A 54,637-nucleotide genomic window follows, 5' to 3' on the forward strand; every position below is an offset into this window, starting at 1 on the left:
CTCGTGGACAAGCCGGGCGGCATGACGAGCCACGACGTCGTCGCCCGGACGCGGCGCCTCGCCGGCACCCGCAAGGTCGGGCACGCCGGCACCCTCGACCCGATGGCGACGGGCCTGCTGCTGCTCGGCCTCAACACCTCGACCCGGTTGCTCACCTATCTCGTCGGGCTCGACAAGGAGTACACCGCGACCATCCGGCTCGGCGTCGCGACGACGACCGACGACGCGGAGGGCGAGGAGACGGAGCGGGCGACGTCTCCCGCTGTCGACGCCGTGACCGACGCCGACGTCGCCCGCGGCGTCGCCGCGCTCACCGGCGAGCTCGACCAGGTGCCCTCGAGCGTCAGCGCGATCAAGGTGCAGGGCAAGCGCGCGTACGCGCTCGTGCGCGGCGGCGAGGAGGTCGAGCTGCAGCCGCGCCGCGTCACCGTCGCGGCGTTCGAGGTGCTCGCGATCCGCCGCTCGCCCGGCACCCTCGACGTCGACGTGCGGGTGGAGTGCTCGAGCGGCACCTACATCCGCGCCCTCGCCCGCGACCTCGGCCGCGACCTCGGGGTCGGCGGCCACCTCACGGCCCTCCGCCGCACCCGCATCGGTCCCTTCGCCGTCACGGATGCCTCTCCGCTCGACACCCTCGATCCGCGCGCGACCACGACGCCCGCCGCCGACGTCGCCCGCGCGCTCTTCCCGGTGCTCGAACTGGACGCCGAGCGGACGGTCGACCTCGGGCACGGCAAGCGCATCGCCGCCGACGTCGACGCCGCCGGACCGGTCGCGGCGATCGCCCCGGACGGCCGGCTCGTCGGTCTCGTGGAGGTGCGCGGGGGGCGTGCGAAGACCCTCGTCAACTTCCCGTCGGGAGGAGCGTCGTGATCGAGTGGTTCACGACCGTGCAGGTCGTCGTCGCCGTCGCCGCCGGGCTGCTGTGCCTCGGGCTCGGGCTCGCGAAGCGCCGGCCCGACGACATCTCGCTCGGCTCGCTCGTGCTCGTCGAGGTGCTGCTCGTCGTGCAGCTCGTGATCGCGATCGTCGCGCCGTTCGTCGGCAACCCCGCCTCCGGCAACGTGCCGGAGTTCTACACCTACCTGATCTCCGCGCTCCTGATCCCGCCGGCCGCCGCGGTGTGGGCGCTCGTCGAGCGCACCCGGTGGAGCACCGTCGTGCTCGGGGTCGCCGCCCTCGCGATCGCGGTCATGGTGTACCGCATGAACGCGATCTGGCTGTACCAGACGGCTTAGACTCGACACCCGTGACCGACGCCTCCGCCCGACCCAGCCGTGGCATCGGCGGCGTCCTCGTCGTCGTGTACGGCATCCTCGCGCTCGCCGCGACCGGACGCTCGGTCTTCCAGATCGCGACGAAGTTCGACACCGCGCCCGTCGCCTACCTGCTGAGCGCCGTCGCGGCGATCGTCTACATCGTCGCGACCGTCGCACTGATCAAGCAGGGTCCCGCCTGGTACCGCGTCGCCTGGGTCGCGATCGGCTTCGAGCTCGTCGGCGTCGTCGTCGTCGGGCTGCTCAGCATCTTCGATGCGCAGCTCTTCCCCGCCGACACCGTCTGGTCGGTGTTCGGTCGCGGCTACCTGTTCATCCCGCTCGTGCTCCCGGTGCTCGGACTGCTCTATCTCCGCTCCTCCCGCCGCCGCGCGCTGGCGGCCGCGTGATGCAGAGCTTCACGTCGGCGGCGGAGGTGCCGGAGGGCTTCGGCCCGAGCGCCGTCACGATCGGCAAGTTCGACGGCCTGCACGCCGGCCACCGCCGCATCCTGCAGCGTCTCGACGAGCTCGCCGCCGAGCGCGGCCTCGTGCCGACCGTCGTCACCTTCGACCGCAACCCGCTGCGGGTCATCGCGCCGGAGCGCTGCCCCGACGACCTCGTCAGCCCCGCGCAGAAGCGCGAGCTGCTCGAGGCGGCCGGGGTCGGCGCCGTACTGATGCTCTCGTTCGACAGTGCGCTGAGCTCGCTCCCCCCGGAGCGCTTCGTGCGCGAGATCCTCGTCGACGCGCTGCACGCCCGCGTGCTCCTCGTCGGCCGCGACTTCCGGTTCGGCGCCAGGGGAGCGGGTGATCTCGCGCTGCTGCGCCGCATGGGCGAGGAGCTCGGCTTCGACGTCGAGCTGCAGCCCGACGTGGCCCTCGCGGGGGAGCGGCGCGCGTCGTCGACCTGGGTGCGCGAGTTGCTCGCGCACGGTGACATCCGGGGCGCCGCCGAGCTGCTCGGCCGCAACCCCGTCGTGCGGAGCGTCGTCGTACACGGCGAGCAGCGCGGGCGGGAGCTCGGCTACCCGACGGCGAACCTCGGCCCCGCCGAGCTCGAGGGATTCATCCCCGCCGACGGCGTCTACGCCGCGTGGCTCACGGTCGACGGCGTGCGCTACCCGGCCGCCGTGTCGATCGGCAACAACCCGACGTTCGAGGGGGTGCCGGCCCGGCAGGTCGAGGCGCACGCCCTCGACCAGGACTTCGACATCTACGGCGCCCGGGTCGAGGTCGAGTTCGTCGACCGCCTCCGCGGCATGGAGCGCTTCGACTCGCTCGACGCGCTCATCACCCAGATGGATGCCGACACGGCCCGCACCCGCGCCGTGCTGGGCGATCAGGGCAGCGGCCGCCCGTAGACCAGTCGCACGAGGTCCGCGGCCGGCGCGACGACCTCGGCCCCGCGCCCGATGCGCCAGCCCGCGTCCGACGCGACGAGGGTGCGGTTGCTGAGCGCTCGCCGGATCGCCGCGGGAGCCTGCGCCGTGCGGTGCAGCACCACGAAGCCCGTGATGTCGGCGTCGACCGGCAGCCCCGCGTCGATCGCCGCGAGCACGACCTCGCCGAGCTCGGCCGGGCGCCGGTGCTTCGTGGAGTCGATGATCCGCACGAGCCGTCCCCGGGCGTCGCCCTCGCCCGGCGCCAGCCGCTCGGCGAGGGCGTCGAGCACTGCGGGGTCGACGTGCGCGGAGAGCAACGCCATGAGCACCCGGCGCAGCTCGGGGGCGATGTCCCGGTGCACCGCCGACTCGTCGACGCGAGCGCGTCCCGAGATCGGGAGGAACCGCGAGAGGTCGTCCATCCCGGCATCGTAGAGCGCGAACCGGCATAGGATCGGTGGAGTGCCGTCCGAGAACTCCGTCCCGCTCTGGGCCGGCCGCACCCTCGCCCTCGTCGGCATCCTGACCGTCGCGCTCAACCTGCGCGTCGCCGTCGCGGCGGTGTCGCCCATCGCGGATGTCATCGCCCGCGACATCCCGCTCGACAGCGCCGCCCTCGGCGTGCTGGGCGCCGTCGCGCCCGCCGTGTTCGCGGTCGCCGCGCTCTTCGGCGTGCTGCCCGCGCGGCGCTTCGGGCTCGAGCGCGTGGTCGTGCTCGCGATCCTCACGATGGCGGTCGGCCACATCGTGCGCGCGATCGCGCCCGACTACGTCACGCTCGTGATCGGAACGGTGCTGGCGATCGGCGGCGGCGGCCTCGGCAACGTGCTGCTGCCGCCCCTGGTCAAGAAGTACTTCCCCGACCGCATCGGCCTGCTCACCGCGGGCTACAGCGTCACCCTCTCGATCGGCGCCTCGACCCCGCCCGTCCTCGCCGTCCCGCTCGCGGATGCCGCGGGCTGGCGCTTCTCGCTCGGCATCTGGGCCGTGCTCGCGGTGGCGACCCTCGCCCCCTGGGTCGCGATGCTCGTGAACCAGCGCCGGGCGCGCCTCGCGCAGGACGCCGCGGTGCTGCCGCCGGAGGAGCACACCCACCTGCCGCTGTGGCGCTCGCCGACCGCGTGGGCGATCGGCCTCGCGTTCTCGGTCTCCGCGGGGAACGCCTACGCGATCTTCGCCTGGCTCGCGCAGATGCTCATCGACATCGCCGGGGTGAGCCGCCTCGAGGCCGGGGCGCAGCTCGCGTTGTTCGCCCTCGTCGGGCTGCCCGCCGGCATCGTCGTGCCGCCGCTCGCCGCGCGGATGAAGAACGTCGGGGTGCTGCTCTACATCGGCGTCGCGTTCTTCGTGGTCGGCTACCTCGGGCTGCTGCTCGCGCCGCAGACCGCGACGGCCGTCTGGGTGTTCTGCGTCGGCGCGGGCCCGCTGATCTTCCCGGTCTGCCTCGCGCTCATCGGGTTGCGCGCCCGCACGGAGTCCGGCGCGATCGCGCTCAGCGGCTTCGGGCAGGGCGTCGGCTACGCCGTCGGCAGCGTCTACCCGATCGTCATCGGCGTGCTGCACGACGTCACGGGCGGCTGGGACGTGCCGCTCGTCGCGCTGCTCGTCTCGACCGTCGCCGCGATCGTCGCGGGACTCATCCTCACGCAGCGACGCTACGTCGAGGACGAGGTGGCCGCGGCCCGCGAGGCGACGCGACCCTGACCTACGGCACCACGTCGGCGTGGTGCACCAGCGCGCCGGCGCCGATGATGGGGCCGTCGCCGCTCAGGGCCGACGGAACGACCCGGGTCTTCGTCACGAACGGGAACTCGGCGCGCTCGGCGATCGCGTCGCGGATGAACACGAACAGGTCGGGGCTCACGTGCGAGAAGCCGCCGCCGATCGCGACGAGCTCGAGGTCGACGAGCGAGGTCGCCGACGCGATCGCGTGACCGATCGCCGTGCCGGAGCGGCGCACGGCGGCACGCGCGATCTCGTCGCCCGCCGCGTAGGCCGCCGCGAGGTCCTCGCCCGTGCTGCCGGCGAAGCCCTGCCGCTGGGCCCACGCGACGGTCTTCGGGCCGCTCGCGACCGCCTCGACGCATCCGGTGCCGCCGCACAGGCAGCGCTCGTCGAAGCCGCCGACCTCGATGTGGCCGATGTGCCCGGCGTTCCCCGTCGGTCCGCCGACGGGCACGCCGCCGAGGATCAGCCCGCCGCCGATGCCAGTCGACACGATCATGCCGAGCACGTCGCGGTGGCCGCGGGCGGCGCCGACCCAGTGCTCCGCGATCGCGATGCAGAGTCCGTCGATCGCGAGCACGACGGGAGCCGAAGTCACCGCCGCCGTGACCTCGTCGTCGACGAGCTGCCGCAGCGGAAAGTCCCGCCACACGGGCAGGTTCAGCGGCGACACGAGCCCGGCGTCGGCCCGGAGCGGACCCGCGGCGCCGATACCCGTGCCGACGAACCGCGCGCCCGGGGGCAACACCGCGAGTGCGCCGGCGACGACGCCGCGCACGGCCTCGACGAGCTCGTCGCTCGAGGAGGAGCGGCCGGTGGGCCGGCGCGTGCGCGATTCCGGCAGCACCGTGCCGGAGGAGGTGACGAGGGCGGCGTCGACCTTCGTGCCGCCGAGGTCGACCGCGAGGGCGAGAGTCTGACCCGTGGCATCCGTCGTCATCGGCGCGTGCATATCGTCACCCTACTCATGGGCGTGGTTCAGCCGATTCCCCACGACGCCGTCCTACTGTGAGGCCGTGCCGATGCTGACCCTCGACTTCGAGCGACACGTCGACCTGCCGCCCGCGATCGTGTGGGACGCGCTGGTCGATCCGGTGCTGCTCGAGGGCTGGCTCGCCGCGGCCGACGTCGACCCTCGGGTCGGCGGCAACTACGACCTCCGCTGGCTCGCCTCATCCACCCCGCAGACCTTCGGCCGCATCGCCGAGCTCGACGAGCCCCGCCGGCTGCTGGTCGAGACGGAGGGCGAGGGCAGCCTCGACTTCCGGCTCACCGAGCGACCGGGCGGCACCCGCGGCACGTCGACGCTGCTGCAGCTGTCGAACACGCTCGAGCTCGAGCCCGCGTTCTCCCGCCGCGTGCGCGCGAACTGGCTCACCTCGCTCGACCAGCTCGAGGACCTGCTGCGCGGCCACCCGGTCGACTGGTCGAACTGGGACCGGGACCACGGCGAGGCCTGGCGGGCGCACTTCCGCGAGGTCGTCGAGCTGCGATGATCCCCGACGTCTCCGGGCAGCCGTTCTGGGTGCAGCTCGTCGCGGGCATCGGGTTCCTCGGCATCGTCGTGCTCGTCATGGGCACGCTGCCGCCGTTCCGCGGCTGGATCGAGCGCTGGCGCGACAAGAACTTCCCGCCGCGAGAGTAGCGGCGGGACGACGAGCGCAGGCCGCCGCGGGAGTAGCGGCGGGACGACGAGCGCAGGCCGCCGCGAGAGTAGCGGCGGGACGACGAGCGCAGGCCGCCGCGGGAGTAGCGGCGGCGCTCTGGCGCCCACCAGCCCTTCCGCGCAGGATGGGAGAAGGGCCTGGCGAGGGGGAACGATGACGACGGATGCCTCCACGAGGGTCGACCCCGACCGGCGCACGCTGCTCTCGGGCATCCTGTTCGGCTGCGGGATCGCCGCGTCGCTGATCGACCTCTTCGTGTTCCACCTCGCCCTGCAATGGCACCACTTCTACGACCTGTCGAGCACCGCGGTCGCCATCACGGCCGACGGGTTCTTCCACGCCGTGGCCTGGTTCATCACCGTCGCGGGACTCTTCCTGCTGGCCGACGTGCGACGTCGCGTCGAGGTGCACTGGGCGCGCTGGGTGGCCGCCGTCGTCACGGGGGTCGGCGCGTTCCAGCTCTTCGACGGCGTCGTCGACCACAAGCTCCTCGGCATCCATCAGATCCGCTACGGCGTCGACCTGCTGCCGTACGACCTCGTCTGGATCGGCTCCTCGGCCGTCGTGCTCGCCGTCGGGCTCGTGCTGCTGCGGCGCACGCGGCGGCGCCGCGACGCACGGTGAGCCACGAGCACGGCGCCGCCGTCGGGCCCGGGCTCGTCGAGCTGCTCGTCGCGGCCGGGGTGCTCGCCGCCGCGGTCGGCTACCTGCGGGCGGTGCGGAGCACCCGGGAGCGCGCCGCGTGGCCCGTGCGTCGGACGCTGTCGTGGCTCGCGGGACTGGGCTGCGTGGCCGCCGCCCTCGTCGGTCCGCTCGCGGCGGCGGCGCACGCCAGCTTCACGGCGCACGCAGCCGCGCACGTGCTGCTCGGGATGCTCGGACCGCTGATGCTCGTACTCGGCGCGCCCGTGACGCTCGCCCTCCGCGCGCTGCCGCTCGAGCGCGCCCGCCTGCTCAGCCGGGTGCTCCGCTCGCCCGTTGTACGCGTCGTCGGGCACCCCGTCGTCGCGGGGGCGCTGAACGCAGGCGGACTGTGGCTGCTCTACCGCAGCGACCTGTTCGCCCTGATGCACGAGCACCCGCCCGTCCACGCGGCCGTGCACGCGCACGTGTTCCTCGCCGGCTACCTGTTCACCGCGGCGCTCGTCGGGGTCGACCCGCAGCCGCACCGCGCCTCGCTGCGGGTGCGCTCGGTGGTGCTCGTCGCGTTCATCGCCCTGCACTCGATCCTCGCCAAGCAGCTGTACGCGTTCCCGCCGACGGGCGTCGGGAGCATCGACGGTCAGGTGGGCGCGCAGGTGATGTACTACGCCGGCGACGTCGTCGACGTGACGCTGATCGTGCTGCTGCTGGCCGGCTGGTACCGCTCGACGAGGCCGCGCCTCGCGTTCCCGGTCACAGCGGGAACACACCTGCGACCGGAACCCTGAGCGGAGGAGCCGGGAGGGCCGGCCGGGAGAAGGAGCGGCGATGGGCACACGACTCGGAGGCATCGTCCGGGCGGCGGGAGTCGGGGCGATCGCGGGCCTCGTCGGCGCCGGTGCCATGGTCGTGGGGGAGCGGCTCGAGCAGTCGGTCACCCACCGCCCGGACTCCTACATCCCGGCGCGGGCGCTCCTCACCCTGCTGGGTCGGCACCCCGGAGACGCCGACAAGCCGACGGTGTGGAACCACGTCATGCACTACGGCACGGGGGCCGCGCTCGGGGCCGTCCGCGGGATCTGGGCGGTTACCGGCATCCGCGGGCCGCTCGCGAACGTGTGGCACACCGCCGTGCGCCTCGGCTTCGATCAGACCGTCGAGAACGCGACGGGTGCCGGAGCCGCACCCTCGACCTGGCCCGCGCAGGAGCGCGTCGTCGACATCGCGCACAAGACGGTGTTCTCGGTCGTGACCGGGGTGATCGCCGACCGCGTGCTGCCTCCCGTGCTCATGACCAGCCGGGGCAGCACGAGTCACTGACCCGGCCGGCGCCTGATCCGGATCGGTCCCTTCGCGGTCGACGGGTCGACCGGGGCACCGTGCTGCAGGATGTCCACCTCGCCGGCCGCCACGAGGCGCCGCGCGGCGCGGCGCGCCGGCTCCATCAGGTCGCGCCATTCGTCGCCACCGACGGCCCTGGCGGCCTCGCTCGGGCAGATCGTCGAGGTGGCCGCACGGGCCTCGAGCAGCGTCAGGATCGAACGCTCGAGCGCCCGGTCGGTGTCGTCGACGCGGTGGGAGCGGCAGGCGTCCGAGCAGTACCTGACCGAGTCCCAGTCCCGCGCCCACTTCGCCCGCCACTCGATGCGGCGACCGCACGACGCGCAGGTCTTCTCCTGCGGCGGCACCGGTGCGTCGCGCTGTCGATGGGGCACCGCAGCATTGTCCGTCGGGACGGGCCGAGAGCGGCCTGCCACATGGACATTCCCAGGAGGCGCATCCATAGTGGGGGCGTGGACGAGAACGCACCGACCCTGCTCTTCCTCGGAGACAGCATCACCCAGGCAGGCGACTGGGCCACCTGGTTCCCCGAGTTCCGCACCGTCAACCACGGCGTCGGCGGTGACAAGACCGGCGACGTCATCGCCCGGCTCGACCGCGTCGTCGCGGAGCAGCCGGACGAGATCGTGCTCCTGATCGGAACGAACGATTTCGGCAACCGCGCGACGACCGAGCAGGTCGTTCGCAACATCGAGACGATCCTCGTCGACCTGCGCCGGGACCTCCCCGGCGCTCGGCTCCTGCTCGTCTCGATCATGCCGCGCGGCCGCGAGTTCGCCGATCGGATCAACGACGCGAACCGGCACCTCCGACAGTTCGCCGCCACCGTCAAGGCGCAGTTCCTCGACCTCTGGCCGGCGCTCGCGCTGGAGGACGGCGAGCTGAACCCCACGTTCAGCGACGACCGGCTGCACCTCAACGCGGCGGGCTACGAGGCCTGGCTCGCGGAGCTGCGACCGGCGCTCGACCGGCTGCGCGACGCTCCTCCCATGAGCTCGCCGATCAGCGTCATCCGGGAGCCCTGACCCGCTTCGTACCCCGCCCGGGCACGAACGCCGCCGTCGAGGCGGTGGCTCAGGCCGTGCGCTCCGCGACGACCGCGGCGATGCCAGCGATCTGACCCGGCCCGACCCGGCAACAGCCGCCGACGAGGGTCGCGCCCTCGTCGAGCCACGTCGCGACCAGCTCGCGGCCGAAGCCGGGCTCGCCCATCCAGCGCTTGTGCCGGCCGTCCCACTCCTCGCCGCTGTTCGGATAGACCACGACCGCCCGGTCGCTCGTCGCGCGAGCGGCGCGGACGGCTCCGACGACCTCGGACGGGTGGCTGCAGTTGATGCCGACCGCGACGACTTCGTCGACGTCGGCGACGAGCGCGAACGCCTCCTCGAGCGACTCCCCGCTGCGCAGCCGGCCGTCGGCGACCGTCACCGAGAGCCACGCGGGCACGCCCGAGCCGTCGAGCAGCGCGGCGAGCGCCTCGACCTCGGGCAGGCAGGGGATGGTCTCGAAGGCGAGCAGGTCGGCGCCGGCATCCGCGAGCACCGCGAACCGCGGCTCGTGCCAGCGGCGCAGCTCGGCCGTGGTGCGGCCGTACTCGCCGCGGTACTCGGAGCCGTCGGCGAGCATGGCGCCGTAGGGGCCGACGGATGCCGCGACGAGCGCGCCCTCCGTGCCGTCCCGCGCCTCACGGGCGAGCTCGACCGAGAGGCGCATCAGCCGCTCGGCCTCGCCGCGGTCGAGGCCGAGGCGCTCGAAGCCCTCGAAGGAGGCCTGGTACGACGACGTGATCGCGACGCGGGCGCCGGCGTCGAAGAACTCGCGGTGCGCGTCGACGATCGCGGCCGGGTCCTCCTGCAGCAGACGTGCCGACCACGTGGCGCCGGACAGGTCGTGGCCGCGCTCGGTCAGCAGCGTGCCGAGCCCGCCGTCGAGGACGACGGGGGTGTCGGGGTCGAGAAGCGCCATGGGGGCAGGCTAGCCACGCGCGCCTGCACGGGGGAGGGGGCCGGCAGCGCGGCGTAACAGTCGCTAGGCCGCAGCGGCCTCGAACGCGTGCAGCGCCTCGTCGCTGAACAGCACGAAGCGCACGAGGTCGGGGGCGCCTGGCGCGTCGAAGGCGCGCACCGTCTCGACGGCGATGCGCGCCGCATCCGCCATCGGCCAGCCGTACACCCCGGCGGAGACGGCGGGAACCGCGACGCTGCGCGCGCCGAGCTCGGTCGCCACCTCGAGGGAGCGGCGGTAGGCGGACGCGAGCAGGGCGCTGCGGTCCTCCCGCGCCGAGTGGACGGGCCCGACGGTGTGGATCACGTGACGGGCGTTCAGTCGCCCCGCCGTGGTGGCGACCGCGTCGCCCGTCGGCAGTCCGTCCGGCAGCACCGTCGCGCGCAGGCGGCGGCACTCCGCGAGGATCTCCGGCCCGCCCGCGCGGTGGATGGCGCCGTCGACGCCGCCGCCGCCCAGCAGGGAGCTGTTCGCCGCGTTGACGATCGCGTCGACCGACTGCTCGGTGATGTCGCCCTTGCAGAATTCGGTGATCACACTCCCAGGCAACCTCCCTAGCGTCGGGAAGGCAACCCGCTGACGGGAGGAGCGCGCATGTCCATGTCGATCGCGGCCCAGCCGAACCTGACGATGCAGTCGCTGTGGGAGGCCACGAAGCCCCACATCGAGTCCGACGACTTCGAAGCCGACGCCCGGTACGACGAGGTGATCGTCGGCGCCGGCATCACCGGGCTCGTCACCGCCCTGCTCTTCGCCCGAGCCGGGCGCCGCGTCGCCGTGCTCGAGGCGCGGCACGTCGGCGCCGTCACGACGGGCAACACCACAGCCAAGATCAGCGTGCTGCAGGCCGCCCGCCTGCAGGACGTGCTCGACCACAACACCAAAGCGGTCGCGCAGGCGTACGTCGAGGGTCAGCTCGAGGGCCTCGAGTGGATCGTGCGGTACTGCCGCGACCACGACGTGCCGGTGCAGCGCAAGGACTCGATCACCTACGCCACCACGTTCGAGGGCGCGAAGGTCGTCGACCGCGGGTTCCACGTCGCGCAGAAGCTCGGGCTCCCCGTCGAGCGGCTGGAGGACGCGGGCCTGCCGTTCCCGACCACCGCCGCGATCCGGCTCCGCGACCAGGCCCAGTTCCACCCGCTGGAGTTCCTCGCGGCGCTCGTGGCCGACATCCGTCGGCACGGCGGCGTCGTCATCGAGGGGGTGCGAGTCACCAAGGTGAAGGCGTCGGCGAAGCCCGTCATGGTCGGCAGCAACCGCGGCGAGGTCTACGCCGACCACGTCATCGTCGCCACCGGCATGCCGATCCTCGATCGCGGCCTCTATTGGGCGAAGGAGACCCCGAAGCGCTCCTACGCGGTCTCCTTCCGCGCTCCGGGCCAGCGGCCCGACGGCATGTACATCTCCGTCGACCAGCCCACCCGGAGCATCCGTTCGTACGGCGACGACCAGCTCATCATCGGCGGCAACGGGCACGTGGTCGGCCGGCACGAGGACTCCACGACCGGCCGGGTCGAGGACCTCGTCACCTGGACCAAGGAGAACTTCCCCGGCGCGGAACCCACGAACGCGTGGAGCGCGCAGGACTACGAGCCGCCGCACAAGGTGCCGTTCGTCGGCTGGATGCCCCGGGGCCGCGGCCGCGTGTTCCTCGCCACGGGGTACAACAAGTGGGGCATGACGAACGCCGTCGCCGCGGCGCTCACGCTCGCCGGCGACATCCTCGGCGGCCACGTCACATGGGCGAAGGTGCTGCGCCGCCGCATCACGCTGCCGAAGACGATCGCCGAGGGCATCGGCGCGAACCTCGCCGTCGCCTCGTGGTACGCCCGCGGCTGGTGGCGGGCGCTCGCGCGCCTGCAGCCGGTCGAGGCACCCGAGGAGGGTCAGGGCGTGCTCGGCCGCGAGGGCCTGCGGCCCGTCGCGAAGTCGACGGTCGACGGCATGACCTGCGCCCTGTCGGCGATCTGCCCCCATCAGCACGCGATCGTGCAGTGGAACGACGCCGAGCGCTCGTGGGACTGCCCCGCGCACGGCAGCCGCTTCGCCGCCGACGGCTCACTGCTCGAGGGGCCGTCGATCAAGCCGATGAAGCGCCTCGACGTCGGGTGACCCGCACCCGCTGGATCTTCGCGGGGCAGCTCGGGCCGCTGTTCGACGACGGCGGCCCGGTGTTGCTCATCGAGGCGAGGGCGCCGCTCGCGCGGCATCCGATCCACCGGCAGAAGGCGCACCTGATCCTGTCGGCGATGCGTCACCGTGCTTGGGAGCTCGGTGACCGCGTCGAGTTCGTGCGCGCCGAGACGTACCGCGAGGTCGTGGAGGGTCGCGACGACCTCGAGGTGATCGACCCGACCTCGTACAGCGCTCGCCGCTTCGTGCGGCGGATGGGTGCCGAGGTGCTGCCGAGCCGCGGCTTCGTGACGAGCGAGGTCGACTTCCGGGAGTGGGCGGATGCCAGGGGCGGGCGCCGCCTGCTGATGGAGGACTTCTACCGGGCCCGGCGCAAGGCCACGGGCGTGCTGATGGAGGGCGACGAGCCCGTCGGCGGCACCTGGAACTACGACCACGACAACCGGCAGCCCCCGCCGAAGAACGCCGTCGGTCTCGGTCTGCCCGACCCGTGGTGGCCGGAGGAGGACGACATCGACGAGGAGGTGCGCGCCGACCTCGACCGCTGGCAGCGGGACGGCGCGGTGCGGCTGCTCGGCGAGGACGGGCCGCGGCGGTTCGCCGCGACGGCGGAGGAGGCGCAGCGGGCGCTCGACGACTTCGTCGAGACGCGGCTGCCGGACTTCGGTCCGTTCGAGGACGCGACGCTCACCGGGGACTGGACCATGGCGCATTCGCTGCTGAGCGCGCCGCAGAACCTCGGGCTCATCGATCCGCGGCACATCGTCGACACGGTCGAGGCCGCCTATCGCCGCGGCGACGTTCCCCTGCAGAGCGCGGAGGGGTACATCCGGCAGGTCATGGGCTGGCGCGACTGGATGTGGCACCTGTACTGGTACCTCGGCGAGGCGTACACCCGCTCGCACAACAGGCTCGATGCCCGCGTCGACCTGCCGCGCGAGTTCACCGAGCTCGACGCCGACGCGATCGAGGCGAACTGCCTGCACCACGCGATCGACGGGGTGCGCCGGCACGGCTGGGCGCACCACATCCAGCGGCTCATGATCATCGGCAACTGGGCGTTGCAGCGCGGCTACGACCCGCGACAGCTCAACGACTGGTTCATCTCGATGTTCGTCGACGGCACCCCGTGGGTGATGCCGCCGAACGTCATCGGCATGAGCCAGCACGCGGACGGCGGAATCGTGGCGACGAAGCCCTACGCGGCGGGCGGCGCCTATATCGACCGGATGAGCGACCACTGCGGCGGCTGCCGCTTCGACCCGAAGAAGCGCATCGGCGAGGACGCGTGCCCGTACACGGCGGGCTACTGGGCCTTCCTCGACCGCAACGAGGGCCGGCTCGTCGGCAACCAGCGCATGCGCCAGCCGCTCGCGGGTCTGCGCCGACTCGCCGACCGCGAGGACGTGGTGCACCAGGAGCGCACCCGCGGCGACGGCTTCCAGCCGATCGAGCCGCGCTGAGGGCGGCGGGCCGGCAGTACTCATGCGTGGCGGGCGCGACGCGCCGGTGCCACACGGCGTGTCGCGGCGCCGGTCCTAGTTTCCGCCGGGATCAAGCCCCCGCTGCGGAGCGGGCGGAACGCACGGCGGAGAAGCACGCGGGCGCCGGTCAGCCGTACTCATGAGTGTGGATGCGACGCGCCGGTACCGCACGGCGTGTCGCGGTGACGAGTCCTAATTCCCGCCGGGCGCGGAGTCATCGCGACGCGGGCGGCGGGGCCACCGGATTGGGAGTGATACGCCTCTGCGTGCGTGCCAGTCGGCTTTGAATCGCGCTCGAGGCGCCCGTCGTTTGCGCGCCGCGAAACCCGACCTGCTCAAGCGGGGAGAGCGCTGTCACTTGCTCTCCCCGCCCTGGGTCTCTGCAGCGTTAGTAAATTCGGACCCAGTCGTTGCACCGGGACGTCGTGAAGCCCACGTCGGTCGAGCTGATCGTGACGAGCGAGTCACCCTCGAAGAAGTCGTTCGCGATGATGTCCTCGGACTCGCCGCTGAACGACCGCATGCGCTCCCAGTAGCAGCCGTCGTTGGCGGTTGAACTGTACGTACCCGGCTGCAGGTCCCAGTTCACAATGAAAGTTCCGCCGTCGCCGGGCGCCCATGGTTGAGGTGCCCCCGACGGCGCATTGACGCCCTGCCAGGTGTTGCAGCCTGACGAGCTGAATGCTGCGTCACCGGCGCTCACCGTGACGACGCTGCGACCGTTGCTGAAGCTGTTGGCGATGATCTCGTCGGAGGTCCCGCCCGTGCCGGAGAGCCGTTCCCAGTAGCACCCATCGTTGTTGATCGAGCGATAGGTACCCGCCGACACCTTGCGCGTACCTTCGCCGCTGAAGCTGCCGTAGCCGAACTCGAACGGACGTGAGCAAGTGCCCAAGTCGACCTGCCCGCCCGACGGGTTCTTCAGGCGGTACATGAACGCGGCCATAGCGTCGCGGGCAACCGATTGAACGGGAGCGAAGGCCCTACAGCCGAATCCTTGATCCCACCCGGTCGAAATGCCCATGCTCGCCAACCAACTGATCTCTCGGTAGAACTGATTGTTCGAAGGGACATCGGTGAAGGGACTCTGGGCAGGGGGTCCGTAATTCTCGATCTTCGAATAGCGGAACAGGAACGCCGCCATCGCGTCGCGGTTCACCGCTTGCAGCGGCTTGAACAGGCGTTTCCCGTTCTCGTACCACCCAGTGGTGATTCCTTGCTCGTTCAGCCACGCAATCTCCTTGTAGAACAAGTTGTCGGTGGCGACGTCATCGAAAGGAGACACCCTCGGCGGGTTGAACGCCGGGCTGCCATCCAGGCGGTATAGGAAGGCGGCCATCGCGTCGCGGTTGACCGCAAGCAGGGGGCGGAAAGTACCGTCTGGCCAACCGGTGGAGATCCCGTTGTCCGCCAACCAGCTGATCTCGCGGTGGAACTGATTGTTGGTAGGCACGTCACGGAACGATGCGGCGTGGGCGGGTGCGGCGGCGCCGAGCGCCATCGAGACAGCGAGTGCTGCGGCTAGGAGCGTTTTTCTAAGCAAGGTTCTTCCCCAATGTCAGGTTGCCGTGACTCTAGCGATTGCTTCGCCCCTCTATGCATCCCACTTGCTGGGGTCATCAGGTCCGTGCGGCTCGTCCCTTCAGCATCGGTGAGGGACCATCGATGGCCGTTGCACTCTCCGTCGCGTCTTCTCGGCAGCGCTGACCGTCTCGACGGCGTGCGCTAGGGGTAGAGCGAGCTGAGCAGCGCCCGCGGTCGCCCGTAGGCTCGACACCGATGAGCACCTCCCGCTACCCGCAGCAGCAGTACCGACGAGTCGGGCTCGCGCCGGGCATCCTCGGGGCGGTCGTCGCGCTCGCCGCGGTCGGGGTCATCGGCGAGGACTGGTTCACGATCGTGCGCTACGCGCTCTCGATCCTCGCCGCGATCCTCGCGGTGTTCTCCTTCCAGGCGCGGCAGTGGTGGTGGCTCCCCGTGCTCGCCGCGGTCATCGTCGTGTGGAACCCGGTGTTCCCGCTGGCCCTGCCCGACGAGGCCTGGTTCGTGCTGCAGTACGCCGTCTCCGTCGTCTTCCTCGCGGTCGCCTTCACGGTGCGGCTGCCCGTCGAGGACGATCGCGGCGCGCGTAATCGCTAGGAAACGTGCGAGGGCGTACAATCAATTAGTCGCCGACGCCACCGGCCTTCTTCCGAGCCCGGGTCTGGCAGTCCAAGCGCAAACATCACGTCGAGCCCGACGTGAATCGACACCGCCCGGTGCATCGGTCCGCATCAGCAGGGATCCTCCCCACGGACAGGACACCGGGGCGAAGGAGGACCATGGCCAGTACAGGCCAGCAGCAGAGGCAGCGTCCCGCGGGATCGTCACGGCCTCACAACCGCCGCCGCGGACACGGCGACGACCAGGGGATCATCCCCGTACTCGCCCGCACCGCGCGCGAGATCGAGGCGGCCGTGCAGAAGGCGCCGCTCAAGCCCGCGAACCGCACCCGCTTCCAGGTGACCGCCCTCCTCATCCGCGAGGAGCGGGCTCGGGTCAAGGCCGACACCGAGCTCACCGAGGCCGAGCGCGCCGAGACCCTCAAGCGCCTCGACGGCCTCGCCGGCATCCTGGCGAAGACCGCCGCCCGCGACACGAGCGTCATCACCCTGCTCGGCGACGAGGCCCCGGTGAGCGACGCGGCCCGTGAGCTGCGCCGCCGGCTCCTGCTCGACGCCGGTGTCGAGCTGCCGCCGGAGGAGCTCATCATCACGAAGGAGAAGCCGCAGCAGGCGCCGGTCGACCAGAAGCAGGTCGTGCCCGTCTCCGTGCGTCAGCGCCAGATGGCGAACCCCTTCCTCGAGCCCGACTTCTCGGCCGTGCCGCCCAAGGCGCAGCCCGTGCGCCGCCTCGCCAACTGGGAGCTGCTCGGCCCCCTGTTCCGCTCGTTCGAGATGGGCGCCGGCGGTCAGGCCGCGTCGATGGATCTTCCGGATGTCGCCACGACCGCGACCCCGGGCGGCATGACGCTCATGCGGCACCAGGCGCGCTTCGTCGAGGCCGTGCGAGAGGGTCACCGCACGTTCCTGCTCGCGGACGAGCCGGGCCTCGGCAAGACCGCACAGTCGCTGCTCGCGGCATCCGTCTCCGCCTCGTACCCGCTGCTCGTCGTGGTGCCGAACGTCGTCAAGGCGAACTGGGAGCGCGAGGTCGCGCTCTGGACGCCGCGGCGCACCGCGACGGTGGTGCACGGCGACGGCGACGACATCGACGCCTTCAGCGACGTCGTGATCGTGAACTACGAGATCCTCGACCGCCACGTCGGCTGGCTCAGCCGCTTCGGCTTCAAGGGGATGGTCGTCGACGAGGCGCACTTCATCAAGAACCGCGACTCGCAGCGCTCCCGCAACGTGCTCGCGCTCAGCCAGAGCATCCGTCAGCTGCAGCCGAACGCCCTCTTCATGGCACTCACCGGTACGCCGCTGATCAACTCCATCGACGACTTCAAGGCCATCTGGCAGTTCCTCGGCTGGATCGACGAGACGAAGCCGATGCCCGTGCTCATGAACCGGCTCGAGGAGATCGGCCTCACCCCGGCCGACCCCGGCTTCTTCGCGGAGGCGCGCCAGGCTGTCATCGACCTCGGCATCGTGCGGCGCAAGAAGGTCGACGTCGCCGCCGACATCCCCGCCCGCCGCATCGCCGACATGCCCGTCGAGCTCGACGACGAGGCCGGCCGCTCGATCCGCGAGGCCGAGCGCGCGCTCACCGCGCGGCTGCTCGAGCGCTACCGCCGCCGGGTCGAGCACTCGAAGCCCGAGACGACGCGTGAGCAGATCATCCGCGCGGTCGCCCACGAGGAGCTCGAGGAGTCGAAGGCCGCCGGCAACGGCGAGAACGTGTTCTCGATGGTGCGCCGCATCGGTCAGGCGAAGGCGATCCTCGCCGCCGACTTCACGGCGCAGCTCGCCCGCAACGTCGGCAAGGTCGTCTTCTTCGCCAAGCACATCGACGTGATGGACGCCGCCGAGGCGCACTTCGCCAAGTCGGGACTGCAGACCATCTCGGTGCGCGGCGACCAGACGTCGTCCGCGCGTCAGAAGCAGATCGACGCGTTCGTGAACGACCCGGATGTCTCGGTCGCCGTCTGCTCGCTCACGGCCGCGGGCGTCGGGCTCAACCTGCAGGTCGCCTCGAACGTCGTGCTCGCCGAGCTCAGCTGGACGAGTGCCGAGCAGACGCAGGCGATCGACCGCGTGCACCGCATCGGCCAGGAGGAGCCCGTCACCGCGTGGCGCATCCTCGCCGCGCACACGATCGACACGAAGATCGCCGAGCTCATCGGCAGCAAGGAGGGTCTCGCGGCCCGTGCGCTCGAGGGCGCGCAGGACGTCGAGGCCGAGTCGAACGTGCAGCTCGACACGCTTGTGCAGCTGCTCACGGATGCCGTCGAGGCACGGGGAGGACGTCGATGACGCTGAAGCCCACGCTCGTTCCCACCAACCAGACTCGCCGCTTCGACTCCGACGTCGTGCTGCGCAAGGGCGTCTGGACGCTCGTGCACGCGGAGACGACGCCGCAGCAGTCGCTCGAGCAGGACATCCTCGCGGTGCGCCAGGTGCTCATCGACTTCGAGATCGAGCACCTGCTCATCCGCGGCGACCGCAACCGCCCCGTGATCGCCGTCGACCGCCGCGACCGCAAGACGCTCGCCGCGGCGTTCGCGCAGGCCTTCGCGCGGCAGCCGTTCTACGCGAAGCCGGTCGACGTCGCGGGCAGCCCCGTGCTGCTCGCCGACGGCGTGCTGGCGACTGACTCGAAGGCAACCGTGCTGCGCCTGTACCGCCCGCGCATCGAGACCGTCGGCGAGCTGCGCTACGGCGCCCGCCACGGCGTGCAGGTCGAGCTGTGGAAGTTCGAGGGCGACACGATCGTCGCCCCCCTCGAGAACGCGCTCATGCGCAAGACGCTGCCCCGCGAGGAGGCGATCGACGCCCACGTCGAGCGCTTCGGCGTGGAGTGGCCGACGTTCGAGGGCATGTGGGCGCCGCACGCGAGCGACATCACGTTCGACATCGACATCGTCTTCTCGTGGGTCGACGGCACCGACATCGAGTTCCAGCGGCAGCGGGCCGCGCGCATGAAGAGCTACGTCGTCGGCGAGGGGGATGACTCCGAGGCCCGCTACCGGCAGATCGACGAGCTCCGCTACGCGCTCCGCAGCGTCTACATGTACGCGCCGTGGGTGCGGAACATCTACATCGTCACGGACTCGCCCCGCCCGAAGTGGCTCGACGAGCACCCGCGCGTGAAGATCGTGCCGAGCGAGGAGTTCTTCAAGGACCCGAGCGTGCTGCCGACGCACAACTCCCAGGCCGTCGAGAGCCAGTTGCAGCACATCCCGGGCATCAGCGAGCACTTCCTGTACTCCAACGACGACATGTTCTTCGGTCGTCCAGTGAGCCCGGAGCTGTTCTTCTCGCCCGGCGGCATCACGAAGTTCGTCGAGGCGACGACCCGCATCGGCCTGGGGGAGTCGAACCAGTCGCGCAGCGGCTTCGAGAACTCCGCCCGCGTCAACCGCCGCCTGCTGGCCGACCGCTACGGCAAGGTGACGACGCGTCACCTCGAGCACTGCGCCGCGCCGCTGCGCAAGAGCGTGCTGCTCGAGATGGAGGAGGAGTTCGCGGAGGACTTCGCCCGCACGGCGGCGAGCCGCTTCCGCTCGTCGACCGACATCTCGGTCACCAACTCGCTGTACCACTACTACTCGCTGCTCACGGGGCGCGCGGTCACGCAGGAGAACGCGAAGGTCAAGTACATCGAGACGACGCTCAAGTCGTCGCTGCGGGAGATGAAGCGCCTGCTGAAGACCCGCTCGATGGACATGTTCTGCCTCAACGACGGCAGCTTCCCCGAGATCTCGGTCGAGCAGCGCACGGAGGCCGTGACCGACTTCCTCAAGCGCTACTTCCCGATCCCGGCGCCCTGGGAGAAGCGCGACGACGTCGTGCAGCAGGAGCGGGACGCGAGCTGACGCTCACGACGCAGCCCTGACACAGCAGGACCCGGCCGCTTTTGCGCCGGGTCCTGCTGCGTGAGGAGGCGGTTACGCCACCGGCACCTTGACGGGCATGGTCAGCGGGGGCTCGGGCGCGATCTTCTCGTTGACCGCGTCGGCGATCCGCACCTGCGCGGCCTCGAGACGGCGCGCCGTCTCCTCGGCGTCGACGTGGTCGAGCGTGCGGTACTCGCCGACGGGCACCACGGAGTGCAGCACGGTGCCGTCGTAGACGTGCACGAGATTGAACGCCTGAGCACCTTCGCGGCCCTTCGTGCCGCCGACCGGCACGTTGAGGTCCTGGGTGTAGCAGGTGGCCGAGGCGACCGACACCGGGATGCCGGCGAACGTTGCGGTCGAGGAGTAGTGCAGGTGCCCGGCGAGGATGCTGCGCACGTCGGTGCCCTCGAGCACCTCGGCGAGCGGCCGCTGGTTGCGCAGCTCCACGAGCACCGCGAGGTCGAGCACGGCGGGCACCGGCGGATGGTGCATCGCGAGGATCGTGCCGTGCGGCGCGGGGATCGACAGCTCCTCGGCTAGCCAGTCGAGCTGCTCGCCCGACACCTCGCCGTAGTGGTGCCCCGGCACCGTCGAGTCGAGCGTGATGACCCGGAGCCCGCCCACGTCGTACACGCGGTCGATCGGCCGGGTCGAGGCCGTCGCCTCCCGGAACAGCTCGGTGCGGAACGTCGCCCGGTCGTCGTGGTTGCCGATCGCCCAGATCACCTGCGCCCCGAGGCGCTCGGCAGCGGGCTCGACGATGTCCCGGAGCTTGCGGTACGCGTCGGGCTCGCCGTGGTCGGCGAGGTCACCCGTGAAGACGATCGCCTCCGGCCGGCCGCGGGAGGCCTCGACCTCGGAGAACAGCCGGCGGAGAGCCGCCTCGCTGTCGACCGAGCCGTACAGCTTCCGGTCCCCACCGAGCAGGTGGGTGTCACTGAGATGGAGCAGGAAATGATCCGGCCTGGGGTATTCGGCCGTTCGCATCGTCACAGGAAGTCCTTCGTCGGCGGCGCTGTGCAGGAGCGCGGATGCTCTCTTCACTCAAGCTTTGTCGCCTCCGCGCCGGATGTCCCGAGCGCGCCTCACGATTTAAGTACCTGTTCAGATACCTCTCACGCCGCGGCCATGTTCACGCCCCCGGCGCGGGGGTCAGCGCGGGAACGGATGCCTCGGCGCCGGCCGTCTCCACGACCCAGGCGTACTCGAACGCGCGCTCGCGCCACGCGTCGTACCGCCCGCTGACGCCGCCGTGACCCGCGCTCATCTCGGTCTTGAGGAGCACGGGCGCGCCGACCTCGCGGAGCCTCGCCGTCCACTTCGCGGGCTCGACATACAGCACGCGGGTGTCGTTGAGGCTGGTCACGGCAAGGATCTTCGGGTAGGCGACATCCGACCGCACGTTCTCGTACGGCGTGTACGAGCGCATGTACTCGTAGACCGCGGGGTCGTGCAGCGGGTCGCCCCACTCGTCCCACTCGATGACGGTGAGCGGCAGCGACGGGTCGAGGATGCTCGTCAGCGCGTCGACGAACGGGACGCCCGCGAGGATCCCGGCGAAGAGCTCCGGCGCGAGGTTCGCGACCGCGCCCATCAGCAGGCCCCCGGCGCTGCGCCCTTCGGCCACGAGTAGCTCGGGGGAGGTGACCCCGGCGCGGATGAGGTGTCTGGCGCACGCGATGAAGTCGGTGAACGTGTTGCGCTTCGTGAGCGTCTTGCCGTTCTCGTACCAGGAGCGACCGAGTTCGCCGCCGCCGCGCACGTGGGCGATCGCGAAGACGACGCCCCGGTCGAGGAGGGAGAGGCGGGGGATCGAGAACGTGGGGTCGATGCTCGTCTCGTACGAGCCGTAGCCGTAGAGGAGCGTCGGCGCCGGCATCGTCTCGTCGATGCCCCGCTTCCACACGAGCGAGATGGGTACGCGCACCCCGTCGTCGGCGACCGCCCACTGGCGCATCTGCACGTAGTCGCCCGGGTCGTATCCCCCGAGCACGGGCTGCCGCTTGAGCAGGGTCAGCTCGCCGGAGCGGACGTCGTAGTCGTAGACGGTCGACGGCGTGACGAGGGAGCTGAAGCCGACGCGGACGGTGGGCTGGGTCCACTCCGGGTTGCCGCCCGCGGAGGCGGTGAACAGGGTCTCGCCGAAGTCGACCTCCGTGACCCGGGCGCGCGCCTTCAGCTCGTCGGCGGGCAGCACGCCCACGCGCGCGAGCCCGCCCTGCCGGTAGTCGAGGACGACGTGGCCCGCGAACGCGCTGACGTCCTCGAGGCGCACCTGCGGGTCGTGCGGCAGCACGACGACGCGCTCGCCCTCCGGGTCGGCGGCGGCGACGCTCACGAGCTCGAAGTTCTCGGCGCCGTCGTTGTGCAGCACGAGGAACCGGTCCTCGCCGTCGACGACGGCGTGGTCGAGGGAGTACTCCACGCCCTCCCGGCGCGGCCACACGATCCGGAACTCGCCGGTCGGGTCGGCGCTGTCGAGCACGCGGTACTCGCTCGTGATCTTCGATCCGACGGCGATGACGAGGAATCGCTCGCTCCGGGTGACGCCGACGCTGGTCCAGAACCGCTCGTCGGACTCGGTGAAGACCCGTACGTCGGCCGACGCCGGGGTGCCCACCTCGTGGCGCCAGATCGTGTCCGGCCGCCACGCGTCGTCGACCGTGGGGTAGAAGACGTAACGCCCGTCCGGGGAGAACGTCGCGCCGGGGAACGTGTTCGGGATCTCGTCGGGGAGATTCTCACCCGTCGTCAGGTCCCTGATGCGGAGCACGTAGCGCTCGTCCCCGGTGGTGTCGACGCCGTAGGCGAGCCGGACGCCGTCGGGGGAGACGTCGAACGAGCCGAGCGAGAAGAACTCGTGCCCCTCCGCCTCGACGTTGCTGTCGAGCAGCACCTGCTCGCCCTCGAGCACGGTGCCCGGCTCGAGCACCGGGGGTGTCCAGTCGTCCGGGCCGGCCGCCCGAACACGGCAGGAGATCCCGTACGACTTCCCCTCCTCGGTGCGGGTGTAGTACCACCAGTCGCCCTGGCGGACCGGAACGCTCAGGTCCGTCTCGAGGGTGCGCGACTTGATCTCCTCGAAGATGCGCTCCTGCAGCGGCTCGAGGTGCTGCGTCTGCTCCTTGGTCCAGGCGTTCTCGGCCTCGAGGTACGCGATGACCTCGGGGTCGTCCTTCGCCCGGAGCCACTCGTAGTCGTCGATGAACTCGTGACCGTGGTGACGGCGGGTGATCGGCTTCCTGCGCGGCTCTGGCGTCGTCGGCATGCGCAGCAGCGTAACGGTCCGGTCACGACGAAGGGCGGCACACTTCGAGGTGTGCCGCCCTTCGGGCGTGGTGGTGCCGATGACGGCGCCGCGGTCGCGGCATCCGTCTGCCGTCAGCGCGCGCAGTCGATGCAGTAGGCGGTGGCAGGACGCGCCTCGAGGCGCGCCGGCGCGATCTCGCCCTTGCAGCCGACGCAGAGGCCGTAGGTGCCGTCGTCGAGGCGGGCCAGGGCGGCCTTGACCTCGGCAGCGTGCGAGCGGATGCGGGCCTGCTGCGCTCCGGTCTGCGAGTGCTCGAAGGCGAACGCGCCGCCCTCGGGGTCGCTCGCGTCGTCGGTGGCGACGCCCATGCGTGCCATCTGGATCGCCTTGAGGTCGATCTCGAGCGTGTTGATCGTCACGGTGTCGTGCTGCAGCTCGTTCTGCAGAAACATCCGGATGCTCTCGCGCTGGTCCTCGGAGAGGGCGAGAGTCTGTCGTTCGATCATCCCGGTCATGTGGACATCCAATCGTTGAACTGCCTGCTGGCCAGTGCGGAGTAAATTACTCGCAATAGATATATCTAGGCAAACTAGAAATAGCAACTCCCTAGCCGGGCGAGTTCAGCCGGTGTGCCGTCGGGTGCGCTAGAAAATGACCATGTCGCCTCAACGCCACCTCGAGATCGAGCGGAAGTACGACGTCGACGGTGAGGCAAGTGTTCCCCGGCTGGGGGACATCGGGGAGGGCTTGACAGTCGGGGCTCCCGACGAGTTTTCCCTGGAGGCGCAGTACTTCGACACGGCTGACGGTGCGCTCGCCGAGCGCCGCATCGTGCTGCGCAAGCGCGTCGGGGGACAGGACGACGGCTGGCATCTGAAACTGCCGGGCGACCGTGCGCGCACCGAGTTGCACTGGCCCGTGACCGACGACGTGCCGGGTGAGCTGCTCGACGAGGTGCGAGCTCTCGTGCGCGGAAAAGAGCTCCAGCCGGTGGTCACAATGCGCACCAGAAGGACGGTGACGCGCTTGCACGACGCGTCGGGGCGCCTCGCGGTCGAGTTCGCCGACGACACCGTCACGGCCTCGAATCCGCTGACCGGCGACATCCGCACCTGGCGGGAATGGGAGGTCGAGCTCGGCGACGCCGGCGAGGAGAGCCTGTTCGCGCCCATCGAGGAGCGCGTGCGCGAGGCCGGCGGCGTTCCGGCTGCGCACGTGAGCAAACTCGCGAGGGCCCTCGGCCGCGACTCCCTCGAGACGGGCACGCGCGCCGTGCCCGCGCCGGCCAAGGGGGACAAGCCCGACGCCGGCACCGCCGTGGTGCGCGCCCTGCGCTCGCTCGTCGACGCGCTCGTGACGCTCGATCCCCGCGTACGTCGCGACGAGGACGACTCCCTGCACCAGATGCGCGTCACCGTGCGTCGCATCCGGGCGGTGCTCGGCGCCTACCGCCGCATCCTCGACCGGAAGGCCACCGAGCCGGTGCGCGCGGAGCTGCGCGAGCTGGGACAGGTGCTCGGGCGCGCCCGGGACGTGGAGGTGCTGCGCGGCCGGCTCACGGGCCTCGCGGGCGCGGACGACCTGAGCTTCGCCGTCGGGCTCGCCCAGCAGGACTACGAGCGGCACTTCGCCGACGTGCTCGAGTTCCTCTCCGGCGAGCGCTACTACGCGCTGCTCGACGGGCTCGACGCGCTCGTCGCCGAGCCGCCCCTCACGCCCGCCGCGGCGAAGTCCGCCACGAAGCAGCTCAAGCGCGCGCTCGAGTCGGAGTCGCACCGCGTGGAGTCGCGCATCGGCAAGGCGAACGCGAGCAAGCAGTCGAAGGATCGCGAGAGCGCGATGCACGAGGTCCGCAAGGCCGCGAAGCGGCTGCGGTACGCCGTGGAGGCGGTCACGGTCGGCGAGGCCGCGCCGCTCGGCGGCAAGGTCGCCCGGCTCGGCCGTGCAGCCGAGCAGGTGCAGGACGACCTGGGGGAGTGGCGCGACAGCCTGAGCCTGCAGCGCTTCCTCGAGCAGGCCGCGGGGCGGGCGCACCAGGCGGGCATCGACACGTTCCGCTGGGGCGTGCTGTTCGCCGCCGAGCGCGAGCGCGGCGAGGAGGCCTTCGCCGACGCCCGGCAGTCGATCGCCCTGCTGCGCAAGGCGATCGGCTGATCCCCGCCGGCGCCGGTCAGGCCGCCAGCCGGCGCACCGCCTCCACCGAAATGGGCAGCCAGTCGGGCCGGTTCCGCACTTCGTAGAGGCCCTCGTAGACGGCCTTGTCGAGCTCGAACGCGCCGAGCAGGGCGGAGTCCGCGCGCACGTCCCAGCCGCTGCGCTCGATGTAGCCGTCGAGGAACGCCTCGCGCGTCGCCGCCGCCCAGTCGCGCGCCGTGCCGAGGCCGTGCTCGGTCTCGTACGAGCCGGCGGCGTAGTCGAACGAGCGCAGCATCCCCGCGACGTCCCGCATGGGGCTGTCGGGCAGCGCACGCTCGGTCATCGGGCGGAGCGGCTCGCCCTCGAAGTCGAGCAGCACCCAGCCGCGATCCGGCACGAGCAGCACCTGACCGAGGTGGTAGTCGCCGTGGATGCGCTGCATCGCCGGCCAGCGGGCGTCGGCCGCCGCCGCGAAGACCTGCTCGATACGCGGGGCGAGGTCGCGGATCTCGGCAACCTCGGCGGATGTCGTCGCGAGCCGCCTCCGCATGCTGGCGAGCACCCCGTCGATCTCCGACCGGGAGGCGTCGACGGTGGGCAGCGCCTCGGCGAGCACGGCGTGCACCTCGGCGGTGGCGACACCGAGGTCGCGTGCCTCGGCGGTGAAGTCGCGCTGCTCGGCGACCGCGGCCGTGGCGACCCGCCACGCGTCCTGCGTTCCGGGCAGGAACTCCTGCGCGAACGCGACGTGTCCGACGGCGGTGCCGCTCGGGCGGCCCGGGTCGTCCCACTCCGCGGACACGTGCCCGAGGGAGAGCGGCACCCTGTCCGAGCCGGCGCCGGCGATCGCGGACTGCAGCACGACGTCGGGGTTCTCGCCGTGGTGCAGGACGCGGAAGACCTTGCAGATCGCGGGGATGCCACTGTCCCTCGCCGTCACGAGGTCGAAGATGATCGACGTGTTCGACTGCTCGCCGCGGAGCACCCGCGAGGGCAGCTCCTCCGGCAGAGTCAGCGGCACTGCGGCGTGGCCGTCCGCGCTGGCGCCCTCGGGGACCGCCGGAGCATCCGACGCGATCTGCGCGAGCAGCGCCCGCGCGAACGCCGGGTCCTGTGGACCGTCGTAGACGTAGCCCGCCTCGCTCCGCGTGATCAGCGCGTCCTCCCGGTCGGCGAGCGGGGCGGATCGCGTCGTGAGCGGCACCTGGTAGAGAACCGGAGGGTCGACGCTCTCGTCGAGCACGAGGTGCACCGCGCAGGCGGCTTCGGCGGAGTACGGGAGCCTCCAGCCGCCGACGCGGCGAGGTCGCGGCTCGCGACCCTTCGCCCCGTACCAGCGCTGCGCGCCCATCCACTGGGCCAGGCCGTCGGGCAGTTCTGTCACGGGCTCCTCCTTGCGGGGCGGGTGGAATGGTCAGCGCGGCTGCGCGGTACGGCGCACGCCGAAGGTCGATTCGAGGCCGAAGCCACGCCCGGTGAAGTCGGCGACCTCCGCGAGCACGTCGTCCGCCTCCGGCACCAGCACGGGGCGCGTCGACCAGAACGCGGGCAGGGCCGGGCGGGTCGAGAGCTCGGTCCACACTCCGGCGGTGCGGAGATTGTGCTCGAGCGCCTCGGCCGTCGGCAGCGAGTCGGCGCCCGCGACGACGAGTGTCGGCGGCAGATTCGTCACCTCGACGGAGGGCAGCGACTGAGGGCGCAGCAGGGTGACCCGCTCGATCGACGGGCGGCGCTCGTCGCGCGCGTCGATCGCCGCGAGCAGCGCAGCGGTGGCGCCCGCACCGTCGCCGATCAGCGCGAGACGGGTGCCGTCAGCGCGCCACTCCTTCGCGTCGAAGTAGGCGCGCACGAGCGTGCGATACGGGGTCTCGAGGGAATCCGGCACCAGCACGACCGCGCCGAGCCGGGCCGCGAGCCGCGAGGCGAACCAGCCCGCCGTCTCCGGCCGCTCGGCGAAGTGGACGACGACGGGGCGCTGCGCGCGCGACCCGCCGCGCCAGACCACGCCGAACTCGTGCACGGTGCGAGTGGCGGCGGCGGACTCGCGTCCGGCGTAGACACGGGCGAGTCGAGGCAGTCGGCGCTCCGCCGCGAGCGCCAGCCGGACGGCATCCATGCTTCGGACGCTATCGGCGGGGGCTGAGCGCGCGATAGGAAGAAGGTCAGGATGCTCTCAGATGCGTCCGAGCAGCGACCAGACCGCACCCGTCAGCTCGGGGTGATCCAAGCCGATGCGGCGCAGCAGCTCGTACTCGAACTCGTGCCCGTCGTCCCCGCCGGCTGAGGGGTGGTGGGCGCGGGAGCGGTTCTGCTCGAGGTTCTCGTCGTCGTCGAGGTAGTCGCGGCGCAGGGTCAGCACGACCTGCTCATCGACGCTCGGCAGCTCGGGCAGGAACTCCCACGGGTCGTCGCCCTGGCGGCAGCGGTACTCGATGACGGCGGCGAGTTCGTCCCGCGCCTCCTGACGCAGGACGTCGACATCGACGGAATCCTCCATCGCCGCCTCCTCCCGATCCGGTTCACCCACGGTACGTCGATCCTGTTACATCCGTCGAACGAACTCACATCCGGCATGTCACAGGACGTCGTGACGACAACGGGATGCAACGCTCCTGGGTCGGTCTCGGGTTGCATCCGCCCGGCGCTCGGCCCGTCTACCGTTGAGCGGTGACTTCTCGCATCCTCGTTCTCGGCGCCGGCGCGACCGGCGGGTTCTTCGGCGGCCGCATGGCCGAGGCCGGACGCGATGTGACCTTCCTCGCCCGCGCCGAGCGGGCGGAGCGGCTGCGCCGCGACGGCCTCGTCCTTCGGAGCCCTCGGGGCGAGAGCACGGTGCGTCCGCCGGTGCTCACCGCCGGGGAGCTCGCGGAGCCCTTCGACCTCGTGCTCGTCACCGTGAAGGCGTACTCCCTGGCCGCGGCGCTCGACGACGTGGCCCCTGCCATCGGGGAGTCGACCGCCGTCGTGCCGATCCTGAACGGGCTCGCGCAGCTCGACCTGCTCGCCGCCCGCTACGGCGAGGAGCGGGTGCTGCCCGGATCGGTCGTGATCAACGCCCGCCTCGACGACGACGGCGCCGTCGTGCAGGGCGACGACCTCGCCCGCTTCACCTACGGAGAACGCTCGGGGGAGCGCACCCCGCGGGTGCTTGTGCTCGACGCGGCGGCGACCGGGTGCGGATTCGACGCGGTGCTGAGCGACGACATCCTCACCGCGCTCTGGCAGAAGTGGGTGTTCCTCGCGACGCTCGGCGCCGTAACCTGCCTCGGCGGAGCCCCGCTCGGCCGCGTCGTCGCCGCTCCTCACGGCCGTGCTCTCGCCGAGGGGGTGCTCGCCGAGGTCGCCGCGGTCGCGGCTGCCGCCGGGCATCCCGCCGACGCCGCGCAACTCGACCGCGTGCGCTCCTCGTTCACGCCGGAGTCGCAGGCGACGACCTCGATGTACCGCGACTGGCGCGCGGGCCGCCCGACCGAGGCCGATCACATCCTGGGCGACCTCGTGCGTCGCGCGCACGGGTTCGGCGTGCCGGTGTCCCTGCTCGAAGCGGCGCACACGGTGCTCGCCGTGCACGAGGCCGCGCGATGACGACCGCCGCCGAGGCGCGCCGCACGCGCGCTCTGCCCGCCGCGCTCCTCGACGCCGCCCTCGTGCTCGTCTTCGTCGCGATCGGACGCGCCGAGCACGATTCAGGACCGCTCGTCGGGGTGCTGACGACGGCGTGGCCGTTCCTCGTCGCGCTCGCGGCCGGATGGCTGGTCGCCCGCGCCTGGCGCGTGCCGTCGGCCGTCGCGCCGACCGGCCTCGTCGTCTGGGCGGTCACGCTCGTCGGGGGTGTCTTGCTGCGGCTCGCCTCGGGCGACACCGCGGCGCCGGCCTTCGTCGTCGTGGCGGCCGTGACCCTCGCGCTGTTCCTGCTCGGCTGGCGCGCGCTCGCCGTGGCGGTCGCCGCGATCCGGCGGCGCCGGCGCTGACCTACTCGCTCCGGGTGTGCAGGAAGCGGTTCATCTCCGCGGTGAACTCGGCGTCCACGGCGCGGGCGACGCCGTCGAGCTCGCGCACCGGAGCCGCGTTGCGCACGCTCGAGACGAGCCAGATGTCGTCGCAGGCGACGAGCTCGTCGGGGGTGAGCAGCGCGAACCCGGTGCTGTAGCCGCGACGCTCGCCGAACGCGAAGAGGTCGGCCTGCGTCGTCCCGTCGAGGATCGCGAGCCCGACGCCCGGGGTCAGCAGCTCCCGGCCCCGCCGCACGAGGACGGTCGACGTGGGCCCCTCGAGCACGTAGCCGTCCGAGCTGAGGAAGATGACGTCGTCGGCCCCGCGTCGCTTCGCCTCGCGCACGGCGGCCCGGTTGACCGCGTACGAGAGGGTCTTCGCGCCCGCGAGCAGCCACGGCGAGGTCTTGCCGGCGTCGTGGCGGAGCCCCCGGTCGAGCAGCACGACGCGGATGCCCGTCGTGCGCGCCTCCTCGAAGCCCGACACCTGCGTGCCGTACGCGTACCCGGTGGGACGCCCGTCGCCCTCGACGCCCGGGGTGAGCACCGTCTTCACGTACGCCTCGGGGCTCGGATCGAGCTCGGCGACGACGGCGAGGATCGCCTCGCGCCACGCGTCGAGATCGGGCGCGGGAAGCTCGAGGGCCGCCGCGGAGGACGCGAAGCGGCGCAGGTGCGGCTCGAGGGCCAGCGGCCGCCCTTCGGCGACGCTGATGGTCTCGAAGATGCCCTCGCCGCGGGTGATGCCGAGATCGAGCGCGCTGATGTGCGCTCCCGCCGGGTCGACGAGCGCGAACGCGGGCGCGTCGGGGTCGTGCGGTGCCGCGGCGGCAGAGGGACGGTTGAGGAGCGCGAGGGCGGAGCGGGCCATGGCAGTCATTCTGCCGCGCGGCATCCGCCGATCGTTTCGAAGCGCGAATAGTTCGGGCTCCAAGCGACTCAGAGAAGTGTCATGCGGCGCTTAGCTCGCATCAAGAGTGCACTCCTATCGTCGTAGACGCCCATCGTGGCGGCCTCCAGTGCAGGAAGTGCAGCCGCGCCCGCGAGTTTGTGGTGGACGACGCGGGCGCGGCGTTCCTGTCTCTACGACCGGATGCCGGGGCGTTCCTGCCGTCGGTCGGATGGCTCTCCCAGATTCCTGCTGTCGACTGACGACAGGGAATCAGGGAGCCGGGAGAGGCGTTGATCCCCGAAGACGCAATCCTGAGGAGGAATCATGTCGACAGTGACCGTCACCGCGGACACCCTTGAGCAGACCGTCCGTGACAACGAGATGGTGATCCTCGACTTCTGGGCGGACTGGTGTGGCCCGTGCAAGCAGTTCGCGCCCGTGTTCGAGCAGTCGAGCGAGTCGAACTCCGACGTCGTGCACGGCAAGATCGACACGGAGGCCGAGCAGCAGCTGGCCGCCGCGGCCCAGGTGACCGCGATCCCCACGATCATGGCCTTCAAGAAGGGCGTGCCGGTGTTCCGTCAGGCGGGCGCCCTGCCGCCGTCGGCGCTCGCGGACCTCGTGACCCAGCTGAAGGCCCTCGACGTCGAGGCGGCGCTCGCCGAGGCGGAGCGCCAGCAGCAGGAGAGCTGACCCGGCGATCCAGGCCGGAAGAACGGATGCCGCGGGGCTCACGCTCCGCGGCATCCGTCGTCTACGGTGTCTGCCGGTCGACGGCAGGCCCCTCGATAGGGGTGATCAGTAGGAGGACTCGTCGACCGAGGCGTCGACCTCGAGGCCCTCGCCCCGCGCCCGCGCGTCGTCGAGGATCGTCTTGGTGCCGCTCGTGCCGAAGCGGGTGACGCCGATCGCGTGCATCGCGAGCAGGGTGTCGAGGTCGCGCACACCGCCGGATGCCTTGACCTGCACGTTCTCGCTCACGCTGTCGCGCATGAGGGTGAGGTCGTCGATCGTGGCGCCGCCGCCGGCGAACCCGGTCGAGGTCTTCACGAAGGCGGCACCCGCGCGCTCCGCCGCCTTCGAGGCGGCGACGATCTCGTCGGGGGTCAGGAAGACCGTCTCGAGGATCACCTTGACGACGAGCCCGTCCGCGGCCTCGACGACCGCGCGGATGTCGGCCTCCACCTCGTCGACGAGGCCGCTGCGCAGCCAGCCGATGTTCTGCACCATGTCGAGCTCGACGGCCCCGTCGGCGATCGCCTGACGCGACTCGGCCACCTTCGCCGCCGTCGACGTCGTGCCGTGCGGGAAGCCGATGACCGTGCCGACCGCGACACCGGTGCCCTCGAGCACCTCGACCGCGTGGGCGACGTCGCTCGGGCGGACGCAGACGCTGAAGATGCCGTACTCCGCCGCGGTGGCGAGCTGGGCGTCGACCTCGTCCCGGGTGAACTCGGGCTTGAGGATCGCGTGATCGATCATGGCGGCGATCTGCGGGGCGGTGAGCGGTGCGTCGGTCATGGCACCAGCGTAACGACGCGGCCGCACCCGCCCTGCCGGTGGCCCGGGCGCTTTCCCCGCGACGATGCGGGGCGTTCCCAGGACCGCGCGCAACCGTGAGAGGAACCACGACGAAGGAGATCCCCTCATGACCAGTTCCAACGACAACACTCTCGTCCGCAGCCTCCACGACCTCGGAGCGGCCGGCTGGTTCGGCGGTTCGCTCGCCGGCGTGCTCGGCATCAACGGGGGAGCGGCCACCGCCTCCGACCCGCGCGAGCGCCTGCGTCTCTCCGGCGCCGGCTGGAGCAAGTGGGGTCCCGCCCAGTACCTGTCGATCGGCGCCTACGTCGTGGGGTCGGCCGGAATGCTGCTCTCCGACAAGGGCCGTCTCGCCGCGCAGCCCGCGGCGCGGAACAACGCGCTCATCAAGCTCGGGCTCACGGTCGTCGCCGCGGGCGCGACCGTCCTGTCGACGGCGCTCGGCCGCAGCATCTCGGACCGCTCGGAGGAGGGCGCCCAGGGTGTGACGGAGCCGTCCGGCTCGTCGTCGCAGGAACTCGAGTCGTCGCAGCGCCTGCAGAAGGTCGTGCAGTGGGTGACGCCGCTCGCCACCGCGGGCATCATCGTGCTGGCCGCGCAGCAGGGCGAGCAGCAGCGTCCGAGCAACTGGTTCGACACCCTCAAGCAGCGCTTCTGATTCGACCGCGGGGAGCGTTTGAACGTCTGCTGAGCAGCGCCTCCGAGCCGGGTGAGGTTTCCTCGCCGTGGCGGGACGCGATGCCACGGTGGAGAGAAGCACAGTCATCCAGGAAAGGACCGACATGACCACCGCTCGCGACATCATGATGCCCGGCGCCGAGTACGTCACCGAGGACGAGAACCTCGTGACGGTGGCGCAGAAACTGCGTGACCTCAACATCGGCGCCCTCCCGGTCTGTGGGCCGGACAAGCACCTGAAGGGCATAGTCACCGACCGCGACATCGTGGTGAAGACGATCGCGACCGGCGACGACCCCGCGAGTGTCACCGCGGGGAGCCTCACGGCCGACCAGGACGAGGTCGTGACGGTCGGGGCCGACGACGACATCCAGGTGGCGCTCGAGACCATGAAGAAGTACCAGGTGCGCCGTCTGCCCGTGATCGACGGCACCGACCTCGTCGGCATGATCAGTCAGGCCGACATCGCCACCTCTCTCGGCGACAAGGAGACAGCGGACGTCGTCGAGGAGATCTCCGAGTAGCGACAGGCAGCGAAGAAGAGGGGCACTCGGTGAGCGCCCCTCTTCTTCGCTGCCGCCGTCAGGCCGCGGCCGGGTGGAGCAACACCTTCGTCCACCCCTCCTCGCGCTTGTCGAAGCGCTCGTAGGCGTCCGGCGCCTCGTCGAGCCCGACCTCGTGCGAGACGATCCACGAGGGGTGCGCTCTGCCCTGCACGATCAGGTCGCGCAGCTCGCGGTTGTACTTCTTCACCGGGCACTGACCGGTGCCGAAGCTGATCGCCTTGGTCCAGGCGGTACCCCAGTCGAAGTCGTAGCGCCCCTGCTTGGCGTCCTCCGTCGACGCCCCCGGGTCCTCCGGCTCGTACACCCCGACGACACCGATCCGCCCGGTCGCACGGACCACTTCGATGAGTCTGTCGAGAACGAGTTCCGGATGCTCCTGTCCGCTCGGGTCGTGCGCCTGGTAGCCGACGGCCTCGACGCCGCAGTCGACCCCGAGCCCTCCGGTCGCGTCCATCATGAACTGCGTCGGATCCGTGCTCGAGAAGTCGATGCCCACGGCGCCGAAGCGCTCGGCGATCGCGAGTCGGTCCGCCTCCTTGTCGACGACGAAGACCTGCGCGGCTCCACGGAGCATCGCGCTGTGCGCCGCCAGCAGGCCGACGGGGCCGGCACCGAAGACGGCTACGGTCTTTCCGGGTGAGACGCCCGCCATCTCGGTTCCGTGGTAGCCCGTGGGAAAAACGTCCGACAGCATGGTGAAGTCCTGCTCGTGCTCCGTGCCCTCGGGTAGCACCAACAGGTTGAAGTCCGCCCACGGCACCCGCAGCAGCTCCGCCTGGCCGCGGTTGTACGGGCCCATCATCGGGTAGCCGTAACCGGCCCCCGGCATCCCGGACGGGTTCGCCCGCAGGCAGGCCGACGTGAACCCGTCGTTGCAGTTGCGGCACGTTCCGCACGCGATGTTGAACGGCACGGAGACCCGGTCGCCCACCTTGATGCGTTCGACGCCCGGTCCCACCTCCTCGACGACGCCCATGTTCTCGTGGCCGATGACCATGCCGGACTCCATCTCGGCGCGGCCCTCGTACGGATGCAGGTCCGAGCCGCAGATGTTCGCGGTCGTGATGCGCACGACCGCGTCGAGCGGGGCCTCGATCCTCGCATCGTCCACGGTCTCGACGGCGACGTCGAACGGTCCTCGGTACACAACTGCTTTCACTTCTGTCTCCTGTCCTCGGTGAGTGGTTCCTCCTCCAGGGCACGCCTTCGTTGCACGAACTGCAATGGCGGCAGTCGGACTCCAGGGGAGTGTGCAGGCGGGACGGAGGTTCGCGCCCCCGGGCGCCTCCTCTGGCTGGCCGTACGGTGGAGGGCATGACTTCGACCAGCTCGTTCCCGTCCGCCTCCGGCTCGATCGCGATCACCGGGGGCTACGTCGTCCCCGTCGTCGGCGATCCGATCGACGGCGGCACCGTGCTCGTGGAGCGCGGCGTCATCAGCGCCGTGGGGGCGGATGTCGCGATCCCGGAGGGGATCCCGACGATCGACGCGTCCGGGCGCTGGGTGCTCCCGGGCTTCGTCGAGGCGCACGGGCACGTCGGCATCCACGAGGAGGCCAACGGCGTCGCCGGCGACGACACGAATGAGATGACGGCGCCGAACACCGCTCAGGTGCGGGCGATCGACGCGATCGACATCGACGACGAGGGCTTCCGCGACGCCCTCTCCGGCGGCATCACCTCGATCGTCGTCAAGCCGGGCAGCGGCAACCCCATCGGCGGGCAGACCGTCGCGATCAAGACGTGGGGCGGCCGAACCATCGACGAGCAGCTGATCAGCGACTCCGTCAGTGTGAAGAGCGCCCTCGGCGAGAACCCCAAGCGCGTCTACGGAGCGAAGAACATGACGCCCTCGACGCGGCTCGGGGTGGCATCCGTCATCCGTCAGGCGTTCGCCGATGCGCGCCACTACCTCGACCAGCGTGCCGCGGCGGCGGCGAAGGGCGAGCCGTTCAAGCGCGACATCCAGCTGGAGACGCTCGGCCGCGTGCTCGAGGGCGAGCTCGCCTGGGATCAGCACACTCACCGGCACGACGACATCGCGACCGCGCTGCGCCTCGCCGACGAGTTCGGCTACCGCCTCGTCGTGAATCACGGCACCGAGGGCCACAAACTCGCCGACGTGCTGGCCGAACGCGGGGTGCCGGTCATCTTCGGTCCGATGTTCACGTCGCGGTCGAAGGTCGAGCTGCGGGACCGTGCCATCACCAACCTGGTCGCGCTCGCCGCGGCCGGCGTGAGAGTCGCGATCACGACGGATGCCCCGGTCGTGCCGATCAACTTCCTCGTGCACCAGGCCTCGTTCGCCGTGAAAGACGGACTGCCGCGCGAGGTGGCGCTCGAGGCGCTCACCGTCAACCCGGCGTCGATCCTCCGCCTCGACGACCGGATCGGCTCGCTCGCCCCCGGGCTCGACGGGGACGTCGTGGTCTGGTCGGGGGATCCGCTCGACGTGAACTCCCGCGCAGAGGAGGTCGTCATCGCTGGGCGGAGCGTCTACCGCTGGGATGCGGCGGCCCACCGCGGTCGCGTCGTGGAGCGCCTGGAGCGCTTCGCCGGCTGAGCCACGGTTGAGGGGGTGCGCGCGCGGGATCACCACCGCGCGCGCACCGAGTCGAGAACCCGGAAAACGGGGAGAGTTACGGTTCCTCGACGGTCAGGACGGCGACCTGCGCCGATGCTTCCGGGTGCTCGCGCCAGCCGACGACGGCCGCGAACGGGACGGGCCCGCGACGGAATCGGCTCTCGATGCGGAACGCGATGTGCTCCCCGGGCTGGAGGTGCTGCTTGTTCTTCGGGCACTTGAGCAGCTTGAACTCGTCGTCGCTGGCGCCCGCGATCGTCACGTCGTGAGCGGCGACGCCGGTCTCGTTGACCAGCAGCCACTCGCCACGACCGAGGCTGCGGAAGCGCCAGTGGGGGCGGATCGCGGTCGGCCGGTCGCGGTCGACGAGGAGGGAGCTGAGCACGTTCCCGAGCGTAGGGAGCCGTCGATGCCCCTGTCTCGACCCAGAACGGGGTACACGAAGCGTGACACGCTAGCCGGCGCGCCGGAGCCCGCTCAGCCGCGACCGAGCCGCACCGGACCCGAGTCGATAGGGGTGCGGAACAGCAGGTAGGGGTACGCCCTCAGGTCCTCACCGCCCTGGTACTTCGCCTGCCGGTGCAACTGGTTCGCCGTGACGTAGAGGTACCCCTCCGCCACGCTCATCGTGTCGGGCCAGAGCAGCTGCGGGTCGTGGACCAGCGTCTGGAACTCGCCGTTCGGCAGGCGCCGGGTCACGCTGTTGTGCTCGTAGTTGGTGAAGTACAGCGTGCCGGCGGCATCCGTCTCCATACCGTCGCTCGCCCCACCGCGGTCGCCCTCGTCGATGACCTCGATGTCGTCTCGCGAGCGGTCGAGCAGGTCGGCCGTGGCGACGCTGTAGTAGTGCCGCGACGCGAGCGGGCAGTAGTAGAGGCGCTCCCCGTCGGCGGAGATCGCGATGCCGTCGGCGCCCATCGCGACGGGCTTCACCTGGCCGTCCTCGCTGCGCTCGGCGAAGACGCGTCCCTCGACGACCGGTAGGAAGGTGTCGTGTCCCTCGGCCTTCGTCGAGGGGTGGTCGCGGAGCTTGCGCCACGCCTCGCCGGTGTCGAGGTCGACGACGATGATGCCGTTCTCGCCCTGGTCGGAGGAGTCGGTGATGTAGCCGACCCCGCCCGTGCCCTGCCGCAGGTCGAAGCGGATGTCGTTGAGGTAGGTCGTCGGCAGGGAGACATCGGGCTCGAACACGATCGTCTTCACGACGGTGTCGGTCGCGAGGTCGACGCAGACGAGCTTCGGCCCGCCCCGCTTCGTCGGCTGGAACAGCGGGCTCCCGGTGTCGAGGATCCAGAGCCGGTCGGCCGGGTCGACGACGATGGACTGCACGCTGACCAGGGCGTTCTCGTCGTCGTCGGATGCCGGCGAGTTCCACGCCTCGTCCGGGTAGGGGATCGCCTCGCCGTCGACGAGCTCGACGACGGTCGACACGACCTCGTCGCCCCACTTCGGGAAGTTGACGAAGACGCGGCCGGTGCGCGAGACGCTGACCCCGGTCGGCATCGGTCCGGTCTCGAACTCGTGCACGACCTCGAGCACGCCAGCGGGGGTGTCGGTGTTGTCGAGGGGGCGCGCGGCGGCACCCGCGAAGAAGTCGCTCATGCTCCCAGTCGACCGACGCCGCGGCGAGCCTCGCAAGCGGATGCGCCGGATGCTCAGCGAGTTCCGGAGCGACGGTCAGCGACCCCGCCGCCCGCGCCCGCCGCCCTTGGGCCCGCTCTGGCCGCCGCGCGGTCCGCCCTTCCTGAGGCCGCCCTTCTGGCTGGCGCTCTTCTGGGCTCCGCCCTTCTGGCCTCCGCCCTTCTGGCCCCCGCCCTTCTGACCTCCGCTTCCGCCGGCACGCGGATGCGGGGCGGGCTGCGGCTCGGGCGTTGGCTCCTCGCGGCGGCCACGCGAGCTGTTCGCGGTGCGCCCCCGCACGATGCCGATGAACTCGTCGACGAGCTCGGTCGTGCGGTCGGTCACCCAGACGAGCCCGATGCGCGTCTCCTCGGCATCCGTCACCGGTTTGCCGCGCAGGTCTCGGCGGGATGCGGCGCGGAACACCGACTGCGGCATGACCGCGACGCCCACGCCGGCGGCGACGAGGTCGAGAGTGCCCTCGTCCTGCCCGTCGAGCAAAGTCTCGTCGGCGAGCTCGGCGAGGGTGACCGAGTCGACGACCGCGATCGGGTGGTCCTTCGGGGCGACGACGACGGGGGTCTCGGTCCAGAGCGGGATGACGCTCAGCCGCTCGTGTTCGGCGGGGAGGCGGGCGAAGCAGACGTCCGCGCGGTCCTCGAGCACCGCGGCGGCGGCGTCGCCGTCGTCGACGGGCACGAACTCGAGCGGCTCGGCGCGGCGGTCCGCCCAGATGCGCGCCCACTTCGCGGGCGACACCCCGGGCACGAACGCGACGCGGAAGGACACGGCTCCAGCGTAGGTGCCGCCGAAGGGAGAGCCGCGGGGCCGGTGCCGCGCGATACCCTTGTGCCATGGCGACCGAGCAGACGATGAAGCCCGCGACCGCGGCGAAGAAGCTCGGCGTGCTCCTCGCCGCGACCCCTGCGGAGTTCCGCGACCGGGAGATCACCCGCGCCGAGTTCCTCGAGCTGCAGGAGAACCCGCCGGAGTGGCTGCAGACGCTGCGCCGTGAAGGCCCGCACCCGCGCGAGGTCATCGCGCAGAAGCTGGGCGTCTCGGTCAGCGGCCTCCGCCGCGCCGGCATCGAGGACGACCTGACGACCGCGCAGATCAAGCAGCTGCTCGAGGAGATGCCCGAGTGGCTGGTGGCCGAGCGCTCGACGCAGGCCAACGTGCGAGCCGAGAACGCGCGCGTGCGCGCCGTCCGCCGCGAACGCGCGAAGGCGCTGACCCCTCCCGGGCACCCGCAGAACGGGCGCTGAGCCCTTCGGGCATCCGCAGAACTGGCGCTGACCCCTTCGGCGTCCGCAGAACGTCCGACGGCCGCGCCGACCTCCTCAGGAGACGCGCGGAGACGTGAGCGCTAGCGTCGAAGCATGACGCAGCACACGCGCTTCCACACGCCGCTGGTCTGGCTGCGCCGCCGCCAGCGTCTGCCGCGCTGGGTGCGACGGGCGGACTCGAAGGTCGGCCGCGCGATCAACCGCTGGAACGCCCACCCGGCGACGGACGCCGCGTTCCTCGCGCTCAGCCGTTCCGCCGACCGGGGGCGGCTCTGGTTCTCGATCGCGGCCGTGCTGTACGCCACCAGGCAGCGGCGCGCCGCCCTGCGCGGCGTGCTGAGCCTCACGGTCGCGAGCATCGTCGCGAACCTGATCGGCAAGAAGCTGTTCGGCGGCGACCGGCCGCTGCTCAAGGACATCCCGGTCGGCCGGCGACTGAAGAAACCGCCGACCTCCGGCTCCTTCCCCTCCGGTCACTCCGCCTCGGCCGGCGCCTTCGCGGTCGGGGTCGCGCTCGAGTCGCCCGTTCCGGGCGCGGCGCTGGCACCGCTCGCGTGGTCGGTCGCCTACTCGCGGCTGCACGTGGGCGCGCACTGGTTCTCTGACGTCATCGGCGGCTACCTGCTCGGCGCCGGAGTGGCGGCTCTCGGCAAGCTCGTCGTACCCGCCCGTCGCAAGGCGCTCGCGCTTCCCGAGGCGCTGCGGGTGCCGCTTCCCGCCTCGCCGGAGGGTGAAGGTCTGCTCATCTTCGTCAACCCGTCGTCCGGGCCCACCGGCGAGGACCCGTTGAATCTGCTGGCCAGCCGCCTGCCCCGCGCGGAACTCCGCCGGCTGGGCGACGGGGACGCGATCGAGATCACCCGCGCCGCGATGGAGTCGCCCACCCCGCCGCGCGTGCTCGGCATCTGCGGAGGCGACGGGTCGGTGTGCCTCGCCGCGCACCTCGCGCGCACCCATTCGGTGCCGCTCCTCGTGCTGCCCGGCGGAACGTTCAACCACTTCGCCCGCACGGCCGGTGTCGGCACCTTCGACGCGGCTTTCGCGGCCCTCGAACGCGGTGAGGGCGTGCTGGCGGATGTCGGCGAGCTCACCATCGACGACGGCGAGCCGACCACCGTGATCAACGCCGCCTCCGTCGGGCTGTACCCCGAGTTCATCGACGTGCGCGAGCGCTACCAGGACCGCTTTGGCAAGTGGGCGGCCGGCGTCCTCGCCGCCGTGCGCGTGCTGCGCCACGCCGATCCCGTCGACGTCGAGCTCGACGGCCGCCGGGAGCGGGTGTGGAGCGTCTTCGTCGGCATCAACCGGAACCGGCCGCTGACGGTCGCGCCCATGCAGCGCGACCGGCTCGACGACGGGATGCTCGACGTGCGGATCCTGCGCGCGCACTCCCGGTTGCACGCGATCGCCTCGCTGGCGTTTGGGCGGAGGACCGGTGCTGTGCTCCGGGCCCTCGGGCTGATGCCGACCAGCAACGAGGTCGTCGAGCTGCAGCAGCGCGACGTGACCCTGCACGTGCACCGCACACCGGACGGCCTGCCCGGCCTCGCACACGACGGCGAGGTGGCCGAGGTCGACGAGTCATCCGCGTCCTACACCGCACGCGTGCGCAACCTGCCGGCCGCGCTCGAGGTGTACTCGCCGCACTGACGCGCACGCGCGGGGTGTCGGCCCTCGTTCAGGCGCGGCCCCTTGACTGAACCGGACGAAGGGAGAACACGTGGGTGCGTTCGACGACAAGGTCGTGATCGTGACCGGCGCGGCATCCGGCATCGGGGCGGCGACGGCGCGCAAGTTCGCGGTCGAGGGCGCCTCCGTCGTGCTCGTCGATGCGGACCGCGCCGGCGTCGAGGAGGTGGCCGCGCAGCTTCCGGGATCCGTCGCCGAGGTAGCGGATGTCTCCGACGAGCAGCAGATCACGGCGCTGATCGACGAGGTCGCGGAGGAGCTCGGCTCGCTCGACGTGCTCATCAACAACGCGGGCGTCGTCGTGACCGGTGACATCGGTTCGACCACCACGGAGCAGTGGCGCAAGGTGATGGCAGCGGACCTCGACAGCGTCTTCTTCGCCTCGCGCGCCGCGCTGCCGCACCTGAAGCGTTCCCGCGGCTGCATCATCAACACCTCGAGCGTCTCCGGCATCCGGGGCGACTGGCAGCAGGCGGCGTACGACGCGGCGAAGGGCGCGGTGTCGAACCTGACGCGGGCGATGGCACTAGATCACGGCGCCGACGGGGTACGCGTCAACGCGGTCGCGCCCGGGGTCGTGCGCACGGGTATGACCGAGGGGGCGTTCGACAGCGAGGAGACGATGGCGAAGCACGTCGAGCGCATCCCGCTGCGCCGCGGGGGAGAGCCCGAGGACGTCGCCGACGTGATCGCCTTCCTCGCGAGCGACGACGCCCGCTTCGTGACCGGCGTCGTGCTCCCGGTCGACGGAGGGGTCAGTGCGTCCAACGGCCAGCCTGCCTGACCGCCGCCCCCGATCGGGGGCTGACCTGCAAGCTTGTCCATCACTAGGTTCGGCCTGGGGGACAAGAATGACGATCGAGAAGACCACCCCGGCAAACGTGGCCGGAATCCAGGCACTGACGAGCCGCCCGGCGGGGTACGCCGTGGCCGCGAAGTGCGTCGACGTGCAGGCCGAGGCCGTGCGTCGCGACCCGGGGCTGCGTGCCGAGCACGCCGAGTGGCTGCACGAGGACGCCTGGTCGTGGTTCCAGGGCGCGGTCGGCGAGATCGAGGTCGGAGCGTCGCTCGACGGCCTCGGCGAGGACTGGTTCGTGCGGCACTCCGTGCCGATCGGAGCGGGCACGAAGGACGTCGACCACCTGGTCGTCGGGCCGCCCGGCGTCTTCGCGATCAACACGAAGCACCACTACGACGCCAAGGTGTGGATCGGTGACTACGTGCTGCAGCTCAACGGTGCGAGCACCCACCACCTCGCCGCGGCTCGGCGCGACGCGCTCGACGTGTCACGACGCCTCGCCCCTCACGTGGACTTCACCGTCGACGTGACTCCCGTCATCGCGCTGGTCAACGTGCGCTCGGTGCGGGACGGGCGGAGGCAGATGCGCGACATCTCGGTGCTCAAGTCCGACGACCTGCTCTGCTGGCTGCGCTCGCGCCCCGCGCGGCTCTCCCCGGCTCAGCTCGGGCTGCTGCGCCTCGCCGCCGAGGAGCCGGAGACCTGGCACGTCGACCCCAACGCCGCGGACACCCTCCGTGCGATGCACCGCTTCGAGCGCCTGCAGCGCGCGGTCGAGGCGGGCAAGGCGTCGACGCCGCCCGCGGTGGAGCTGCCCGCGACTCCGGCAGCGGAGAGCGGGACGAAGCGCCGGGCGGGCGGCGGGCTGCTGGTCAGACTGCTGCAGGGTTCGGTGGCCGTCGGTGGCGCCCTGCTCCTCCTGCACGTCTACCTCGAGGTCCTCGCGACGGCGGGGAGCTGAACGGTGTCGATCGCGTTCCTCGCCCCCACCCTCGCGGGATATATGGCGGCCATCGTGCTCGCGGTGTTCGTGCCGTTGATCGCCAGCTACCTCCTCGACGGAATCGTCTGGGTCCTCCGCGGACGGGGCCTCAAGCTCCTCGCACTCGCTGCCGCCATGTCTGGAGGCACAGCCCTCGTCGCACTCCTCGTCTGGCGCTGGGCGCCGTCGGAGGCGACGGCTCAGGGTGCCCCCACCAGCATCGAACCCGCAATGACCGCTCTGCTGGAGCAGTTCCTGCCATTCGCCCTGATGGGCGCCGGCGTGCTGTTCGTGGTCCGGATGGGACGTGTGCTCCTAGCCCCGCGGGCGCGTCCCGCGCGCTAGGACCCCGGCTTCCACACCATCAGCACGACGACCGCGACCAGCAGCAGGGAGACCACGCCGCTGCCCGCGGCGATCGCCGGGTAGCGCGACGCTCCGCCGTTCCGGAGGTCCTCCGCGGCGCGCTGCAGGGTCGGCACCACGAGGAACAGGTTCAGTCCGGCCGCGATCGCGTACAGGATGATCGACCACAGCACCCACGGCGTCGTCACCGACAGATCGAACTCGTCCGGGGCGAGGCCGACCAGCGCGAAGCCGAGCAGCGCGACGACGACCGACAGCCAACTGAAGATGCTGGTCGATTTCGCGAGCAGCCCGACCTGGCCGGCCTCACCGGCGCGGATCGCGCGCATCGCGGTCATCGGCAGGATGGCCATCGGTCCCACGATGAAGACCGCGCCGACGACGTGCAGGACGTTGATCAGTTCGCTCATGACCCTCACGTTAGCGAGGGCGACCGGTCAGCCCTCCGACGCCACCTCGACGAGCACCTTGCCCACCGTGTCCTGCTCCACCGCGCGATGGGCATCGGCCGTCCGCTCCAGCGGGAACCGCACGAGCGGCAAGCCGTGCTCCTCGCCCACGGGCAGAGCCCCGTCGCGCACGGCGGCGGTGACGTCCTCCGCCGCGGCGGCGAGCGCCTCCTCGCCGACCGTGTAGAGCAGGATGAACTGCAGCCGCGCGTTCAGGCCCATGTAGAGCCGGAACGGCACCGTGACCTCGCTCCCGCCGGTGTTGGCGTAGATCGAGATCGTGCCGCGCGGCTTCAGCACGGATGCCACGAGCTCGACGTTCTGGATGAAGGCGACGTCGACCACGATGTCGACCCCGTCGGGGGCCAGCTCGCGGATGCGGGCCGCGGCGTCGTCCTCGCGGTAGTTCACCGTGTGGTGCGCGCCCGCCGCCGTCGCGAGGGCGGCCTTGTCGTCGGAGCTGATCGTCGTGATGACCGTCGCCCCCGCCCAGCGGGCGAGCTGGATGGCCGCGTGGCCCACGGCGCCGGCGCCGCCGGTGACGAGCACGACGAGTCCGTGGAGGGCACCGGGGGAGAGGCGGCGGGGGCCGTCCTCGTGCACGGTGAGGGCACGGTGCGCGGTCATCGCGGGCACGCCGAGGCTCGCCCCGAGCGCGAAGTCGGCGGCATCCGGGAGCGGCACGGCGCGCGCCGCCGGCACGACCGTGTACTCCTGCGCGGTGCCCGTCGGTCGCTGGTGCTGCGAGAGGTAGAGCCACACCCGGTCGCCGACGCGGGGCTCGGTCACGCCTTCGCCGACAGCGTCGACGACGCCCGCGCCGTCCTGGTTCGGGGTCACCTCGGGGAACGGGAGCTCCTTGGGGCCGGTGCTGCCGGCCCGGGACTTCCAGTCGGTGGGGTTCACGCCCGAGACGAGCACGCGCACGCGCACCTCGCCCGGGCCTGGCTCCGGGATGTTCCGCTCGACGAGCTCGAGGACGTCGGCACTGCCGGTTCCGGTGTAGACGATCGACTTCACGATTCCGACGGTAGCGCCGAGCGCCGACGTGCCGCTGACGGTCAGCGAGCCCGGAGGAACGCTCGGCACGCTCGAACCATGGCAAGTCAGGGAATCCTCGTGAACGGCATCCCGGCGTCGGGCAAGTCGAGCCTGGCGTCCGAGCTCGCCGAGGCCGCCGGCGCGCCCATGATCTCCCTCGACACCGTGCTCGAGTCGCTCGCCGACAGTTCCGACTACCGCTACCCGCGGGCACCTCTGCAGGAACTCGCGAACGACACCTCCTGGCGACTCGCCGCGATCGTCGACGGGCTCGTCGTGCTGGAGTCGTTCTGGTCGCCGGAGCGCGACCGGGAGGGCGTCGAGGAGGGCCTGCGCGTCGCGGGGATCACCTCCATGGTGGAGGTGTGGTGCGACGCTCCGGTCGACGAGGCGGTGCAGCGCTACGAGGAGCGCGACCGGCACGGCATCCACGAGGACGACCCGCACGACACCGATCTCTGGGAGCGGTCCGGCCCGCTGGGGCTTGGCCCGGTGGTGCGTGTCGACACGAGCTCCTCGGCCGACAAGGCCGATCCTGCACAGCTGTGGGAGCGGGTGCGTTCCGCACTGGGCTAGGGGCGTCGCGGCGACGCGTCGGTGGTGCGCCCTAACCTCGTGGCATGTTCCTTCTGGGTGACCGGGTCGTCTACAGCGCGAGCGACCTCAAGGCCGCGTCCGAGTGCGAGTTCGCCTTCCTGCGCAAGCTCGACGCGAAGCTCGGCCGCATCGCCGAGGTCGAGGAGGAACCCGACCCCATGTACGAGCGAACCTCGAAGCTCGGTGACGCCCACGAGCACCGCCGGCTCGCGCTGTACAGGGAGCAGTACGAGCGCGTCGTCGAGTTCGTCGACCGTCCCGAGCTCACCGAGCAGGGCCTGAAGCAGGCGGCGGATGACACGGAGCAGGCCCTCCGCGCCGGCAACGACGTCGTCTTCCAGGGCACATTCTTCGACGGCCGGATGGTCGGCTTCGCCGACTTCCTCGTGCACAGCGACGGCCGCTACGAGGTGTACGACACGAAGCTCGCCCGCAAGGCCAAGGTCAGCGCCCTGCTGCAGCTCGCCGCGTACGCCGAGCAGCTGCAGCAGCTCGGCATCCCGGTCGGCGAGACGGTGCACGTCGTGCTCGGGCACGGCGCGGAGAGCCACCACAAGCTCCGCGACATCCTGCCGGTGTACCAGCACCGGCGTGCGCGGCTGGAGCAGATCATCCAGGAGCGGCTCGACGCGCCCGGCTACGTCGAGTGGCGCGACCCGCGTTACGCGATCTGCGGCAGGTGCGCCACCTGCGAGCTCGAGGTGGAGGCGCACCGCGACGTGCTCCTCACCGCGGGTCTGCGCATCGGGCAGTGGGCGCGCCTCGGTCAGGCCGGCATCACGACGATCGACGGCCTCGCGGCATCCGAGGGCCCCGTCGCCGGGATCGGCGACACGACGCTCGAGAACCTGCGGGCCCAGGCGCGGGTTCAGCTCCAGGGCGGGCTGTCGTACGAGGTCGTGAACCCGCGCGGCCTCGCCGCGCTTCCGCCCGCCGATCCGGGCGATCTCTTCTTCGACTTCGAAGGCGACCCGCTGTGGGGCGTCGAGGGCAGCGACTGGGGCCTCGACTATCTCTTCGGCCTCGTCGAGGTCGACACGGGGCAGCCGGTCTTCCGTGCGTGGTGGGCGCACGACCGGGTGCAGGAGCGCCAGGCGCTGCTCGACTTCCTCGCCTACGTGAAGGAGCGCCGCGAGCGGTACCCGAACCTGCACATCTACCACTACGCCCCGTACGAGCGGACGCACCTGCTGGCGATCAGTGCCCGCTACGGCGTGGGGGAGCAGGACGTCGACGACCTGCTGCGCGACGAGGTGCTCGTCGACCTCTACCCGATCGTCAAGCGCAGCGTGCGGGTGGCGACGCGGTCGTACTCAATCAAGAAGCTCGAGCCCCTGTACATGGGGGAGTCGACCCGCGACGAGCAGGCCGTGCAGAACGGCGCGGCGTCGGTGGACGAGTACGTGCGCGCCCAGACGCTTCTGCAGAACGGCGAGCACGAGGAGGCGAAGCGCATCCTCGACGAGATCGCCGAGTACAACGAGTACGACTGCGTCTCGACGTACAGGCTGCGGGAGTGGCTGCTCGACCGGGCGGGCGAGGCGCGCATCGAAAGCGAGGCGGCCCTCGACCTCGAGGAACGGCGGGAGGAGCCGGAGGAGCCGCTCAGCCGCGACCTCCTCGCGACGATCAGCCACGACCCGACGGTCTGGAGCAGCGATGACCGCGCCATCGCCCTCGCGGCCGCCGCCGTGGACTACCACCGCCGCGAGAGCAAGTCCTACTGGTGGGAGCACTTCGACCGGCTGAAGCAGCCTGTCGAGGACTGGGCCGACCAGCGCGACGTCTTCGTCGTCTCCCACGCCCGCGTGCTGGAGGACTGGTCGATCGGGGAGGGGCGGCGCAGCGTCGGACGGCGGCTCCTGCTGCAGGGGGCGCTCGCTCCCGGGAGCTCGCTCAAGGTCGGCAACTCGCCCTTCGCCGTCTACGACGAGCCCTATCCGCCCGTCGACCCGCGCGCGCGGCCCGGGCGCCGGGCGGCGCACTCCCGCACGCGCATCCTCTCGCTCGAACCGTCGGAGCACGGCGTCCTGATCGAGCTCGAGGAACGCCTGGCGAACGGCGGCACCGAGTACGACCGCATCCCGCTCGCCCTCACTCCGCCGACCCCGCCGGACACGCGAGCGCTCAAGGCCGCGATCGGGGAGTGGGGCGCCGAGGTCAGCGCGGCGCTGCCGGCGCTGCACGCCTCGCCCGCGATGGATCTCCTGCGCCGCATCCCGCCGCGCACGCGGTCGGGTCGCCTGGCGCCCGTGGAGCACGACGTCGCGGATGCCATCACCCGCAGCATCCTCGACCTCGACCGCTCCTACCTCGCGGTGCAGGGGCCTCCCGGCACCGGCAAGACCTTCACCGGTGCGAGCGTGATCCGCGACCTCGTGCTGCATCACGGCTGGAAAGTCGGCATCGTCGCGCAGGGGCACTCGACGATCGAGCACCTGCTGCGCGGCATCGTCGGCTGCGGACTCGGTCGGGACCAGGTGGCCAAGGAGCTCGGTCGCCGGGAGCCGGAGACGGGCGCACCCTGGACCGAGGTGCGCGACGGCGGCATCCGCGCCTTCATGGAGGGTCAGAGCGGCGGCTTCGTCGTCGGCGGCACGGCCTGGGACTACTGCAACCGCGGCAAGTCCTCGCCCGGCGAGCTCGACCTGCTGGTGGTCGACGAGGCGGGGCAGTACTCCCTCGCCTTCACCATTGCCGCGGCGCACGCCGCGAAGAACCTGCTGCTGCTGGGCGACCCGCAGCAGCTGCCCCAGGTCTCGAAGGGCACGCACCCGCAGCCCGTCGACACGTCGGCGCTCGGCTGGCTCAACGACGGGCACGACGTGCTGCCGCCGGAGCTCGGCTACTTCCTCGCCGACAGCTACCGCATGAATCCCGCTCTCTGCGCCGTCGTGTCGGAGCTGTCGTACGAGGGTGCCCTGCACTCGAAGGTCGAGCGGACCTCGCAGCGTCGCCTCGAGGCGCTCGAGCCGGGCCTGCACACCGTGCCCGTCGAGCACAGCGGCAACGCGACCGAGTCCGTGCAGGAGGCCGACGAGGTGGTGCGCATCGTGCGGGAGAACCTCGGGCTCGAGTGGACGGATGCCGACGAGCGCCGCGAGCTCGGCCAGGCCGACGTCATCGTCGTGGCCCCCTACAACGCCCAGGTCGGTCTCATCCGTGCCCGGCTCGACGCCGCCGGGCTTCCCGAGGTGCGCGTCGGAACGGTCGACAAGTTCCAGGGGCAGGAGGCGGTCATCGCGATCGTCTCGCTCACCGCCTCCAGCGCCGCCGACGTGCCGCGCGGGCTCGAGTTCCTGCTCATGCGCAACCGGCTCAACGTGGCGATTTCGCGCGCGCAGTGGGCGGCCTACCTGCTGTACTCGCCGGGCCTGCTCGAGTACCTGCCGATCAGCGCGAAGGGGCTGGCCGACCTCAGCGGCTTCATGACCCTTGTGCGGGCGGGGGAGCGGGAACTCGACCCCGTCGGCTAGCCGGGCTCAGTCGCTGGGCAGCTCGTCCGTGTGCATCCACGGTGTGAAACTGACGCCGACGAGCAGCCCCTCCGGGCTCTGCAGCCGCGACGTGACCTGGCCCCAGGGCTCCTCGCCGGGCTCCTTGAGGATCCGGCACCCCTGGGCGCGGAGGTCGTCGATGGCGGCGGCGACGGCGTCGGCGCTCGGCACGTCGAACTCGATCCACGCCTGCGGCACGGGGAGCTCCGCCGGCCAGGTGGTCGTGCCGAACGTGGCCTCGGCGGCCTGCTCGAGCGGCCAGAGCGCGAAGGCCTTCGTGCCCTCCAGCTCGTCATTCGTGAAGTAGCCCGGCGCCGCCTCATCGAACCGGATGCCCATGCGGTCGCGCCAGAAGGCCAGCGCGTCGGGCTGCGAGCGGGTGACGGGCCCGAAGCCCGCGACGAACGCGAAGTCGATCATGGGAGCGATCCTGCCCCCGGCGGCCGACAGGCGGAAGCGTCTAGCCCTGGGCGGCGTCGCTGACGGTGTACGCGAAGCGTCCCTCGTCCTGCATCTCGATGCCGAGCGACAGCATCGAGCCGTCGGCCGCGACCGCGGTGCAGGTGTAGGTCGCGCCGACCGTGCCCGCGATGTCCGCGGGGCAGGTGACCGTGGCCTCCGTGCCCTGAGCGGCGAGAGCCTGTTCGAGGGCCGCCTCGTACTGCGACTCGGCCGCAGCCGGCGCCGCCTGCGGAAGCATCGCCGCGCCGGCACCCACGGCGCCGATCGCCACCAGGGCGGCGACGTGCACCCAGAGCGGCGCGGAGCCGCGACCGAGCTGACGGCGCACGCGGATCGTGCGTGCGATGAGGTAGCCGAGCGGCGAGAGCAGCAGCCAGAACTCGCTCGCGGTGCGCCTGTGGCCGGCGGCCTTCAGCGCACGGCGATCGGCCATCGCGCTCAACAGGAACACCGCGAACAGCACGAGGTTCGCCCCGATGACGTACCAGCGCGTCTGGGCCTCGTTGATCGAGCCGGTCAGCGACAGCACGGCGATGCCGAGCGCGATGACGGCGGTCAGCACGGGCGCGAGCGCGAGGGTCCAGGCGGCGCCCGTCGACCACTTCTCCGGCTCGGCCTCGACCGTCACCCGGTTGCTCGGGGTCAGCGAGCCGAACACGCCCGCGAACTCGTTGAGCTCGTCGTCCTCCTGCTGGGCGGGCACGGCGGATGACTCTGCGCCGGCCTTCCACTCGAAGTGCGGGGTCGCCTCGGCGGGCGCGGGAGCCGGCGTGGCCAGCGCCTTCGGCAATGTGAAGGCGGGCGTGTGCTCCGCCTCGGGCCGGGTCGGCAGCACCGACGGGGCGACGGGCAGCGGGAGCGCGCTCGCGACCACCGGCACCGCGTCGACGGGAGCGTCGTCGACGTCCTCGTCCTCGATTTCGTCGGCGACCGGCAGCGACGCCGTCTGCACCGGCTCGTCGTGCTCGCGCGCCTCGCGGTTGATCCGCGCCACGATCTCGGCGGTGTCGGCGGGGGCCGCGAGCGCGGCGGTCAGCACGGGCTCGACGAGCTCCGGCGCGACGGCGGCGGCGATCAGGGGCGCCGCGGCAGCGGCGGCTGCGGGGCTCGGCGCGGCGGGAACCGCGGCCGCCGTGACGGCCGCGAGCACCTCGGCGGCCGAGACCGCGGGCGCATCGAGGGTGGACTCCTCGGCGGCGGCAGGAGCGGTCTCGTCCGTGGCGATCCCGGTCGGAACGATCTCGCCCGGAACGGCCTCGTCCGACTCCGTCTCGTCCGTGCGGGCTTCGGTCGGCGCCGCGGAGGCGGCGGCCAGCGCTTCGGCGTGACGGCGGGCGCGGCGACCGCCGGGCACGAAGGCGGCGGGGTCGACGGCGGGCGGCTCCACCTCGGCGCGGTGACGCTTGGGCAGGGTCAGGTCCCCGGCGGCGTCGGTGAGGAACGTCGGAACCTCGGTGTCCTCGAACGTCGCGGGGGCGGGAGCCGGGGCCGGGGTCGGAGCCGGGCCGGCGACGGGCGGGACGACGAAGGAAGCGGCGACCGCGGCCGGAACGGCGGCCAGCGGTGCGGCCGCGGCGAACGATGCGGCGGCCAGCGGCGCGGCGCCGGTGAACGGTGCTGCGGCAGGGCCGGAAACCTCCGCGGAGGCGTCGGGCGCCTCGTCATCCGGCTCGCTGAACAGGTTCTCGAGGGAGGCGATGGGATCGGTGGCGAGCGACACGCCGCCCGGACGATCGGGGGACACGACCGGCACCTCGGTCACGACCGGCAGTTCACGCGTCTTGGCGAGCGGCTCGTCGGCCGTGACGTCGACGGCGACGCGGGTCGGCGGCACCGCCGGCACGGTGTCCTCGATGGAGGGGAGGTCGGGGATGGCTCGGCGGGTCGGTCCCGAGGGCTTGGTCGCGGCGAGGCGGGCGGTCCAGGATTCCCCGTCCCACCAGCGCAAACGTGCAGGGTCGAGGGGGTCGGCGTACCACCCCGCCGCTGCGGGGCCCGCCGACAGTGTCCTCTGATCGAGCACTGCCACCTCCTACCTAGAGTGCTCCAAGTTCTCAGGACTATAGGGAGTCCGCGCGCGAATCGGGAATCCGGCACACGGGGTGGCGCGACTTCGCCGGTACCCCAGAAGTGGGGGGTACCGGGGGACGTGCCCCCAGTGCGAGGGCGGCCCGAAGTGGGATGTTCCGGTCGTCGGTGGCGACCCCTATCGTTCACGCGTCCGCCCCTCGCTCCCGGAGTCCGATGCCCGAGTTCCTTCCCTTCCCCGTCTGGCAGGCAGCCTCGGTGCTGCTCGTCGCCGGGGTGCTCCCGTTCGCCGCCTCGTTCGTGCTCGACGGGGTCGTCGCGCTGCTGCTCCGCCGACAGGGGCCGGCGCTGCTCCTCACCGCCGCCGCCCTGACCGCGGTGCTCGTGGCGGCCGCGGCGCTGCTGTGGCTGATCGGCGCGCACTCTGCGGGCGGCACGGGAGGAACCGTCGCACTGCTCGTCGGCTGGGGGCACTTCGCGCTGCTCGTCACGGTGCCGCTCGCCATCGCCGGCGCGCTCCTGCGCACCTGGGACCAGCTGCCCCGCAAGGTGCGCCACCGCCGCAGCTTCGTACCGGTCGAGGCGTTCGTCGAGGACTGACCTCCGGCGGGGCTTCGGTGGCGCGTGATTCACTGGTGCCGCCACGCCCAGTCGGAAGGAGAGCGGATGTCTGACAGCCCGATGTCCGCGACCCCCTACGAGATCCTCGGGGTGGCGGCGACGGCGAGTCACGACGAGCTGCGTCGCGCCTACCGTCGGCTCGCCCGCGAGACGCATCCGGACACCGGCGGCGACCCTGCCCGCTTCATCGCGGTGCAGCGCGCGTGGGAGCTCGTCGCGACGCCGGAGGACCGCGCCCAGTACGACCGCGGGCGCGCCACGGGACGCCCCGACATCGAGGAGGCCTGGGCGGCGCCCGCCTCCGGACGACCCGAGCGGCGCGACACCCGCCCGACGGCCCGCTCGTACGGGCATCCGGGCGGGTGGCGGCGCGAACGCTATCTCGCGATGATCCGGGAGTACGTCGGCCTCGGCGAGCCGATCGCCGATCCCTACGACCCCGCACTCGTGCGCCGGGCGCCGCGGGAGATCCGCCACGTGCTCGCCGACGCCCTCGCCGAGGAGGCGACCGCGCGCACCCTCGCGGAGCTCGGCATCGGCTTCACGGTGTGGCACGACGTCGACGCGACAGGGTTTCCGGAGGACAAGGTCGACCACGTCGTGCTGGGGCCCACCGGCCTGTGGGCCCTGCTCTCGGAGGACTTCGGCGGCCCGGTGCGCTTCCGGCGCGGCGAACTCATCGGCGAGGCGGTCGGCGACGACCGGCCGATGCACCGGCTGGGCGTGCGCGCGAAGGCGCTCCGCCGCTCGCTCGGGGTGCGCTTCACGGCGCTCGTGATCGTGCTGCCGGATGACGCGTTCGAGGACCCCTACACCGTGCTGGGCAGCATCCGGGGCGCGACGACGGTCGTCGTGCGGCAGTCCTACCTCGCGATGCTGCTGCGCAGCGGCGTGCCGGACGTGCCGACGATCGGCGGCACCGACCTCTTCGAGGTGCGCACCCGCCTGCAGGCCGGCATCCGGTTCGTCTAGCCCGGCTACTCCGCGGCGGCGACGGTCACGGCGGGGATGCCCTCCGCGGGGGTGTCGACCGGCGGCGGCACCGCGCTGCGGCGCCCGTCGGGGTCGAGTCGTGCGACGACGGTCGCGAGGATCGCGTCGAGCTGCCGCAGCTGCTCGCGGTCGAGCGCGTCGACGACGAGGTCGCGGGCCGCGGCGACGTGGCCGGGGCTGCTCGCGATCACCTTCCTCCAGCCCTCGTCGGTGAGGTGCGCGTCGGTCGCCCGCCGGTCGTCGCGCTGACGACGCCGTTCCAGGTAGCCGCGCTGCTCGAGCCGGTTGACCACGTGCGAGAGCCGCGGCAGTGACGAGTTGGTGCGCACCGCGAGGGCCGACATCTGCAGCACCCGGTCGGGCGCCTCGCTCAGCACCGCGAGCACGCGGTACTCGAAATGCGTGAGCTCGGCGTCGCGCTGGAGCTGGGAGTCGAGGGCGGCGGGCAGCAGCTCCGTCACGGTGACGAGCCGGAGCCAGGCGCTGAGCTCAACGGAGGTGAGCCACCGGGGGTCGGACACGGCACGACAGTACCGATTCCCCTGAATCCTGCGCCGCCGACTGTCCAGAAAGCGTCAGTCGCGTCCGCGCAGGCGCTCGAGCTCCCGCCGGTCGCGCTTGGTGGGCCGACCGGCTCCCCGCTCGCGGAAGGCGATGAACGGGGTCTCCTCGCGGGGCGGCCGGGGCGGGGTGCGGTCGTCGGCCGCGGCCTGGGCGACGGCGGGGGAGCCGCGCTTGGCGACGAGGCCCGTCACCCCGAGCACACGGTCGAACCCCTGGATCCGCACTCGCACCTCGTCGCCGACCTTGACCGGCTGCGCGGGCTTCGCCCGCTCGCCGTTGACGCGTACGTGTCCGGCCTTGCACGCGTCGCTCGCGAGGGTCCTCGTCTTGAACACGCGGACGCCCCACAGCCAGCTGTCGACGCGGACGGACTCCATGGAACGAGGGTAAGCGGATGCCGCGGGCCGTCGCTCAGCGGCATCCGCCTTGCCTCACTCGCCCGCGGGCGGGGTCTCGTCGAGGTCGATGTCCTGCCCCTCGAGGTCGTTCTCGGGGTAGTCCGGCGTGAACTCCTTCTCGGCACCGCCGGTCGGCCCGTCGTTGCCGTCGCCGGGGCCGTCGAGGATGGTCTCTCCGGCCACCGCGTCATTCGTCGCGATGGTCTTCTCGAGGTCATCGGCCTGCACGCGGTCCTGGAACGGCGTCTCGCTGTCGAAGTTCGGGTTGCTCATGTCTCCACCGTCCCCGTCCCGCTTGGGAGTGACCTGTGCGGTCAGCGGTCGACGGCGAACACACCCCAGTCGGCGACGTGCCAGGCGATCCAGCCGTTCGAGCGGTCGAAGGCCACGCGGATGGCGAGGTCCTCGCCCTGCTGGTCCTCCGCGTTGCACGTGAACTCCTGCCCGACGATCGTGGGCGGAGCGGGGCAGTCGACCGCGAGGCGTGCGCCGATCGCGGAGGCGTCGCCGACGACCGCGGCCTCCGCCTCGGCGGCGAAGACGTGCGGCAGTGCGGCGACCACGATGCCCGGCACGAGCAGCACGGACGCCACGAGCGCGGCGGCGAGGCCGGTCCACGCGACGACGGGGGCGAAGCCGCACCGCAGCCGGATCGCGCGGGCGAGGAGGTAGGCGGGCGCGCCGAGCAGGGACCAGCGCCAGCACGCCGACTCGGCGAGCCCCGCGGCGTGGAGCAGCCGGGCGTCGGCGACGGCGAGCGCGAGCGTGACGGGCGCGGGGAGGAGCCAGATCGCCGCGGCGAGCCAGCCGCTTCCTCCGGCGGTGCCGGCGCCGATCAGGAGCAGGCTCGCGACCAGCTGCGCCAGCGGCAGGAGAGCGATCGCCCAGGCCAGCGCGGCGGCAGCGGGCGGGGCGGAAGCCCGCGCAGCGGCGTGCTCGGACGCAGCGGCGGGATCCGGCACGGCGGGCGCGACGCGGTGCGGCACGGCGGGCGCGGCGGACTCCGTGCGGAGCCCGCCGGCCTCGTGGTGAGGCGATTCCGCCTCGGGGTGCGGCTCCGCCTGCTCGGGTCGGGCAGAGTCTGTCTGGGCAGGGTCTGGCTCGGAGCGAGCCGTCTCCTCAGTGATGGGCGGGGCCTCGAGTTCGAGCGGGCCGAGCGTCAGTCGTCGGCGCACCTCGTGCTCGCGCCGCTCCCGTTCCTCGCGTTCGCGGCGCTCCCGCCGCGTCTCGAAGGAACCGGGGTCGCTCGCTGGCGGCCGCGGCTCGGTCACGGGCTCCTGGACGACGAGCGGCTGCCGCGCCTCGGACACGTGCTCGGTCCACGCCTGGTTGTCCCACCACCGCAGCTGCGGCAGTCCGAGCGGGTCGGGGTACCACCCCGCCGGCACGGTGAACTCCTCGGTGCGCATGATCCCCGCTGTCGTCCCCCTGGCCTCGTTCGAGGCCGCCGCACGCTCTGGCGGTGCGGCGGAGTACACAGTGGTGGACACGGCTGTACCCCGTCAATAACCGCATTGGGGGGACACCGCGGCCGAGCCGCCGGAATCAGGGGGCGGGCTGCAACAGGTCGTTCTTCTCGATCGCCTCGAGAGCGAGCACCTTGTACCCCTCCTCCTCGAAGAAGACCGTCACCCGGTCCTCCTCGAGACGCATGACCATGCCCTCGCCCCACTGCGGGTGCACGACCCGCTGCTCCAGCCGGAATGCGCTGTCGGAGGTCTCGTCCTGCTCGTCGTAGGCGCTGCCGGAGTCGCAGTTGTCGCAGTTGCCGCAGGGCTCGGGAAGGCCCTCGCCGAAGTAGCCCAGCAGGAACTGCCGGCGGCAGCCGCGGGTCTCGGCGTAGGCGCGGATCATCGCGAGACGGGACTGCTCGATCCGCTCGCGGGACTCCGCCGCCTCCAGGGCCTGCGCCGCGGCTTCGGCT

General features: G+C 71.8%; 59 protein-coding genes (2 of these 59 only partly in view). 32 read left to right on the plus strand and 27 right to left on the minus strand.

From position 1 onward, the window contains the following. The 4 genes in view from truB to JUB10_RS09765 are tightly spaced (at most 11 nt apart) and all read left to right on the plus strand, a layout consistent with a single transcriptional unit that may run on beyond the window. A protein-coding gene (gene truB / locus JUB10_RS09750; RefSeq protein ID WP_207456232.1) for a tRNA pseudouridine(55) synthase TruB crosses the window boundary here: on the plus strand, positions 1-873 show its 3' portion. Its footprint begins 36 nt before the window's first position; the window shows 873 of its 909 coding nt (coding positions 37-909); the start codon falls outside the window, past its left edge; the stop codon is at positions 871-873. Continuing rightward, the gene (locus tag JUB10_RS09755) at positions 870-1,238 is read left to right on the plus strand and encodes a hypothetical protein (RefSeq protein ID WP_207456234.1); all 369 of its coding nucleotides are present in this window, start codon (positions 870-872) and stop codon (positions 1,236-1,238) included. The genes truB and JUB10_RS09755 overlap by 4 nt, the downstream gene beginning before the upstream one ends. 11 nt (positions 1,239-1,249) lie before the next feature. After that, entirely contained in the window at positions 1,250-1,666 is a 417-nt protein-coding gene (locus tag JUB10_RS09760; RefSeq protein ID WP_207456236.1) for a hypothetical protein, read from the plus strand. Further along, positions 1,666-2,619 (plus strand): bifunctional riboflavin kinase/FAD synthetase, encoded by a 954-nt coding sequence (locus tag JUB10_RS09765; protein WP_207456237.1) that lies wholly within the window; start codon positions 1,666-1,668, stop codon positions 2,617-2,619. The genes JUB10_RS09760 and JUB10_RS09765 overlap by 1 nt, the downstream gene beginning before the upstream one ends. Here the strand turns inward: JUB10_RS09765 and JUB10_RS09770 are convergent. After that, entirely contained in the window at positions 2,598-3,062 is a 465-nt protein-coding gene (locus tag JUB10_RS09770) for a hypothetical protein (protein WP_207456240.1), read from the minus strand. The two genes, JUB10_RS09765 and JUB10_RS09770, sit on opposite strands and share 22 nt — an antisense overlap. Before the next feature lie 40 nt (positions 3,063-3,102). On the opposite strand from JUB10_RS09770, the gene JUB10_RS09775 reads away from it, so the two are divergent. Next, on the plus strand, positions 3,103-4,344 hold the full coding sequence (locus JUB10_RS09775) for an MFS transporter (protein ID WP_307859180.1): 1,242 nt from the start codon (positions 3,103-3,105) through the stop codon (positions 4,342-4,344). A gap of 1 nt (position 4,345) precedes the next feature. Here JUB10_RS09775 and JUB10_RS09780 read toward each other — a convergent pair whose 3' ends face one another. After that, on the minus strand, positions 4,346-5,317 hold the full coding sequence (locus JUB10_RS09780) for an ROK family protein (RefSeq protein WP_242682442.1): 972 nt from the start codon (positions 5,315-5,317) through the stop codon (positions 4,346-4,348). 70 nt (positions 5,318-5,387) lie between these two features. On the opposite strand from JUB10_RS09780, the gene JUB10_RS09785 reads away from it, so the two are divergent. The 5 genes from JUB10_RS09785 to JUB10_RS09805 all read left to right on the plus strand — a co-directional run bounded on the left by JUB10_RS09785 (position 5,388) and on the right by JUB10_RS09805 (position 7,994). Then, on the plus strand, positions 5,388-5,861 hold the full coding sequence (locus JUB10_RS09785; protein ID WP_242682477.1) for an SRPBCC domain-containing protein: 474 nt from the start codon (positions 5,388-5,390) through the stop codon (positions 5,859-5,861). Beyond that, positions 5,858-6,010, plus strand: coding sequence for a hypothetical protein (locus JUB10_RS09790; RefSeq protein WP_207456251.1), 153 nt, complete (start codon positions 5,858-5,860; stop codon positions 6,008-6,010). Before JUB10_RS09785 ends, JUB10_RS09790 begins: the two co-directional genes overlap by 4 nt. A gap of 175 nt (positions 6,011-6,185) precedes the next feature. Continuing rightward, positions 6,186-6,656 carry a DUF2243 domain-containing protein gene (locus JUB10_RS09795; RefSeq protein ID WP_207456253.1) on the plus strand — a complete coding sequence of 157 codons (471 nt, stop codon included), beginning with the start codon at positions 6,186-6,188 and terminating at the stop codon, positions 6,654-6,656. Then, positions 6,653-7,462 (plus strand): cytochrome c oxidase assembly protein, encoded by an 810-nt coding sequence (locus tag JUB10_RS09800; RefSeq protein WP_207456256.1) that lies wholly within the window; start codon positions 6,653-6,655, stop codon positions 7,460-7,462. Before JUB10_RS09795 ends, JUB10_RS09800 begins: the two co-directional genes overlap by 4 nt. Before the next feature lie 40 nt (positions 7,463-7,502). After that, positions 7,503-7,994: a hypothetical protein gene (locus tag JUB10_RS09805; RefSeq protein WP_207456258.1), complete on the plus strand. Its 492-nt coding sequence runs from the start codon at positions 7,503-7,505 to the stop codon at positions 7,992-7,994. On the opposite strand, the gene JUB10_RS09810 is transcribed toward JUB10_RS09805, so the two are convergent. Beyond that, the gene (locus tag JUB10_RS09810) at positions 7,988-8,389 is read right to left on the minus strand and encodes a DUF2256 and DUF3253 domain-containing protein (protein ID WP_307859181.1); all 402 of its coding nucleotides are present in this window, start codon (positions 8,387-8,389) and stop codon (positions 7,988-7,990) included. The genes JUB10_RS09805 and JUB10_RS09810 overlap by 7 nt on opposite strands. 78 nt (positions 8,390-8,467) lie before the next feature. On the opposite strand from JUB10_RS09810, the gene JUB10_RS09815 reads away from it, so the two are divergent. Continuing rightward, positions 8,468-9,040 carry a GDSL-type esterase/lipase family protein gene (locus JUB10_RS09815; RefSeq protein ID WP_307859182.1) on the plus strand — a complete coding sequence of 191 codons (573 nt, stop codon included), beginning with the start codon at positions 8,468-8,470 and terminating at the stop codon, positions 9,038-9,040. Positions 9,041-9,089: 49 nt separating this feature from the next. On the opposite strand, the gene mmuM is transcribed toward JUB10_RS09815, so the two are convergent. After that, a complete protein-coding gene (mmuM, locus tag JUB10_RS09820) occupies positions 9,090-9,980 on the minus strand; it encodes a homocysteine S-methyltransferase (protein ID WP_207456270.1) in 891 nt (296 codons plus the stop codon). A 63-nt stretch (positions 9,981-10,043) separates the two neighbouring features. Then, positions 10,044-10,556: an O-acetyl-ADP-ribose deacetylase gene (locus JUB10_RS09825; protein ID WP_207456272.1), complete on the minus strand. Its 513-nt coding sequence runs from the start codon at positions 10,554-10,556 to the stop codon at positions 10,044-10,046. Between the two features lie 57 nt (positions 10,557-10,613). On the opposite strand from JUB10_RS09825, the gene JUB10_RS09830 reads away from it, so the two are divergent. Continuing rightward, positions 10,614-12,134 (plus strand): FAD-dependent oxidoreductase, encoded by a 1,521-nt coding sequence (locus JUB10_RS09830; protein WP_242682443.1) that lies wholly within the window; start codon positions 10,614-10,616, stop codon positions 12,132-12,134. Further along, a complete protein-coding gene (locus JUB10_RS09835; protein ID WP_207456274.1) occupies positions 12,131-13,618 on the plus strand; it encodes a cryptochrome/photolyase family protein in 1,488 nt (495 codons plus the stop codon). The genes JUB10_RS09830 and JUB10_RS09835 overlap by 4 nt, the downstream gene beginning before the upstream one ends. A 409-nt stretch (positions 13,619-14,027) precedes the next feature. Here JUB10_RS09835 and JUB10_RS09840 read toward each other — a convergent pair whose 3' ends face one another. After that, a complete protein-coding gene (locus JUB10_RS09840) occupies positions 14,028-15,140 on the minus strand; it encodes an S-layer homology domain-containing protein (protein WP_207456276.1) in 1,113 nt (370 codons plus the stop codon). A gap of 278 nt (positions 15,141-15,418) precedes the next feature. Between JUB10_RS09840 and JUB10_RS09845 the strand changes: the two genes are divergently transcribed. The 3 genes from JUB10_RS09845 (at position 15,419) to JUB10_RS09855 (ending at position 19,658) form a co-directional block, all read left to right on the plus strand. Continuing rightward, on the plus strand, positions 15,419-15,778 hold the full coding sequence (locus tag JUB10_RS09845; RefSeq protein WP_207456278.1) for a DUF6804 family protein: 360 nt from the start codon (positions 15,419-15,421) through the stop codon (positions 15,776-15,778). A gap of 182 nt (positions 15,779-15,960) precedes the next feature. Continuing rightward, entirely contained in the window at positions 15,961-18,096 is a 2,136-nt protein-coding gene (locus JUB10_RS09850) for a DEAD/DEAH box helicase (RefSeq protein WP_207456280.1), read from the plus strand. Further along, complete coding sequence (locus JUB10_RS09855) at positions 18,093-19,658, plus strand: stealth family protein (protein ID WP_207456282.1); 1,566 nt, start codon at positions 18,093-18,095, stop codon at positions 19,656-19,658. Before JUB10_RS09850 ends, JUB10_RS09855 begins: the two co-directional genes overlap by 4 nt. A 72-nt stretch (positions 19,659-19,730) precedes the next feature. Here JUB10_RS09855 and JUB10_RS09860 read toward each other — a convergent pair whose 3' ends face one another. The 3 genes from JUB10_RS09860 to JUB10_RS09870 all read right to left on the minus strand — a co-directional run bounded on the left by JUB10_RS09860 (position 19,731) and on the right by JUB10_RS09870 (position 23,447). Beyond that, positions 19,731-20,669 carry a phosphodiesterase gene (locus JUB10_RS09860; RefSeq protein ID WP_207457034.1) on the minus strand — a complete coding sequence of 313 codons (939 nt, stop codon included), beginning with the start codon at positions 20,667-20,669 and terminating at the stop codon, positions 19,731-19,733. Between the two features lie 145 nt (positions 20,670-20,814). Next, positions 20,815-22,950 carry a S9 family peptidase gene (locus JUB10_RS09865; RefSeq protein ID WP_207456284.1) on the minus strand — a complete coding sequence of 712 codons (2,136 nt, stop codon included), beginning with the start codon at positions 22,948-22,950 and terminating at the stop codon, positions 20,815-20,817. Positions 22,951-23,063: 113 nt separating this feature from the next. After that, entirely contained in the window at positions 23,064-23,447 is a 384-nt protein-coding gene (locus tag JUB10_RS09870) for a TraR/DksA family transcriptional regulator (protein ID WP_242682444.1), read from the minus strand. Between the two features lie 142 nt (positions 23,448-23,589). Here JUB10_RS09870 and JUB10_RS09875 point away from each other — a divergent pair, with 142 nt between their 5' ends. Then, positions 23,590-25,086, plus strand: coding sequence for a CYTH and CHAD domain-containing protein (locus tag JUB10_RS09875; protein WP_207456286.1), 1,497 nt, complete (start codon positions 23,590-23,592; stop codon positions 25,084-25,086). 16 nt (positions 25,087-25,102) lie between these two features. On the opposite strand, the gene JUB10_RS09880 is transcribed toward JUB10_RS09875, so the two are convergent. The 3 genes from JUB10_RS09880 to JUB10_RS09890 are packed head-to-tail and all read right to left on the minus strand — an operon-like array spanning position 25,103 to position 27,565. Continuing rightward, complete coding sequence (locus JUB10_RS09880) at positions 25,103-26,452, minus strand: maltokinase N-terminal cap-like domain-containing protein (RefSeq protein ID WP_307859184.1); 1,350 nt, start codon at positions 26,450-26,452, stop codon at positions 25,103-25,105. A gap of 30 nt (positions 26,453-26,482) precedes the next feature. Next, on the minus strand, positions 26,483-27,184 hold the full coding sequence (locus tag JUB10_RS09885; protein ID WP_207456293.1) for an alpha/beta hydrolase: 702 nt from the start codon (positions 27,182-27,184) through the stop codon (positions 26,483-26,485). A gap of 57 nt (positions 27,185-27,241) precedes the next feature. Continuing rightward, positions 27,242-27,565, minus strand: a complete 324-nt coding sequence (locus tag JUB10_RS09890) for a hypothetical protein (RefSeq protein ID WP_207456295.1) — start codon at positions 27,563-27,565, stop codon at positions 27,242-27,244. Positions 27,566-27,735: 170 nt separating this feature from the next. Here JUB10_RS09890 and JUB10_RS09895 point away from each other — a divergent pair, with 170 nt between their 5' ends. Together JUB10_RS09895 and JUB10_RS09900 are read left to right on the plus strand one after the other, a co-directional pair. Next, positions 27,736-28,653: a 2-dehydropantoate 2-reductase gene (locus JUB10_RS09895; RefSeq protein WP_207456304.1), complete on the plus strand. Its 918-nt coding sequence runs from the start codon at positions 27,736-27,738 to the stop codon at positions 28,651-28,653. Then, entirely contained in the window at positions 28,650-29,039 is a 390-nt protein-coding gene (locus JUB10_RS09900; protein ID WP_207456306.1) for a DUF3054 domain-containing protein, read from the plus strand. The genes JUB10_RS09895 and JUB10_RS09900 overlap by 4 nt, the downstream gene beginning before the upstream one ends. 1 nt (position 29,040) lies before the next feature. Here the strand turns inward: JUB10_RS09900 and JUB10_RS09905 are convergent, their stop codons facing one another. Further along, positions 29,041-29,931: an aminodeoxychorismate lyase gene (locus JUB10_RS09905; RefSeq protein ID WP_207456308.1), complete on the minus strand. Its 891-nt coding sequence runs from the start codon at positions 29,929-29,931 to the stop codon at positions 29,041-29,043. A 345-nt stretch (positions 29,932-30,276) separates the two neighbouring features. On the opposite strand from JUB10_RS09905, the gene trxA reads away from it, so the two are divergent. Next, complete coding sequence (gene trxA / locus JUB10_RS09910) at positions 30,277-30,645, plus strand: thioredoxin (RefSeq protein ID WP_207456315.1); 369 nt, start codon at positions 30,277-30,279, stop codon at positions 30,643-30,645. A 105-nt stretch (positions 30,646-30,750) separates the two neighbouring features. Here the strand turns inward: trxA and deoC are convergent, their stop codons facing one another. Then, entirely contained in the window at positions 30,751-31,473 is a 723-nt protein-coding gene (gene deoC, locus JUB10_RS09915) for a deoxyribose-phosphate aldolase (RefSeq protein ID WP_207456317.1), read from the minus strand. Positions 31,474-31,600: 127 nt separating this feature from the next. Between deoC and JUB10_RS09920 the strand changes: the two genes are divergently transcribed. Together JUB10_RS09920 and JUB10_RS09925 are read left to right on the plus strand one after the other, a co-directional pair. Beyond that, a complete protein-coding gene (locus JUB10_RS09920) occupies positions 31,601-32,152 on the plus strand; it encodes a hypothetical protein (RefSeq protein WP_207456319.1) in 552 nt (183 codons plus the stop codon). A gap of 124 nt (positions 32,153-32,276) precedes the next feature. Beyond that, positions 32,277-32,696, plus strand: coding sequence for a CBS domain-containing protein (locus tag JUB10_RS09925; RefSeq protein ID WP_207456326.1), 420 nt, complete (start codon positions 32,277-32,279; stop codon positions 32,694-32,696). Positions 32,697-32,754: 58 nt separating this feature from the next. On the opposite strand, the gene JUB10_RS09930 is transcribed toward JUB10_RS09925, so the two are convergent. After that, positions 32,755-33,897 carry a glutathione-independent formaldehyde dehydrogenase gene (locus JUB10_RS09930; protein WP_207456328.1) on the minus strand — a complete coding sequence of 381 codons (1,143 nt, stop codon included), beginning with the start codon at positions 33,895-33,897 and terminating at the stop codon, positions 32,755-32,757. 155 nt (positions 33,898-34,052) lie between these two features. Here JUB10_RS09930 and JUB10_RS09935 point away from each other — a divergent pair, with 155 nt between their 5' ends. Continuing rightward, positions 34,053-35,300 (plus strand): amidohydrolase, encoded by a 1,248-nt coding sequence (locus JUB10_RS09935; protein ID WP_207456330.1) that lies wholly within the window; start codon positions 34,053-34,055, stop codon positions 35,298-35,300. Between the two features lie 76 nt (positions 35,301-35,376). Here the strand turns inward: JUB10_RS09935 and JUB10_RS09940 are convergent, their stop codons facing one another. The 3 genes from JUB10_RS09940 to JUB10_RS09950 form a co-directional block, all read right to left on the minus strand. Further along, the gene (locus JUB10_RS09940) at positions 35,377-35,706 is read right to left on the minus strand and encodes a hypothetical protein (RefSeq protein WP_207456332.1); all 330 of its coding nucleotides are present in this window, start codon (positions 35,704-35,706) and stop codon (positions 35,377-35,379) included. Between the two features lie 92 nt (positions 35,707-35,798). After that, positions 35,799-36,923, minus strand: coding sequence for an L-dopachrome tautomerase-related protein (locus JUB10_RS09945; RefSeq protein WP_207456334.1), 1,125 nt, complete (start codon positions 36,921-36,923; stop codon positions 35,799-35,801). Between the two features lie 75 nt (positions 36,924-36,998). Beyond that, on the minus strand, positions 36,999-37,730 hold the full coding sequence (locus JUB10_RS09950; protein ID WP_307859185.1) for a LysR family transcriptional regulator substrate-binding protein: 732 nt from the start codon (positions 37,728-37,730) through the stop codon (positions 36,999-37,001). Positions 37,731-37,795: 65 nt separating this feature from the next. Between JUB10_RS09950 and JUB10_RS09955 the strand changes: the two genes are divergently transcribed. The 5 genes from JUB10_RS09955 (at position 37,796) to JUB10_RS09975 (ending at position 42,042) form a co-directional block, all read left to right on the plus strand. Next, positions 37,796-38,206 (plus strand): DUF5997 family protein, encoded by a 411-nt coding sequence (locus tag JUB10_RS09955; protein ID WP_242682445.1) that lies wholly within the window; start codon positions 37,796-37,798, stop codon positions 38,204-38,206. 114 nt (positions 38,207-38,320) lie between these two features. Beyond that, positions 38,321-39,877, plus strand: coding sequence for a bifunctional phosphatase PAP2/diacylglycerol kinase family protein (locus JUB10_RS09960; RefSeq protein ID WP_207456335.1), 1,557 nt, complete (start codon positions 38,321-38,323; stop codon positions 39,875-39,877). A gap of 70 nt (positions 39,878-39,947) precedes the next feature. Further along, on the plus strand, positions 39,948-40,700 hold the full coding sequence (locus tag JUB10_RS09965) for an SDR family NAD(P)-dependent oxidoreductase (protein ID WP_207456336.1): 753 nt from the start codon (positions 39,948-39,950) through the stop codon (positions 40,698-40,700). Positions 40,701-40,767: 67 nt separating this feature from the next. Next, the gene (locus JUB10_RS09970) at positions 40,768-41,676 is read left to right on the plus strand and encodes a nuclease-related domain-containing protein (protein ID WP_207456337.1); all 909 of its coding nucleotides are present in this window, start codon (positions 40,768-40,770) and stop codon (positions 41,674-41,676) included. A gap of 3 nt (positions 41,677-41,679) precedes the next feature. Beyond that, positions 41,680-42,042, plus strand: a complete 363-nt coding sequence (locus JUB10_RS09975) for a hypothetical protein (protein WP_207456338.1) — start codon at positions 41,680-41,682, stop codon at positions 42,040-42,042. On the opposite strand, the gene JUB10_RS09980 is transcribed toward JUB10_RS09975, so the two are convergent. Both JUB10_RS09980 and JUB10_RS09985 read right to left on the minus strand, forming a co-directional pair. After that, positions 42,039-42,473 carry a DUF2269 family protein gene (locus tag JUB10_RS09980; protein ID WP_207456339.1) on the minus strand — a complete coding sequence of 145 codons (435 nt, stop codon included), beginning with the start codon at positions 42,471-42,473 and terminating at the stop codon, positions 42,039-42,041. The two genes, JUB10_RS09975 and JUB10_RS09980, sit on opposite strands and share 4 nt — an antisense overlap. A 27-nt stretch (positions 42,474-42,500) precedes the next feature. Further along, entirely contained in the window at positions 42,501-43,532 is a 1,032-nt protein-coding gene (locus tag JUB10_RS09985; RefSeq protein WP_207457044.1) for an NADPH:quinone reductase, read from the minus strand. A 78-nt stretch (positions 43,533-43,610) separates the two neighbouring features. On the opposite strand from JUB10_RS09985, the gene JUB10_RS09990 reads away from it, so the two are divergent. Next, positions 43,611-44,129: an AAA family ATPase gene (locus JUB10_RS09990; RefSeq protein ID WP_207456340.1), complete on the plus strand. Its 519-nt coding sequence runs from the start codon at positions 43,611-43,613 to the stop codon at positions 44,127-44,129. A 44-nt stretch (positions 44,130-44,173) separates the two neighbouring features. Beyond that, entirely contained in the window at positions 44,174-47,626 is a 3,453-nt protein-coding gene (locus JUB10_RS09995; protein ID WP_207456341.1) for a TM0106 family RecB-like putative nuclease, read from the plus strand. Positions 47,627-47,632: 6 nt separating this feature from the next. Here the strand turns inward: JUB10_RS09995 and JUB10_RS10000 are convergent, their stop codons facing one another. Then, positions 47,633-48,067 (minus strand): VOC family protein, encoded by a 435-nt coding sequence (locus tag JUB10_RS10000; RefSeq protein ID WP_242682446.1) that lies wholly within the window; start codon positions 48,065-48,067, stop codon positions 47,633-47,635. A 40-nt stretch (positions 48,068-48,107) separates the two neighbouring features. Beyond that, positions 48,108-50,132, minus strand: coding sequence for a DUF2510 domain-containing protein (locus JUB10_RS10005; RefSeq protein ID WP_207456342.1), 2,025 nt, complete (start codon positions 50,130-50,132; stop codon positions 48,108-48,110). 221 nt (positions 50,133-50,353) lie between these two features. Here JUB10_RS10005 and JUB10_RS10010 point away from each other — a divergent pair, with 221 nt between their 5' ends. Together JUB10_RS10010 and JUB10_RS10015 are read left to right on the plus strand one after the other, a co-directional pair. Next, positions 50,354-50,737: a hypothetical protein gene (locus JUB10_RS10010; protein ID WP_207456343.1), complete on the plus strand. Its 384-nt coding sequence runs from the start codon at positions 50,354-50,356 to the stop codon at positions 50,735-50,737. 66 nt (positions 50,738-50,803) lie between these two features. Further along, positions 50,804-51,730, plus strand: coding sequence for a J domain-containing protein (locus JUB10_RS10015; protein WP_207456344.1), 927 nt, complete (start codon positions 50,804-50,806; stop codon positions 51,728-51,730). A gap of 5 nt (positions 51,731-51,735) precedes the next feature. Here JUB10_RS10015 and JUB10_RS10020 read toward each other — a convergent pair whose 3' ends face one another. The 5 genes in view from JUB10_RS10020 to JUB10_RS10040 are tightly spaced (at most 55 nt apart) and all read right to left on the minus strand, a layout consistent with a single transcriptional unit that may run on beyond the window. Further along, a complete protein-coding gene (locus JUB10_RS10020; protein ID WP_207456345.1) occupies positions 51,736-52,272 on the minus strand; it encodes a MarR family winged helix-turn-helix transcriptional regulator in 537 nt (178 codons plus the stop codon). A 54-nt stretch (positions 52,273-52,326) separates the two neighbouring features. Then, on the minus strand, positions 52,327-52,692 hold the full coding sequence (locus JUB10_RS10025; RefSeq protein ID WP_207456346.1) for an RNA-binding S4 domain-containing protein: 366 nt from the start codon (positions 52,690-52,692) through the stop codon (positions 52,327-52,329). Positions 52,693-52,746: 54 nt separating this feature from the next. After that, positions 52,747-52,986, minus strand: coding sequence for a hypothetical protein (locus tag JUB10_RS10030; protein WP_207456348.1), 240 nt, complete (start codon positions 52,984-52,986; stop codon positions 52,747-52,749). 41 nt (positions 52,987-53,027) lie between these two features. Beyond that, the gene (locus JUB10_RS14655) at positions 53,028-54,203 is read right to left on the minus strand and encodes a DUF2510 domain-containing protein (RefSeq protein ID WP_307859186.1); all 1,176 of its coding nucleotides are present in this window, start codon (positions 54,201-54,203) and stop codon (positions 53,028-53,030) included. 55 nt (positions 54,204-54,258) lie between these two features. Next, a protein-coding gene (locus tag JUB10_RS10040; RefSeq protein WP_307859187.1) for a RecQ family ATP-dependent DNA helicase crosses the window boundary here: on the minus strand, positions 54,259-54,637 show its final stretch. 1,238 nt of this gene lie beyond the right edge of the window; only the last 379 of its 1,617 coding nucleotides appear in the window; its start codon lies off the right edge, out of view; it ends in the stop codon at positions 54,259-54,261.

Source organism: Desertivibrio insolitus, assembly GCF_017355965.1.
Classification (GTDB): Bacteria; Actinomycetota; Actinomycetes; order Actinomycetales; family Microbacteriaceae; genus JAFIQW01.

What these genes read in the sequence shown, in the direction of transcription:
- JUB10_RS09765 (WP_207456237.1), top strand. Translation starts at nt 1,666, where the DNA reads ATGCAGAGCTTCACGTCGGCGGCGGAGGTGCCGGAGGGCTTCGGCCCG.
- JUB10_RS09770 (WP_207456240.1), bottom strand. Translation starts at nt 3,062, where the DNA reads ATGGACGACCTCTCGCGGTTCCTCCCGATCTCGGGACGCGCTCGCGTC.
- JUB10_RS09780 (WP_242682442.1), bottom strand. Translation starts at nt 5,317, where the DNA reads ATGCACGCGCCGATGACGACGGATGCCACGGGTCAGACTCTCGCCCTC.
- JUB10_RS09785 (WP_242682477.1), top strand. Translation starts at nt 5,388, where the DNA reads ATGCTGACCCTCGACTTCGAGCGACACGTCGACCTGCCGCCCGCGATC.
- JUB10_RS09790 (WP_207456251.1), top strand. Translation starts at nt 5,858, where the DNA reads ATGATCCCCGACGTCTCCGGGCAGCCGTTCTGGGTGCAGCTCGTCGCG.
- JUB10_RS09795 (WP_207456253.1), top strand. Translation starts at nt 6,186, where the DNA reads ATGACGACGGATGCCTCCACGAGGGTCGACCCCGACCGGCGCACGCTG.
- JUB10_RS09805 (WP_207456258.1), top strand. Translation starts at nt 7,503, where the DNA reads ATGGGCACACGACTCGGAGGCATCGTCCGGGCGGCGGGAGTCGGGGCG.
- mmuM (WP_207456270.1), bottom strand. Translation starts at nt 9,980, where the DNA reads ATGGCGCTTCTCGACCCCGACACCCCCGTCGTCCTCGACGGCGGGCTC.
- JUB10_RS09830 (WP_242682443.1), top strand. Translation starts at nt 10,614, where the DNA reads ATGTCCATGTCGATCGCGGCCCAGCCGAACCTGACGATGCAGTCGCTG.
- JUB10_RS09840 (WP_207456276.1), bottom strand. Translation starts at nt 15,140, where the DNA reads ATGGCGCTCGGCGCCGCCGCACCCGCCCACGCCGCATCGTTCCGTGAC.
- JUB10_RS09845 (WP_207456278.1), top strand. Translation starts at nt 15,419, where the DNA reads ATGAGCACCTCCCGCTACCCGCAGCAGCAGTACCGACGAGTCGGGCTC.
- JUB10_RS09850 (WP_207456280.1), top strand. Translation starts at nt 15,961, where the DNA reads ATGGCCAGTACAGGCCAGCAGCAGAGGCAGCGTCCCGCGGGATCGTCA.
- JUB10_RS09855 (WP_207456282.1), top strand. Translation starts at nt 18,093, where the DNA reads ATGACGCTGAAGCCCACGCTCGTTCCCACCAACCAGACTCGCCGCTTC.
- JUB10_RS09860 (WP_207457034.1), bottom strand. Translation starts at nt 20,669, where the DNA reads ATGCGAACGGCCGAATACCCCAGGCCGGATCATTTCCTGCTCCATCTC.
- JUB10_RS09865 (WP_207456284.1), bottom strand. Translation starts at nt 22,950, where the DNA reads ATGCCGACGACGCCAGAGCCGCGCAGGAAGCCGATCACCCGCCGTCAC.
- JUB10_RS09870 (WP_242682444.1), bottom strand. Translation starts at nt 23,447, where the DNA reads ATGACCGGGATGATCGAACGACAGACTCTCGCCCTCTCCGAGGACCAG.
- JUB10_RS09875 (WP_207456286.1), top strand. Translation starts at nt 23,590, where the DNA reads ATGTCGCCTCAACGCCACCTCGAGATCGAGCGGAAGTACGACGTCGAC.
- JUB10_RS09885 (WP_207456293.1), bottom strand. Translation starts at nt 27,184, where the DNA reads ATGGATGCCGTCCGGCTGGCGCTCGCGGCGGAGCGCCGACTGCCTCGA.
- JUB10_RS09890 (WP_207456295.1), bottom strand. Translation starts at nt 27,565, where the DNA reads ATGGAGGATTCCGTCGATGTCGACGTCCTGCGTCAGGAGGCGCGGGAC.
- JUB10_RS09900 (WP_207456306.1), top strand. Translation starts at nt 28,650, where the DNA reads ATGACGACCGCCGCCGAGGCGCGCCGCACGCGCGCTCTGCCCGCCGCG.
- JUB10_RS09905 (WP_207456308.1), bottom strand. Translation starts at nt 29,931, where the DNA reads ATGGCCCGCTCCGCCCTCGCGCTCCTCAACCGTCCCTCTGCCGCCGCG.
- trxA (WP_207456315.1), top strand. Translation starts at nt 30,277, where the DNA reads ATGTCGACAGTGACCGTCACCGCGGACACCCTTGAGCAGACCGTCCGT.
- deoC (WP_207456317.1), bottom strand. Translation starts at nt 31,473, where the DNA reads ATGACCGACGCACCGCTCACCGCCCCGCAGATCGCCGCCATGATCGAT.
- JUB10_RS09920 (WP_207456319.1), top strand. Translation starts at nt 31,601, where the DNA reads ATGACCAGTTCCAACGACAACACTCTCGTCCGCAGCCTCCACGACCTC.
- JUB10_RS09925 (WP_207456326.1), top strand. Translation starts at nt 32,277, where the DNA reads ATGACCACCGCTCGCGACATCATGATGCCCGGCGCCGAGTACGTCACC.
- JUB10_RS09935 (WP_207456330.1), top strand. Translation starts at nt 34,053, where the DNA reads ATGACTTCGACCAGCTCGTTCCCGTCCGCCTCCGGCTCGATCGCGATC.
- JUB10_RS09945 (WP_207456334.1), bottom strand. Translation starts at nt 36,923, where the DNA reads ATGAGCGACTTCTTCGCGGGTGCCGCCGCGCGCCCCCTCGACAACACC.
- JUB10_RS09955 (WP_242682445.1), top strand. Translation starts at nt 37,796, where the DNA reads ATGGCGACCGAGCAGACGATGAAGCCCGCGACCGCGGCGAAGAAGCTC.
- JUB10_RS09960 (WP_207456335.1), top strand. Translation starts at nt 38,321, where the DNA reads ATGACGCAGCACACGCGCTTCCACACGCCGCTGGTCTGGCTGCGCCGC.
- JUB10_RS09970 (WP_207456337.1), top strand. Translation starts at nt 40,768, where the DNA reads ATGACGATCGAGAAGACCACCCCGGCAAACGTGGCCGGAATCCAGGCA.
- JUB10_RS09980 (WP_207456339.1), bottom strand. Translation starts at nt 42,473, where the DNA reads ATGAGCGAACTGATCAACGTCCTGCACGTCGTCGGCGCGGTCTTCATC.
- JUB10_RS09990 (WP_207456340.1), top strand. Translation starts at nt 43,611, where the DNA reads ATGGCAAGTCAGGGAATCCTCGTGAACGGCATCCCGGCGTCGGGCAAG.
- JUB10_RS09995 (WP_207456341.1), top strand. Translation starts at nt 44,174, where the DNA reads ATGTTCCTTCTGGGTGACCGGGTCGTCTACAGCGCGAGCGACCTCAAG.
- JUB10_RS10000 (WP_242682446.1), bottom strand. Translation starts at nt 48,067, where the DNA reads ATGATCGACTTCGCGTTCGTCGCGGGCTTCGGGCCCGTCACCCGCTCG.
- JUB10_RS10010 (WP_207456343.1), top strand. Translation starts at nt 50,354, where the DNA reads ATGCCCGAGTTCCTTCCCTTCCCCGTCTGGCAGGCAGCCTCGGTGCTG.
- JUB10_RS10015 (WP_207456344.1), top strand. Translation starts at nt 50,804, where the DNA reads ATGTCTGACAGCCCGATGTCCGCGACCCCCTACGAGATCCTCGGGGTG.
- JUB10_RS10025 (WP_207456346.1), bottom strand. Translation starts at nt 52,692, where the DNA reads ATGGAGTCCGTCCGCGTCGACAGCTGGCTGTGGGGCGTCCGCGTGTTC.
- JUB10_RS10030 (WP_207456348.1), bottom strand. Translation starts at nt 52,986, where the DNA reads ATGAGCAACCCGAACTTCGACAGCGAGACGCCGTTCCAGGACCGCGTG.